53 protein-coding genes, 2 pseudogenes and 1 riboswitch (1 of these 56 cut by a window edge) are annotated in these 55,468 nt (G+C 68.6%); of the genes and pseudogenes, 22 read left to right on the forward strand and 33 right to left on the reverse strand.

What is annotated here, in order from left to right:
* Positions 1 to 443, forward strand: a pseudogene (locus DIE13_RS02430) (ISNCY family transposase); the annotation flags it as partial.
* 338 nt (positions 444 to 781) lie between these two features.
* Here DIE13_RS02430 and DIE13_RS02440 read toward each other — a convergent pair.
* Complete coding sequence (locus DIE13_RS02440) at positions 782 to 1,165, reverse strand: hypothetical protein (RefSeq protein ID WP_124825668.1); 384 nt, start codon at positions 1,163 to 1,165, stop codon at positions 782 to 784.
* A gap of 249 nt (positions 1,166 to 1,414) precedes the next feature.
* Here DIE13_RS02440 and DIE13_RS02445 point away from each other — a divergent pair, with 249 nt between their 5' ends.
* Both DIE13_RS02445 and DIE13_RS02450 read left to right on the forward strand, forming a co-directional pair.
* Positions 1,415 to 1,852, forward strand: a complete 438-nt coding sequence (locus DIE13_RS02445; protein ID WP_124825669.1) for an Hsp20/alpha crystallin family protein — start codon at positions 1,415 to 1,417, stop codon at positions 1,850 to 1,852.
* 15 nt (positions 1,853 to 1,867) lie between these two features.
* On the forward strand, positions 1,868 to 2,275 hold the full coding sequence (locus DIE13_RS02450; RefSeq protein WP_124825670.1) for an Hsp20/alpha crystallin family protein: 408 nt from the start codon (positions 1,868 to 1,870) through the stop codon (positions 2,273 to 2,275).
* A 355-nt stretch (positions 2,276 to 2,630) separates the two neighbouring features.
* On the opposite strand, the gene DIE13_RS02455 is transcribed toward DIE13_RS02450, so the two are convergent.
* A complete protein-coding gene (locus DIE13_RS02455) occupies positions 2,631 to 3,848 on the reverse strand; it encodes an alpha-hydroxy acid oxidase (RefSeq protein ID WP_124825671.1) in 1,218 nt (405 codons plus the stop codon).
* A gap of 103 nt (positions 3,849 to 3,951) precedes the next feature.
* Here DIE13_RS02455 and DIE13_RS02460 point away from each other — a divergent pair, with 103 nt between their 5' ends.
* Complete coding sequence (locus DIE13_RS02460) at positions 3,952 to 4,839, forward strand: LysR family transcriptional regulator (RefSeq protein ID WP_124825672.1); 888 nt, start codon at positions 3,952 to 3,954, stop codon at positions 4,837 to 4,839.
* A 56-nt stretch (positions 4,840 to 4,895) separates the two neighbouring features.
* Here DIE13_RS02460 and DIE13_RS02465 read toward each other — a convergent pair whose 3' ends face one another.
* Positions 4,896 to 6,215, reverse strand: coding sequence for an MFS transporter (locus DIE13_RS02465; RefSeq protein ID WP_124825673.1), 1,320 nt, complete (start codon positions 6,213 to 6,215; stop codon positions 4,896 to 4,898).
* A gap of 400 nt (positions 6,216 to 6,615) precedes the next feature.
* Between DIE13_RS02465 and DIE13_RS02470 the strand changes: the two genes are divergently transcribed.
* The 3 genes from DIE13_RS02470 to DIE13_RS02480 all read left to right on the forward strand — a co-directional run bounded on the left by DIE13_RS02470 (position 6,616) and on the right by DIE13_RS02480 (position 8,309).
* Entirely contained in the window at positions 6,616 to 7,035 is a 420-nt protein-coding gene (locus tag DIE13_RS02470; RefSeq protein ID WP_124825674.1) for an organic hydroperoxide resistance protein, read from the forward strand.
* Positions 7,036 to 7,098: 63 nt separating this feature from the next.
* On the forward strand, positions 7,099 to 7,425 hold the full coding sequence (locus tag DIE13_RS02475; RefSeq protein WP_124825675.1) for a DUF4148 domain-containing protein: 327 nt from the start codon (positions 7,099 to 7,101) through the stop codon (positions 7,423 to 7,425).
* A 140-nt stretch (positions 7,426 to 7,565) separates the two neighbouring features.
* Positions 7,566 to 8,309, forward strand: a complete 744-nt coding sequence (locus DIE13_RS02480) for a GNAT family N-acetyltransferase (RefSeq protein ID WP_124825676.1) — start codon at positions 7,566 to 7,568, stop codon at positions 8,307 to 8,309.
* Between the two features lie 111 nt (positions 8,310 to 8,420).
* Here DIE13_RS02480 and DIE13_RS02485 read toward each other — a convergent pair whose 3' ends face one another.
* The 3 genes from DIE13_RS02485 to DIE13_RS02495 form a co-directional block, all read right to left on the reverse strand.
* On the reverse strand, positions 8,421 to 8,876 hold the full coding sequence (locus DIE13_RS02485) for a MarR family winged helix-turn-helix transcriptional regulator (protein ID WP_124825677.1): 456 nt from the start codon (positions 8,874 to 8,876) through the stop codon (positions 8,421 to 8,423).
* A gap of 241 nt (positions 8,877 to 9,117) precedes the next feature.
* Complete coding sequence (locus DIE13_RS02490) at positions 9,118 to 9,489, reverse strand: GFA family protein (RefSeq protein WP_124825678.1); 372 nt, start codon at positions 9,487 to 9,489, stop codon at positions 9,118 to 9,120.
* A gap of 141 nt (positions 9,490 to 9,630) precedes the next feature.
* Positions 9,631 to 10,731 (reverse strand): nitronate monooxygenase family protein, encoded by a 1,101-nt coding sequence (locus DIE13_RS02495; RefSeq protein WP_124825679.1) that lies wholly within the window; start codon positions 10,729 to 10,731, stop codon positions 9,631 to 9,633.
* Between the two features lie 190 nt (positions 10,732 to 10,921).
* Here DIE13_RS02495 and DIE13_RS02500 point away from each other — a divergent pair, with 190 nt between their 5' ends.
* The 4 genes from DIE13_RS02500 to DIE13_RS02515 all read left to right on the forward strand — a co-directional run bounded on the left by DIE13_RS02500 (position 10,922) and on the right by DIE13_RS02515 (position 15,583).
* The gene (locus tag DIE13_RS02500) at positions 10,922 to 11,554 is read left to right on the forward strand and encodes a 5-formyltetrahydrofolate cyclo-ligase (RefSeq protein ID WP_124825680.1); all 633 of its coding nucleotides are present in this window, start codon (positions 10,922 to 10,924) and stop codon (positions 11,552 to 11,554) included.
* Between the two features lie 14 nt (positions 11,555 to 11,568).
* Positions 11,569 to 12,252: a hypothetical protein gene (locus DIE13_RS02505; RefSeq protein ID WP_124825681.1), complete on the forward strand. Its 684-nt coding sequence runs from the start codon at positions 11,569 to 11,571 to the stop codon at positions 12,250 to 12,252.
* 323 nt (positions 12,253 to 12,575) lie between these two features.
* On the forward strand, positions 12,576 to 13,685 hold the full coding sequence (locus tag DIE13_RS02510) for a hypothetical protein (protein ID WP_124825682.1): 1,110 nt from the start codon (positions 12,576 to 12,578) through the stop codon (positions 13,683 to 13,685).
* Between the two features lie 440 nt (positions 13,686 to 14,125).
* Positions 14,126 to 15,583, forward strand: a complete 1,458-nt coding sequence (locus DIE13_RS02515) for an MFS transporter (RefSeq protein ID WP_124825683.1) — start codon at positions 14,126 to 14,128, stop codon at positions 15,581 to 15,583.
* Between the two features lie 70 nt (positions 15,584 to 15,653).
* On the opposite strand, the gene DIE13_RS02520 is transcribed toward DIE13_RS02515, so the two are convergent.
* The 5 genes from DIE13_RS02520 to DIE13_RS02540 all read right to left on the reverse strand — a co-directional run bounded on the left by DIE13_RS02520 (position 15,654) and on the right by DIE13_RS02540 (position 20,295).
* Positions 15,654 to 16,547, reverse strand: coding sequence for a LysR family transcriptional regulator (locus tag DIE13_RS02520; protein WP_124825684.1), 894 nt, complete (start codon positions 16,545 to 16,547; stop codon positions 15,654 to 15,656).
* 108 nt (positions 16,548 to 16,655) lie between these two features.
* Entirely contained in the window at positions 16,656 to 17,483 is an 828-nt protein-coding gene (locus DIE13_RS02525) for an alpha/beta hydrolase (protein WP_124825685.1), read from the reverse strand.
* A 237-nt stretch (positions 17,484 to 17,720) separates the two neighbouring features.
* Positions 17,721 to 18,104 (reverse strand): VOC family protein, encoded by a 384-nt coding sequence (locus tag DIE13_RS02530; RefSeq protein ID WP_124825686.1) that lies wholly within the window; start codon positions 18,102 to 18,104, stop codon positions 17,721 to 17,723.
* Between the two features lie 15 nt (positions 18,105 to 18,119).
* Positions 18,120 to 19,082, reverse strand: coding sequence for a hydroxymethylglutaryl-CoA lyase (locus tag DIE13_RS02535; protein ID WP_124825687.1), 963 nt, complete (start codon positions 19,080 to 19,082; stop codon positions 18,120 to 18,122).
* Positions 19,083 to 19,104: 22 nt separating this feature from the next.
* Entirely contained in the window at positions 19,105 to 20,295 is a 1,191-nt protein-coding gene (locus DIE13_RS02540; RefSeq protein WP_124825688.1) for a CaiB/BaiF CoA-transferase family protein, read from the reverse strand.
* Positions 20,296 to 20,546: 251 nt separating this feature from the next.
* On the opposite strand from DIE13_RS02540, the gene DIE13_RS02545 reads away from it, so the two are divergent.
* Positions 20,547 to 21,512 carry a D-2-hydroxyacid dehydrogenase gene (locus DIE13_RS02545; RefSeq protein ID WP_124825689.1) on the forward strand — a complete coding sequence of 322 codons (966 nt, stop codon included), beginning with the start codon at positions 20,547 to 20,549 and terminating at the stop codon, positions 21,510 to 21,512.
* 236 nt (positions 21,513 to 21,748) lie between these two features.
* On the opposite strand, the gene DIE13_RS02550 is transcribed toward DIE13_RS02545, so the two are convergent.
* The 12 genes from DIE13_RS02550 to DIE13_RS02605 all read right to left on the reverse strand — a co-directional run bounded on the left by DIE13_RS02550 (position 21,749) and on the right by DIE13_RS02605 (position 33,451).
* Complete coding sequence (locus DIE13_RS02550; protein ID WP_096505276.1) at positions 21,749 to 21,961, reverse strand: hypothetical protein; 213 nt, start codon at positions 21,959 to 21,961, stop codon at positions 21,749 to 21,751.
* Between the two features lie 375 nt (positions 21,962 to 22,336).
* Positions 22,337 to 22,774: a hypothetical protein gene (locus DIE13_RS02555; RefSeq protein WP_124825690.1), complete on the reverse strand. Its 438-nt coding sequence runs from the start codon at positions 22,772 to 22,774 to the stop codon at positions 22,337 to 22,339.
* Between the two features lie 218 nt (positions 22,775 to 22,992).
* A complete protein-coding gene (locus DIE13_RS02560) occupies positions 22,993 to 23,916 on the reverse strand; it encodes an ABC transporter permease (RefSeq protein WP_124825691.1) in 924 nt (307 codons plus the stop codon).
* Positions 23,916 to 24,785, reverse strand: coding sequence for an ABC transporter permease (locus DIE13_RS02565; protein WP_124825692.1), 870 nt, complete (start codon positions 24,783 to 24,785; stop codon positions 23,916 to 23,918). The genes DIE13_RS02560 and DIE13_RS02565 overlap by 1 nt, the downstream gene beginning before the upstream one ends.
* Positions 24,786 to 24,822: 37 nt before the next feature.
* The gene (locus tag DIE13_RS02570) at positions 24,823 to 25,902 is read right to left on the reverse strand and encodes an ABC transporter ATP-binding protein (RefSeq protein ID WP_124825693.1); all 1,080 of its coding nucleotides are present in this window, start codon (positions 25,900 to 25,902) and stop codon (positions 24,823 to 24,825) included.
* Between the two features lie 49 nt (positions 25,903 to 25,951).
* Positions 25,952 to 27,118 (reverse strand): ABC transporter substrate-binding protein, encoded by a 1,167-nt coding sequence (locus DIE13_RS02575; RefSeq protein WP_124825694.1) that lies wholly within the window; start codon positions 27,116 to 27,118, stop codon positions 25,952 to 25,954.
* Between the two features lie 284 nt (positions 27,119 to 27,402).
* Positions 27,403 to 27,978: an alpha/beta hydrolase gene (locus DIE13_RS02580; RefSeq protein ID WP_124825695.1), complete on the reverse strand. Its 576-nt coding sequence runs from the start codon at positions 27,976 to 27,978 to the stop codon at positions 27,403 to 27,405.
* A gap of 27 nt (positions 27,979 to 28,005) precedes the next feature.
* Positions 28,006 to 29,340 carry an MFS transporter gene (locus DIE13_RS02585; protein ID WP_124825696.1) on the reverse strand — a complete coding sequence of 445 codons (1,335 nt, stop codon included), beginning with the start codon at positions 29,338 to 29,340 and terminating at the stop codon, positions 28,006 to 28,008.
* A 157-nt stretch (positions 29,341 to 29,497) separates the two neighbouring features.
* Positions 29,498 to 30,553, reverse strand: a complete 1,056-nt coding sequence (locus DIE13_RS02590; RefSeq protein ID WP_124825697.1) for a 3-keto-5-aminohexanoate cleavage protein — start codon at positions 30,551 to 30,553, stop codon at positions 29,498 to 29,500.
* A 122-nt stretch (positions 30,554 to 30,675) separates the two neighbouring features.
* The gene (locus tag DIE13_RS02595) at positions 30,676 to 31,524 is read right to left on the reverse strand and encodes a TauD/TfdA family dioxygenase (RefSeq protein ID WP_124825698.1); all 849 of its coding nucleotides are present in this window, start codon (positions 31,522 to 31,524) and stop codon (positions 30,676 to 30,678) included.
* Between the two features lie 10 nt (positions 31,525 to 31,534).
* On the reverse strand, positions 31,535 to 32,515 hold the full coding sequence (locus DIE13_RS02600; protein WP_124825699.1) for a quinone oxidoreductase family protein: 981 nt from the start codon (positions 32,513 to 32,515) through the stop codon (positions 31,535 to 31,537).
* A 33-nt stretch (positions 32,516 to 32,548) separates the two neighbouring features.
* Entirely contained in the window at positions 32,549 to 33,451 is a 903-nt protein-coding gene (locus DIE13_RS02605) for a universal stress protein (RefSeq protein WP_124825700.1), read from the reverse strand.
* 255 nt (positions 33,452 to 33,706) lie between these two features.
* On the opposite strand from DIE13_RS02605, the gene DIE13_RS02610 reads away from it, so the two are divergent.
* The 3 genes from DIE13_RS02610 (at position 33,707) to DIE13_RS02620 (ending at position 38,678) form a co-directional block, all read left to right on the forward strand.
* Complete coding sequence (locus DIE13_RS02610; protein WP_124825701.1) at positions 33,707 to 36,400, forward strand: LuxR C-terminal-related transcriptional regulator; 2,694 nt, start codon at positions 33,707 to 33,709, stop codon at positions 36,398 to 36,400.
* 239 nt (positions 36,401 to 36,639) lie between these two features.
* On the forward strand, positions 36,640 to 37,764 hold the full coding sequence (locus DIE13_RS02615; RefSeq protein ID WP_124825702.1) for a porin: 1,125 nt from the start codon (positions 36,640 to 36,642) through the stop codon (positions 37,762 to 37,764).
* A 209-nt stretch (positions 37,765 to 37,973) separates the two neighbouring features.
* Positions 37,974 to 38,678, forward strand: a complete 705-nt coding sequence (locus DIE13_RS02620) for a glutathione S-transferase N-terminal domain-containing protein (RefSeq protein WP_124825703.1) — start codon at positions 37,974 to 37,976, stop codon at positions 38,676 to 38,678.
* A gap of 125 nt (positions 38,679 to 38,803) precedes the next feature.
* Here the strand turns inward: DIE13_RS02620 and DIE13_RS02625 are convergent, their stop codons facing one another.
* Entirely contained in the window at positions 38,804 to 39,310 is a 507-nt protein-coding gene (locus DIE13_RS02625) for a MarR family winged helix-turn-helix transcriptional regulator (protein WP_124825704.1), read from the reverse strand.
* A 131-nt stretch (positions 39,311 to 39,441) separates the two neighbouring features.
* Between DIE13_RS02625 and DIE13_RS02630 the strand changes: the two genes are divergently transcribed.
* Positions 39,442 to 40,626: an MFS transporter gene (locus DIE13_RS02630; RefSeq protein ID WP_124825975.1), complete on the forward strand. Its 1,185-nt coding sequence runs from the start codon at positions 39,442 to 39,444 to the stop codon at positions 40,624 to 40,626.
* Between the two features lie 49 nt (positions 40,627 to 40,675).
* Here the strand turns inward: DIE13_RS02630 and cobM are convergent, their stop codons facing one another.
* From cobM to cbiE, 4 genes are read right to left on the reverse strand one after another with little or no spacing between them, the layout of a single operon-like run.
* Positions 40,676 to 41,404, reverse strand: a complete 729-nt coding sequence (gene cobM / locus DIE13_RS02635; RefSeq protein ID WP_124825705.1) for a precorrin-4 C(11)-methyltransferase — start codon at positions 41,402 to 41,404, stop codon at positions 40,676 to 40,678.
* A 43-nt stretch (positions 41,405 to 41,447) separates the two neighbouring features.
* Positions 41,448 to 42,179 carry a cobalt-precorrin-6A reductase gene (locus tag DIE13_RS02640; protein WP_124825976.1) on the reverse strand — a complete coding sequence of 244 codons (732 nt, stop codon included), beginning with the start codon at positions 42,177 to 42,179 and terminating at the stop codon, positions 41,448 to 41,450.
* A gap of 5 nt (positions 42,180 to 42,184) precedes the next feature.
* Positions 42,185 to 43,273, reverse strand: coding sequence for a cobalt-precorrin-5B (C(1))-methyltransferase (locus DIE13_RS02645; protein WP_124825706.1), 1,089 nt, complete (start codon positions 43,271 to 43,273; stop codon positions 42,185 to 42,187).
* Entirely contained in the window at positions 43,273 to 44,517 is a 1,245-nt protein-coding gene (gene cbiE / locus DIE13_RS02650; protein WP_124825707.1) for a precorrin-6y C5,15-methyltransferase (decarboxylating) subunit CbiE, read from the reverse strand. Before cbiE ends, DIE13_RS02645 begins: the two co-directional genes overlap by 1 nt.
* A gap of 204 nt (positions 44,518 to 44,721) precedes the next feature.
* Positions 44,722 to 44,913, forward strand: a riboswitch (cobalamin riboswitch).
* 105 nt (positions 44,914 to 45,018) lie between these two features.
* Between cbiE and cobG the strand changes: the two genes are divergently transcribed.
* The 4 genes from cobG to cobJ are packed head-to-tail and all read left to right on the forward strand — an operon-like array spanning position 45,019 to position 49,460.
* Positions 45,019 to 46,380 carry a precorrin-3B synthase gene (cobG, locus tag DIE13_RS02655; RefSeq protein WP_279607226.1) on the forward strand — a complete coding sequence of 454 codons (1,362 nt, stop codon included), beginning with the start codon at positions 45,019 to 45,021 and terminating at the stop codon, positions 46,378 to 46,380.
* Positions 46,373 to 46,999, forward strand: a complete 627-nt coding sequence (locus DIE13_RS02660) for a precorrin-8X methylmutase (RefSeq protein WP_124825709.1) — start codon at positions 46,373 to 46,375, stop codon at positions 46,997 to 46,999. The genes cobG and DIE13_RS02660 overlap by 8 nt, the downstream gene beginning before the upstream one ends.
* A complete protein-coding gene (locus tag DIE13_RS02665) occupies positions 46,996 to 47,730 on the forward strand; it encodes a precorrin-2 C(20)-methyltransferase (RefSeq protein ID WP_124825710.1) in 735 nt (244 codons plus the stop codon). Before DIE13_RS02660 ends, DIE13_RS02665 begins: the two co-directional genes overlap by 4 nt.
* A complete protein-coding gene (gene cobJ / locus DIE13_RS02670; RefSeq protein WP_124825711.1) occupies positions 47,727 to 49,460 on the forward strand; it encodes a precorrin-3B C(17)-methyltransferase in 1,734 nt (577 codons plus the stop codon). The genes DIE13_RS02665 and cobJ overlap by 4 nt, the downstream gene beginning before the upstream one ends.
* Before the next feature lie 32 nt (positions 49,461 to 49,492).
* Here cobJ and DIE13_RS02675 read toward each other — a convergent pair whose 3' ends face one another.
* From DIE13_RS02675 to DIE13_RS02690, 4 genes are all read right to left on the reverse strand, one after another.
* Positions 49,493 to 50,236, reverse strand: coding sequence for an IclR family transcriptional regulator (locus DIE13_RS02675; RefSeq protein WP_124825712.1), 744 nt, complete (start codon positions 50,234 to 50,236; stop codon positions 49,493 to 49,495).
* Positions 50,237 to 50,295: 59 nt separating this feature from the next.
* Positions 50,296 to 51,462, reverse strand: coding sequence for an acyl-CoA dehydrogenase family protein (locus DIE13_RS02680; RefSeq protein ID WP_124825713.1), 1,167 nt, complete (start codon positions 51,460 to 51,462; stop codon positions 50,296 to 50,298).
* A 116-nt stretch (positions 51,463 to 51,578) separates the two neighbouring features.
* A complete protein-coding gene (locus DIE13_RS02685; protein ID WP_124825714.1) occupies positions 51,579 to 52,880 on the reverse strand; it encodes a CitMHS family transporter in 1,302 nt (433 codons plus the stop codon).
* A gap of 93 nt (positions 52,881 to 52,973) precedes the next feature.
* On the reverse strand, positions 52,974 to 54,143 hold the full coding sequence (locus DIE13_RS02690; protein WP_124825715.1) for a CaiB/BaiF CoA-transferase family protein: 1,170 nt from the start codon (positions 54,141 to 54,143) through the stop codon (positions 52,974 to 52,976).
* Between the two features lie 279 nt (positions 54,144 to 54,422).
* Here DIE13_RS02690 and DIE13_RS02695 point away from each other — a divergent pair, with 279 nt between their 5' ends.
* Positions 54,423 to 54,665, forward strand: coding sequence for a hypothetical protein (locus DIE13_RS02695; protein ID WP_124825716.1), 243 nt, complete (start codon positions 54,423 to 54,425; stop codon positions 54,663 to 54,665).
* Positions 54,666 to 54,826: 161 nt separating this feature from the next.
* On the forward strand, positions 54,827 to 55,255 hold the full coding sequence (locus DIE13_RS02700) for an NUDIX hydrolase (protein WP_124825717.1): 429 nt from the start codon (positions 54,827 to 54,829) through the stop codon (positions 55,253 to 55,255).
* A 25-nt stretch (positions 55,256 to 55,280) separates the two neighbouring features.
* On the opposite strand, the pseudogene DIE13_RS02705 reads toward DIE13_RS02700, so the two are convergent.
* Positions 55,281 to 55,468, reverse strand: a pseudogene (locus DIE13_RS02705) (low molecular weight protein tyrosine phosphatase family protein); it runs 138 nt beyond the window's last position.

Raw genomic sequence — 55,468 nt, forward strand, 5'->3', positions numbered from 1 at the left:
AGCTGATCGACCGCCAGATCGAGGTCTGGGAGTACCCGGATGGGCGGATCGAACTCCGGGCTGACGATCGTGTGTTGCGCTGCCGGCAATACGATCGCCTGGCCGAAATCGATCAAGGTGCCGTCGTCGAGCACAAGCGCTTGAGTCATGTGCTGCAGGTCGCGCAAGCCCTTCAGGCGCAACGCGATAACAGTCGAATCGGCAAAGCTCCGTCTCGAACACATCGAGGCGACTCAACCCGGACCGACCGAAACGAACCGCAAGCGGGCAAGAAGAAGCAACGCGAGATCACGCAGGCCGACGTCGAGCATGTGATCGTGGATCTGGCGCAGCGTCGGCAAACCGCAAAGCCGCCAACCAAACCTGGCCGTCGGTCTGCAAAGGCTGGAGAAACAACCGTGAGCGCCCTGCCCGTTCAGGCGCCGACCTTCGACACTGTGTAACGCTCAAAACGAGGAAAAAGACGCAGCAAAACCAACCTTAAAACCGGACATTTCCAAATGGCTGGAAGGTGGACATCTGAATCCGGGTATGACATTGGTTGTAGTGGCTAGATAGAAATGTCCGCTTTTGGCTACATAGAAATGTCCGCTTTCGGACCGCGTAAGCTGACCGGCCGCCGGGTGTCCGGCGCCGGAGGCTGCGATGGCTGCAACGGAGCGGATCACGATGACGATGCGCGAGCTGGACCGATTCAAGGTCATTCAGGACGTAGCCGACGGCCCGCAGGCTGCTCTGGTGTTGAAGCACGGGCCGCACGGCAATGCGCCGGACCGATCGCTCATTGGATCGGCGGTACCGCCCCCAGCTTTTCCGACAACATTCGCTCATACACGCCAAAGTGCAGATCGACCTCGTTCTGCGTGACGTGGGTGACCGTGATGTTGATCTGCTCAGGTAACAGACCCAGCACGACCGCGACCGCTGCTTCAAGTTGCGGTGCACAGATCTTGTCCTCCGTCATCGTCGTGCCGACCAGCGCCTCGTAGGTCTTTTCCTGCCGACAGACGACCTCGACGAGTCGCGCCCGCGCACTCATGTTGTTGTCGATCGCGAGCCTGACGACCTCCACGACGGTGCGCATCGTCTCGGTCGGAAAACCCTTCGTCGAGCGCAGCCGGATACGATGCCTGCCCAGCGTAAGCCAGTCCGTGTCGAATTCCATGGCGTCCTCCGCATGCCGTTTCGAACCACTTCGATGATGGGCGCCAGCTTCAAAATTTCAAGTGCAGGAATTCGCCGGCACCTCTTGAAATTTTCCGTAGAGCTCCTATCTTGAGTTTCGCTCAGGCAGACGTGCGAGTCGCTTCATTCCGCACGCTGCGTGTTTCGATTTGTTTGCCAGCAGTCTGGCAGGCGAACTGGAGCGCGTAGGCCCGTTCGCCCCCCGGCTGCACTCAAGGAGGATACGATCATGAGCGATCTTTACTTCGGAACCGACCTCTTCAGCGAGCTTGACCGGCTGCAGCAGATGGCGCAGCTTTTCGGCGGTTTCCCGTCAAGCATCCGCGCCGGCCGTTTCGGCGCGTTTCCTCAGATCAATATCGGTGCGACCGACGAGTCGATCGAGATTGTCGCCTTCGCCCCAGGCCTCGACGTCACCGAACTCGACGTATCGGTCGACAAGGGCCTGCTGATCATCAGCGGCGAACGCAAATCGACACAACCCGACACGGGTGGCGAGACGCGCACCTATACGCAGGAGCGCTTCGCCGGCACCTTCCGGCGGGTCATCGAACTGCCCGACACTGCCGATCCCGACAAGGTTCAGGCGCGCTACGACAATGGCTGCCTGTCGATCAGTATCGGCAAGCGCGAATCGTCCAGGCCGCGCGCCATCACTGTCCAGTAACCCGAGGAGCCGATCATGACCGACATGACCCAACTGGCTGAACGCGACCGCGCCACCGCCGCGCGTCGCGACACTGAACAGCCCCGCCGGATCACACTCACCCCGGCCGTCGACATTTACGAGGACAGCCAGGGCGTCACGCTGTGGGCCGACCTACCCGGTGTGACGAAGGACAAGCTGGACGTCAGAGTTCACGACAGCCGCCTCTCGATCGAGGCCGAGGCGGTTGTGCCGACGCCGGCAACGCTGCGGCTGCAGCATGCCGAGGTCCGCGAACCGCACTTCGCCCGGACGTTCACGCTGTCGCCGGACTTCGATACGTCAAAGATCGACGCGAGCCTCCAGGACGGCGTGCTGAAGCTGACGATCCCGCGCCGCGACGAGGCTCGCCCGCGACGCATTGAGGTCAAGACCGGCAACTGACTCGTCAATGACGGCACGTTGGCCGCACGGGCGGCAGCGATCGCGCTGCCGCCGCCATGAATCAGGGGCGGGAAGTTCCGGTGTCGGTGTCACGCAGGCGTCCTGGAAAAGACATGTGACTCGTACCTTCATGACCGGCCGCGAAGCCATGCGGATGGCGGTCACGTTCCAAACGCCTGCAATGACGCGCGAAGGACATCCGTGCAGCGATCCCCCTGCCCTGATGCCGATCGCCCGTCATGCTGCGAGGCATGTCGAAACGAACCCGGCCGCGTTTTCGCATGCGCGAGTTTTTATAAAAAATCGATCTATTGTGATAAGAAAAGTTATCCCGATAGATGCATTATTTTACGAATCAGACTTTCCGGATCAACACGTCCTGCGTCAAACGGCTGCATCGATCGACGCCCAGCATCGCCATGTTCCGGTCCACTTCGTCGCGCAACAGGCCGATCGCGTGCAGCACGCCCGCCTCGCCGGCCACCGCCGCCGCGTAATTGAACGGCCGCCCGACGAATACCATCCGTGCGCCCATGGCGACCGCCTTCAGCACGTCCGATCCGCGCCGAAAGCCGCTGTCGATCATCACCGGATAATCGGCGCCGAGCGCGCGGACGACGTCGGGCAGGATTCGCATCGGCGACACGGCGCCGTCCAGCTGGCGGCCGCCATGGTTGGACAGGATGATCCCGTCCGCGCCCACGTCGCGCGCGATGACGGCGTCTTCCACACTGAGGATGCCCTTGATCACCAACTCGCCCTTCCACTCCTGCCGGATCCGCGCGAGGTGTCCCCAATCGAGATGGTCGCGCGCGGAGAAATCCCGCAGCACCGACGACGACAGGATCGGCGCGCCGCGTGTCGCAAAGGAATTTTCGAAATGCGGCATGCCGTGCGCGAGAAGCGTCCGTGCGAAGGTGCCCGCGAGCCAGCGCGGGCGCGTGATACCGTCCCAGAACAGCCGCGGGCTGGGGCGCAGAGGCGTACTGAAGCCGGTGCGCGCGTTGTTCTCGCGATTGGCGGACACGGGAATGTCGACCGTAATCACGAGCGTCCGGTAGCCGGCGCGCGCGACACGTTCGAGCAATGCGGTGATGCGCCCGGCATCGCCGGGCAGGTACGCCTGGAACCACGTGCCCGGCGCGGCGGCGGCCACCTCCTCCAGCGGGATGAGCGACGAGCCGCTCATGATCGACGCGATGCCCGCACGCTGCGCGGCGCGCGCAAGCACGATATCGCCGCGATAGGCCGACAGCGCATGGATACCCATCGGCGCGATGCCGAACGGCGACGCATAGCGCCGTCCGAACAGCTCGACCGCCTGCTGCCGTTGCGACACGTTGCGCAGCACGCGCGTGGCAAATCCGTACTCGTCGAAAACGGCACGGTTGTCGTCGCGCGTGCGGTTGTCTTCCGCCGCGCCGCTGACATAGCCGAAGATCGGGCGCGGCAGCACGCGGCGTGCCGCAGCCTCGAAATCGTGAAGACTCAGCATGTTGCGCAGTACGCGCGGCGTACGCGTATCGGCCTGCGGGCGGCTTGTTGCGGGATGGGAGGATGCGGACGGGGTCATTTCAGCGGCCTGTTATCGAATCGATGCGGGAATTTTAGGTACGCGCGAGGTTCATAAAAAGCGATAATCTTCCAATGAATTTGTTCGATAAAAGCGAAAGACAATGGCGACTCCGACTCTCAAGCAACTCGATGCGTTCTACTGGGCTGCGACGTGCGCAAACTTCTCGACCGCGGCGCAACGGCTGCATCTGTCGGTGTCGTCGTTGTCCAAGCGCATCAACGAACTGGAGCAGGTCGTCGAGCGCACGCTGTTCGACCGGAGCGGGCATCGGGCCGTGCTGACCGACGACGGCGAGGCGTTGTTGCCGGCCGTGGTGCGCGTGCTGGAGTCCGTCGCTGCGCTGCAGGACTCGGTGGCACGGGACGAAGGACTGAGCGGCCGGCTGCGCTTCGGGGTCGGCGAGCTGTCTGCGTTGACGTGGCTGCCGCGTTTCGTGGCGGCCGTCCAGAAGCAGCATCCGAAGCTGGCGCTGGAGCCGTATGTCGACGTGGGGGCGGCGCTCGAGGAGAAAGTCGACGCGGGCGAACTGGATTTCGCGGTCATCGCGGGCCGCTCGTCGCGCGGCAGCGTGCTGTCGCAGCCGGTCGCGGAAGCGCGGTTCGCGTGGATGGCGGCCGACGCGCTGGTCGGTAGCGAGCGCGTGCTGACGCCGGCGCTGATCGCCAGCCACGCGCTGGTGCTGCTGCCGTCCGGTTCGGGCGTGACGCGCATTCTCGACGACTGGCTGCTGGCGTGCGGCATCAATCACGCTCGCAGGATCGCGTGCAACAACTGGAGTGCGGTGGCCGGCATGTTGCGCGAAGGCGTCGGCATCGGCTTCCTGCCGGTCGACTGGGCACGCGCGCGGTTGGGCGGCGACCTCGTGGAGCTGGCGAGCGAGCCGCCGCTGGCGCCGCTTCCGTATGCGTTCCAGTGGCGTCGCGGCGACGTGCGCGGACTGATTCCGTCGATGTTGTCGCTGGTGCGGCAGCACGCGGATTTCCGCTGACAGGTGCCGGGCCGCCCGGCGTTACGCGCGGGCGGCCCGGCAGATGCGTGCGATCGTCACGCTTCGTCGATGCGCGACACGCGCTTGGGATCGGGCATCCACAGGTAGCACAGCAGCGAAACGAGCACGCAGGCCGACACGTAATAGAAGAACCACGCTTCGTGTCCGATGCTCTTCATCCACAGCGCGACGTATTCGGCGGTTCCGCCGAACAGCGACACCGTAATCGCGTACGGCAATCCCACGCCCAGTGCACGCACGCCGACCGGGAACAGCTCGGCCTTCGCAACGGCACTGACGGACGAATACAGGCTGACGATCAGGAGTGCGACGATGATCAGCGCGAGTGCGCCGCCGGTCGTCTGGACGCCGCTGAGGGCCCGGAAAATCGGCACGGTGCAGAGCGTGCCGAGTACGCCGAACGCGATGAGCAGCGGGCGGCGGCCGATGCGATCGGACAGGCTGCCGAAGATCGGCTGCATCACGACGAACGCCAGCAGGCTGAGCACGGAAACCATCGATGCGTTGGCCTTGCTCATCCCCGCGCTGTTGACGAGGAATTTCTGCATGTACGTCGTGTACGCATAAAACGCAACGGTGCCGCCCAGCGTCAGGCCGGCCACGATCAGGCATTCGCGCTTGTGGCGAAACAGGTCCGCGATCGATGCGTGGCGACGCTTGCTTCGGCGATGTTGCTCGAACGATGCCGTTTCCTCCATGTTGCTGCGCAGGAAGATCGCGCTGCAGGCGAGCAGCGATCCGAGCAGGAACGGTATGCGCCAGCCCCAGCTTTCGAGTTGCGCGGTGGTCAGGAAAAACTGTTGCAGCACCACCAGGACGCCCATCGCGAGCAACTGGCCGAGCGACAGAGTCGCGAACAGGAAGCTCGAATAGAAACCGCGGCTGGACGGGTCGGCCATTTCGCTCAGGTACGTTGCCGAACTGGCGTATTCGCCGCCGAGGCTCAACCCTTGCAGCAGGCGAGCCATGACCAGCAGCACGGGCGCGGCGATGCCGATGGTCGCGTAGCCGGGCGTCAGGCCGATGATCAGCGAGCCGGCACACATGGCCAGCACCGAGACGAGCAGCGCGGCCTTGCGCCCTTTGCGATCCGCGTACATGCCGACGAGCCAGCCGCCAATCGGGCGCATGATGAAGCCGACGGCAAAGATGGCCGCCGTATTCAGCAACTGTACGGTCAGGTTGCCGTTCGGAAAGAACGCCTTCGCGAAGTACAGCGAAAACGCCGAATAGACGTACCAGTCGTAATACTCGATGAGGTTGCCTACCGATCCGCTGAAGATGGATCGCAGGTTCGCGAGGGTTCCGGTCCGCCGGGAATCCGTGGCCGTTGCAACAGGGCTGACGCGCGACACGTGAGGTCTCCGTTTCGATTGTGCTCGTTGTCCGGGCAAGCGCGGGCCGTGGGCGCCCCGCCTTGCGATCGGGTGCGGCAAGGTTAGAAGAGACGGTGCTTTGTAGAAAGCGAAATAATGACAATGAGTTTGTTCGCTTTATGGAAAGTCTGGGTGGGTGAATCGCCCTTCTCCACCGCATGCCCGGAACCGGTCATCTTCCCGCGCCCCGATTATCAGGGCTCGATCGTCGAAAAGCCTTGTTGGAAAAGGCGCTGTGCGTTTCAGATACATTGAAATAAAAAAATATCGTATGCGATTTAATCGAATGCGCTTGACGTGCTGAAGCGCGTCGACCAAACTGCATCGCATGCGATCGAATCGCATCCTGGACAAACTTTTGAACCTGATGGAGTGAACGATGAGCAAGATCGAAAAAGTGCTGTACACGGGCAAGACGCATACGACTTCCGGTGGTCGCGACGGCGCCGCGCGCAGTTCCGACGGCCGCCTCGACATCCAGTTGTCGTCGCCGGGCAGCGCGGGCATCGGCACCAACCCGGAACAACTGTTCGCAGCCGGCTGGTCGGCCTGCTTCATCGGCGCGATGAAGCTTGCGGCGCGCGCGGCGAAGGTGACGCTGCCGGCCGATCTCGCGGTCGATGCCGAAGTGGATCTTGGCACGGGCGGCAACGCGTACTTCCTGCAGGCGCGCCTGAACGTGAGCGTGCCGGGGCTCGACCGTGACGTCGTGCAGCACATCGTCGATACCGCACATCAGACCTGCCCGTATTCGAAGGCGACGCGCGGCAACATCGACGTCGAGATCCGCGTTGCCTGAGCGTGTCGTCGGGCGGCGTGCCGCCCTTGCGCATGTCATTCCATTCTCTTGTCGAGGTAAATGATGAAAACCCGATTGATCGCTGCCCTTCTCGTCGCCGTGTCCGCTGCCGTGGCTGCACCGGCCTTAGCCAACGAATCCGGCGTGACGCGTGCACAAGTGCGCGCCGAACTCGTGCAGCTCGAGGCGGCCGGCGATGCGCCGGGCCGCGCGAACGATCCGAACTATCCGGACAATCTGCGGGCCGCGCTGAAGCGGATTCGCGACACCGATGCGACGGTGACCGACCCGCAGGCATCCGGCTACGGCCGCAACGCCGACAGCGCGACGCAATCCGGCAGTCACGGCACGATCCGCACGGCCGAGCGCTCGATCTACTTCGGACATTGAGCATCACGCCGAAGCCGGTGGCAGCGTCCATCACATCAAGCGCATGCGATGTAATCGTGCGCGGCTTTGTTGGTGTGCTGTCGGCATAGACGATCCCGTCTATGCTGTGCGACGGACAGCCTTCACTCGAGGAACCGGCGATGCTGAAAGCAACGACAGGACCTGCAGCAGACACGCAGCACCCGCTCGACAACGCGGTATGGAACGCACTCGCCGGCGCGCAGCGCCGTTTGGCGCTGGGCGGCGATCGCGCGTTGCGGTTTCTCCCGACGGTCGCGCCGTTTGCCGGCATGGCCGAGCGCAGCGCGGCCGCCTTCGACGCATTGCGTGGCTTGATCGAAGCACATGGGCCTGCGGCGCTCGTCACGCCGGACGAAATCCCGACGCCGGCCGGCTTTTCCGTGGTCTGGCGCGCGGTGCTGCATCAGATGGTCTGGCAGGGAGCGCTCGACGACGCGCGTCCTTTCGAGCATGTCCCGCTGACCGAGGCCGACGTGCCGGAGATGCTCGAGCTGATCGCGGCGACGGAACCGGGCCCGTTCGGCCCGCGCACGATCGAATTCGGCGGCTATATCGGTGTTCGCAGGGAGGGCCGGCTCGTGGCAATGAGCGGTCAGCGGCTGAAGGCCGGCGGGCATGTGGAGATCAGTGCCGTGTGCGTGGATCCCGCGTTCCGTGGTCAGGGGCTCGCGGCGGGATTGATTCGGTCGTTGATCGCAACCTGCCGCGCACGCGGGGAAACGCCGTTTCTGCACGTGCTCGCGTCGAACCGCGTCGCGATCGAGCGCTATCTGGCACTCGGCTTCGTCACGCGCCGCGACATGCATTTGCTGGTGCTCGGGAGCACGGCAACCGCGGCGAGTGAGCCGGAGAAGCGACCTTGACCGACGGGGTGCATCGGCCGCTGACGGCCTGACAGGCTTGGTAAATCCGGAGATGACGGTGGCCGGCGAAAGCCGCTTCGCCGGCCGGATATCGAACCTGCGTCTGTTCGCCTATTCGTTGACCGAGTCGATCAGATTGCCGCGCAGCGTGACGATCGCCTTCTGCATCTTCGCGAATTCGTCGGGTTTCAGGCCGGTCGCTTCGATCAGGTTCATGTCGAGCCCTTTCTCGCGCACGCGGCGGCCGCTTTTCGTCAGGCTCACGAGCACCTGGCGCTCGTCCGACGGATCGCGATGCCGCTCCAGATAGCCCATCGCCTCGAGCTTCTTCAGGATCGGCGTCAGCGTGTTCGATTCGAGGAACAGCTTTGCGCCGAGTTGCCCGACCGTCTGATTGCCCTCTTCCCACAGTGCAATGATGGTGATGTATTGCGTATACGTGAGGCCGAGTTCTTCGAGGATCGGTTTGTACGCCTTGCCGAACGCAAGGTTCGTCGAATAGATCGCAAAACACAGAAACTCGGACAGCTTCGGCGTGGCAGGCGATTGTGCTTCGGTCGGTTTCATGAACGTCCTCCATCGACGCGCGATCGGTCGCAGATGAACGCATTATATGTCGCGTGCGATCTTATCGGAAGCAAGACTATCGTTGCCGATCAAGAAGATGCGCGAACCTGGACGTCCGCTCGGTGTCAGTTTCGCGCGCCGCTTCGCTGTCGGCTCACCGACAGCAGCGAACACTGCACCGGATACGCGATTTCGGTCGCGCGGCCGCCGGCGGCAAACCGCGGGATCATCAGCCAGCGCTTCATGCGTCCTCCACGACGGAAAGACTCGCGCCGTCGGCGACCGACGCGTCGAACGCATACGGATCGACACCGTCGAGGCAGCCGAGATTGACGCGCCAGCATCCGGGATCCTTGCGCGTCTGGTGGAACGGATAGACGCCGCAGCGGCTGCAGAAATAGTGACGGGCCGTGCGCGTGTTGAAGCGGTAGAGCGTGAGCGCGCCCTCGCCTGCGACGATTTTCAGGTCGCTCGCGGGGAACATCGGGCTCATCAGCGCACCTCGGCGGCGGCAGAGGCTGCAGTTGCAGCGAGCCGCCGGCGCAAGCTCGGTACGGACTTCGAATCTGACGGCCCCGCAATGGCAGGACCCTTTGAACCACGTGGCAGACATGACGCGCTCCTCGAGAGGTCATGCCTGCGTTATAGCAGACGCATGTCGATGCGTTGTATCGCTCTGTATCCGCACGGCGCGCAGATACAGAGCATTGCAATTTTGCGGCGCCGGATGCGTGTGGCCGCGTATATCTGGAAATCAGTCCAGTACGTGCTGCAACCGCGCGATGGCCGCGCGCGTTTCGCGCTCGAGCGTCGCGAACAGTTCGGCGGCCGGCAGCGACCGGACGAGCGGCGCGGCCTGCCCGGCCCATTGCGCGCCGTAGCCGAACTCGCCTTTTGCTTTCGCGGCCGCATGCAGCGCCTTGCCCGCGTCGTAGGCGATCGGATAGGCCGGCGTGGCCGGCGCGTCCGGATCGTCGCCGAGCGCGGTCAGGCGGTTCGCGAGGCCGCGCGCGATACGGCCGGAAATCGCGCTCGTGAACGTCGTGCGCCGTGCGGCGTCGCCGAGGATCGCGCGACGATAGCCGTCGTCGATCGAAGTCTCCGGGCAGGCGACGAAGGCCGTGCCGAGCTGTGCGGCCTGCGCGCCGAGCGCGAGCGCGGCGGCAACGCCGTCGCCGTCCATGATGCCGCCTGCCGCGATCACCGGCAGCGCGCATTCGTGCACGATCAGGCGCGTCAGCGCGAACGTGCCGAGCCGGTCGTCGTGAGCCGTCGAGTCGAACACGCCGCGGTGCCCGCCGGCCTCGATGCCCTGCGCGACGATCGCGTCGATGCCGGCCGCGGCAATCTGCCGGGCTTCGTCGAGATTCGTCGCGGCCGCGAACAGCGTGGTGCCCGCGCGCTTCAACGTGGCGATCGCCTCATCGGACGGCAACCCGAAATGAAAGCTGACGACGGCGGGTTTTTCATCGAGCAGCATCGCGAGCATCGCGTCGTCCGCGACGAAGCTCGTGTAGATCTCCGACAGCGCCGCGGGCGGCGTCGCCCCCTGTTCGCGAAACGCGGGCGCGAGCCAGTCGAGCCATGCGCGCTCGACGGCGGCGTCGGCGACGGCCGGCTGGTGGCAGAACAGGTTGATGTTGAACGGCCGGTCGGTGAGCGCGCGCGTGTCGCGAATCATCTTGCGCGCACCGTCGGCGTTCGTTGCGCCGACGCCCAGCGAGCCGAGGCCGCCCGCGTTCGACACGGCCGCCGCCAGCACTGGCGTGCTGACGCCGGCCATCGGCGCCTGGATGATCGGGACGCGGATGCCGAGCGTGCGCAACAGCGTCCGGTTGTCGGTCGGGTGATTCATCGTCGGTTGCCTCCGGTGGGCTGCCGAAGCACGCACCTGCCGCGGCGGCGGCAGGTATCGCGCTTCCGGTTTCCTCGTAGAATAGCGGACCGGGAAACCGCATCCAAGGCCGTCAGCGCGCAGCGTTCGCCGAACGCTTCGCCCGACATCAAGCGGTTTCACGGCATCACGAACAATACGAAGACAACTCATGAAAAGAAGAACATTTCTCGTGCTGCCCGCCGTGGCGGCGTCCGGTGTGCTCGCCGGCTGCACCAACTTCGGTCCCGTCACCAATCACGTGATGAAGGATCCGGAATACCGGGAAACGCTCTCGGCGTTTCTGATCAGCGCGGACGGGAAGAAACTCGTCGTGCTCGGCACGCGCTATCACTACATTTTCGATGTGCCGCCGGCCCTTGCCGTCAACCTCACGGCGCCCTATCGCCCCAAGCTGTATACCGATTTCGACGATTTCGAGACGCACGGCGACACGATCACCGGGCGTTACGTGTTGCAGCTCTCGCGCGAAGATGCACCGGCCGGCTCCGAACTCCGCGAGCGCGCGCTTGCCGACGGCTTCAAGGACCGGGGCTACGAGCTGACGGAAAGCGGCACGATCAGCGGCAAGCGTTACCAGCCGAACGACGTCACGCCGTCGTCGATCCCGCAGGCGTTCAATCATGCATACAACGTCAAGGTGATCGAGCGGCCGTCGGTGCTCGGCCAGGGCGCGAAGCTCGCGCTGTCGCCGATCACGATGGCGGCCGATGGTGCGATCGGTCTCCTCGGTTTGGCCCTGTTCCCGATCGCGCTCACCGCGTTCGTCATCGCGGCGCATTGAAACTGGAAGCAACCATGAAAACGTTCCCCCGCAAGATGTTCCGGATCGGCTGCATGGCCGGCTGCCTGATATTCGCGCAACACGCCGTCGCCGAGGACGACTGGGACGCCGCCCGTCACGTTCGTGCCGACTGGGTGTTCGCGTCGATCAAGGAAAGCGACGTGCGGCCGACGCTCGAGCGCACACTGAAGGACCAGGTGCGATGGGCCGAACTGCCCGGCAACGCGCCCGATACGGGTGAGTTCCGCTGCACGAAGCTCGCGTTGCCGCCGCCGTCGGCCGATGCACAGGCGGCGTTCGACGCAGCGCCGTCGCCGCGCGGCCGCGACGCCGACAAGGCGTATGCGAAGGCCGCGTCGCTCGGTTCCTGGCGCGCGGCCGCGCGTCTGGTGAACAGTTCGCTGGAGGACGAGGACTGGGAAGGCGCGCAGCCGGCGATCGCGTGGCTGCTCGTGCATCATGTGCCGGCCGGATACAACAAGCTCGCGGACGTGCTTCAGGCGATGTCGGGCTACGACGGCGATACGCCCGGCGAGCGCATGCGCGGGATGATCGCGTCGCTGCGCTGGCGTGCGGCACGCGAGGGCGACCCCGTCGCTCAGATGGAGATGGCCGATCTGTTCGAGAAGCTGGGCAAGACGGACGTCGTCACCGCGCTGCGCACGTGTGCGACGCAGCAGAATCCGGAACTGAAATGATGCGCGGGCCGGTGCGTTCGCGGCATGTCCGCACGCAAAGCACCGGCCGGTCCGATATGGGCATCGTTGGCCGCGCATGCGATATGCGCGGCTCTCCCTGGTCGCCGGCATGTCGAGAAAGGGGATCGCGCGACCGGCTGTCGTTGCCGCGCGTGGCGACGGATACCTGCATCGCATCGAGGCGTGAGCGAACGTACATGTCGGCTTTGCCGGCGGCGGAAAGACCGGCGGGCCGGCCACCGCACCCGTACCGCGATACCTGATCCGCCCGGTCGGAGCGCTTCGTGAAATACTTGCGCCACGCGTCTCTCCGGAACCTCGCGATGAGCGAAATACCCGCCGCACCCTCGTCCTTCTTCCTTGCGCGGCGTGTGCTCGCATGCGCCGCGGCGCTGCTGTGCGCCGCGCCGGCGATCGCGGCTTCACCGGTGCGCGACGCTCGCACGGCGCAACGCATCCTGTTTGTCGGCGACAGCCTCACGCACGGCCGCTACACGCCCGTGCGTTCGTACGGCGCGATGAGTACCGGCGAAGCGGCGATCGCCGGCGACGCGTCGGTCGTCGATGAAAACTACGGGCAAACCGGCGCGCGCGCGGAACGCGAACCGGGCCCGTGGGGTGGCATTCCGGGCATCGTCGCGCGCTTCGCGCTCGAAGCCGGGCTCGACTATGAGGTTCATCTCGAGGCGATGTCGGCGACGAGCCTCGCGAAACACGACCGCGTCGCATCGGACGTGATCGACCGCCCCGCCTGGGATGCGATCGTGCTGCAGGAACTGAGCGCGAAGCCGCTGCCGTTCGCGCTCACGCACAGCCGCGCCAGCGATCCGGCCGGCTTCTGCGCCAGCGTCGCGAAGCTGGCGCGCGGCATTCGGGCGGCAGCGCCGCATGCACGCGTCTATCTGTACGAAACCTGGCCGCGCGCCGATCTCGCGCGAGCGCTCGCCGGAGATCCCAACAGCGACGGCTTTCACGCACGCTACGTCGAGCGTCTCGCCGCGATCGTCGCCGCGTATCGCGATGCGTACGAAGGCGCACGCCGGACCGATTCGTCGATCGTCGCCGTCGCACCTGTCGGACGCGCGTGGCAGCGTGCGTGGGCGACGGGCGTCGCCGCCGCCGATCCGTATGCGCCGCCCGTCGCGCCGCTGCTGTGGTACGGCATTCGCGCGCAGAACGACCCGCCGATCTCGCGGCCCGACTATCTGCATCCGGGCGTGCTCGGCGCGTATCTGAGCGCGCTCGTGCTGTTCCAGCAGATCAGCGGCGTCGACGTCCGCACGTTGGGGGCGCGCGAGCAAGCGGCCGCGCAGCTCGGCATCGCGCCGGACATGGCGGCAAGCCTGCAGGCCGTCGCGTCGGATACGGTGCGGCATGAACAGGCGGACGCAAAGGCGGCTGCCGAACACGCTGATCCGTGCGCATCGCCATGAACCCGGATGGCGCACGCCGGTCGCTGCACGTCTTTCGCCAACGGGCAGACGAATACGCGCGATGAGGTGCGCCGCGCCGGCGCCTTCCGCCGTACTGATGTGGAATGTCGCCGCGCGCCGTGATAGTCGGCCGCAGCCGTTCGACTTCAACGCCTCATGGTTTTCCCTGCCCCGACGCTCGCCCGGTGGCCGGGCCCGCATCGGACGCCCGCCCCGTGGGCGTTTCGCAGCCTTTCTGAGCAGGAAAGGATGCTTGAGGCATCCGCAATTATCGAGCCACGCGAATTCGCCGACCATGTTTCGGACGATCGGCGCAGCCCGCGCATTCGGCCTTTCACGGGCCGTGCGAGCCCCGCCGTCGCATCGCGCGACCGGGCCCGTGATGCCGGCCGCGAACGGCCGGGCGCTGCGCCGCGGCATATCGATAATCAGGAGACACGATGAACAGCCAATCCCTCGACCTCGGCGGCAATGCGGGCGGACCCGCGTCCGCAAGATCGTCCGCGGGCCGGGCCGGCGCCGATGCGGCGCTCCTTCCCGCCCGCGGCATCACGCTCGGCGAATTCATGGACGACCTGCCGGTCGGCGCATTGCACAGGTTCGTCGTGTGGGTGATCGGCATCGGGCTGTTCTTCGACATGTACGAGATCTTCCTCGTCAGCACGATCGGCACCGCGTTGCAGCATGAATACGGACTGAGCCGGGAAAGCGCCGATTTCAAGCTGCTGCTCGCGTCCGCGTTCATCGGGATGTTCGTCGGCGCGATCTGCCTGGGCAGCCTCGCCGACCGGATAGGCCGCCGCAAGGCGTTCCTGATGACGCTCGTCTGGTACAGCGCGTTTTCGCTGGTCGGCGCATTCTCGGTGAACGCCGACATGCTGGTCGCATGCCGGTTCCTGACGGGCATCGGCGTCGGCGCGATCTATCCGGTCGCCGACAGCTTCCTGTCCGAAATCCTGCCGAAGGAAAAGCGCGGGCGGCTCGCCGCGTGGGCCTACACGACCTCCTACGTCGCGGTGCCGCTGGTCGGCTTTCTCGCGCTGTGGCTCAACCCGCTGCATGTTGCGGGCGTGGCCGGCTGGCGCATCATCCTCGCGATCGGCAGCCTCGGCGCCGTGTACGTGCTGCTGATCCAGCACCGGTTGCCGGAAAGCCCGCGCTGGCTGCTCGCTCAAGGCCGCACGGCGGAAGCACATGCCGCGGCGCGGCGCTTCGCGCAAAGCGCCGGCGTACACGCACCCGAGCAGTTTGCCGAATCGGCTGAACCGCAGCGGCCGCTGGGCATCGGCGAGCGCATTGCGTTGCTGCGCCGTCGGCCGTACGGCAAGCGCTATCTGATGCTCGCGGTGTTCCATCTGTTCCAGGGCTTCGGCTATTACGGGTTCGGCACGCTCGCGGGCACGGTTGTCAAGAGCCGCGGTTTCGACGTGACGGACAGCACGCTGTTCATCGCACTGTCGTTCATCGGTTATCCGGTCGGCTCGCTGCTGTCGATTCCGCTGCTGAACTGGATCGAGCGCCGCACGCTCGTGATCGTGTCGATCCTGTCGATCGCCGCATTCGGGCTGGGCTTCGCATATTCGGGCAATACGGCGCTGATCGTCTGCTTCGGCTTGCTGACGACCTGCGCGTCGAACGTGTTCAGCAATGCGTATCACGTGTACCAGGCCGAAATCTTTCCGGCGCGCGTGCGCTCGACGGCGATCGGCAGCACCTATGCGCTGTCGCGCATCGTCAGCGGCGCGCTGCCGTTCATGCTGCTGCCGGTGCTCGCCGGTTACGGCGCGGGTGCGATGTTCGGCGTGATCTCGATTGCGCTCGGCATCGTCGCGGTCACGCTGCGCGTGCTCGGGCCGCTGACCACGCGGCGCAGCCAGGACGACATCAACCCGGTGTAATGCCCGGTGAAATGCGACAACCGCGCGGGGCGTGCCGATGCTTGCCTCGCGCGTCGCGGTTGAGGCGCGTTCAGCGCGCCGACATGAAATCGAACAGCTTTGCGATATCGGTGGTCAGCACGGTGCCGGCCTTCACGCCGACCCAAAGCGTGCGCATCGCCCACGCATCGTCGAGCGTCACGACCCCGAGCCGCGCTGCGCGCTCGCTGGTCACCGCGTCGCGCGGCAGCACGCCGATTCCGAGCCCGGCCTCGATCATCCGGCTCACGCCGTCGAAATTCGATACCTGGATGCGCAGCTTCAGCGAGCGTTCGGCCGCGAACGCGGCGTCGGTCATCCGCGCGAGCAGCGAACTGCCGTCGCTCAGGCCGACGTAGTCTTCATCGAGCGTATCCGCGAAGCGGATGCTGTCGTGCGCAGCGAAGCGATGTCCGCGCGGCACGAGCAGCACGAGTTCGTCGCGCCGGTACAGCCGGCGTTCGATGCCCGGCGCCGGCACGTTGTCGGCGAACACGCCAAGATCGGCCTTGCCGGACGCGAGCGCGTCGACGATCTCATGGCTCAGCCGCTCTTCGAGACTGACCTTGATGCCCGGATTGCCGGTGAGGAACGCGGCGAGATCGGCCGGCAGGAACTGGACGATGGCCGACGTGTTGGTCCACACGTGGATATGGCCGCGCACGCCGGCGACGTAGTCGCTCATCTCGTGCGCCATCCGGTTGACCTGCTCGATCACCTTCGCCGCATGGTCGAGCAGCGCGCGGCCCGCGGGTGTCAGTTCGACGCCGCGCGCGTGTCGGACGAACAGCGCACTGCCCGTCACGCTCTCGAGCTCCGCAATGCGCTTGCTGACCGCGGACAGCGTGAGCTGGCCATGTTCCGCCGCCTTGGTCAGGCTACCGTGCTCGGCGACGAGCGCGAACACGCGCAGCGACTGCAGATCGAAATGAAGCGGGTTCACCATGTCGTGGGTCCTGGGGGAAAGCCGTGCGGCGCGCGCGGTCGGTGCCGGATCGGCCTGATGCCGATCATACGCGCGGCCGTGCGGCCGTGCGGCTGTGAAATGGCCCGGTCAGCGCGACGTCAGCGCCTGCAATGCCGCGAGCATCGCGCCGTCCGGCTTCGCGAGATCGTCGAGCACCGAGAAATGCCGCATGCCGGGCAACCATGCGCGCGCAACGTGTTCGCCGGCTGCTTCGCATGCGTCGGCGTATTCATGCGCTTGCCGCACGAGCTCGGGCAGCTCGGCCGCGCCGACCGCGACGACGGTCGGCGCACCAGGCTCGACATGGTGCAGCGGGCTGTACGCGGCGATTTCGTGCGCGGTGAGCGTCAGCTTGTCGTCGAGCACGCACAGCGAGATCGGTTCGAGATCGACGAGCGGGCTGATCGCGAGCGCCGACACGACGGCCGGATGTGCGCGATGCACGGCCGTCAGGTGGCCGCCCGCCGAATGGCCGCTCAGGTGGAGCGGCCTGCCGGCGGTGCCGATGCCGTCCGGATCGGCCGCGAGATGATCGAGCAACGCGCCGATTTCAGCGACGATATCGGTCATCGATGCGGCCGGCGCGAGCGTGTATTCGGCGAGCACGACGTCGAAGCCGCGTGCGAGCGGGCCGGCCGAGGCGTACGCGAAATCCTCTTTCGCGCAGTGTTGCCAGTAGCCGCCGTGAATGAACACGAACAGCGGTGCGTCGGGCCGGCCGCAGTGCAGCCAGTCGAAGCGCTGCGCGGGACGCGGGCCGTAACGCAGGTCGCGGCTGCCGGGTGTCGCGTCGTACAGCGCTGCGCTGCGTGCCTGGCTGGACGCGAGCACCGCCGGGAAATCGGGAATGGCCTTCGTGTTCAGGTAGGCGGCGTCGAGTGCCGCGCGGTCCATGCCGCGATAGAGGATCGTCATTCGGGAAGCACCTGGTCGGATTGCGGATGCGCGGGTCCTGCGCGGAGCCCGCCGAGAAGGCGGCGGACAGGCCGACGCCGTCGTTTCATTATCCGCAGCGCGGGCGGGCCCGACTATCCGGAATCGGCGAGCAGGGTGCGCGCCTGTCCGCTTTCGGCGAGGGACTACGGTGCCGCGTGGTGGACAGTGCATGGACGCGTGGACAGGCGCGGGGAAGCGCCGCGCCACCCTGCTCCGTCAGATCGGCTCCGAGATCTCGATCAGGTTCAGGTCCGGATCGCGCACGTACACCGAGCGGATTTTCCGTGTCGCACCGGTGCGCTCGACGGGCCCTTCGACGATCGGCCATGCGACGCGCCGCAGATGCGCGATCACGTCGTCGAGCGGCACCGACGCGATGAAGCACAGGTCGAGCGCGCCCGGCACCGGCACGTGCGCCTTCGGCTCGAACTCCGCGCCGCGCACGTGCAGGTTGATCTTCTGGTTGCCGAAACGGAACGCGAGCCGCCCCGCGCCGAAGGTTTCGAGCTGCATCTGCAGCACCTCGGTGTAGAAGTGCTTCGTCCGTTCCGGATCGACGCAGGTCAGCACGAGGTGGTCGAGGTGGTCAATCAGCGCCATGTGATTCGCTCCTGTTCATGAGAAAGCCCGCTGCGCCGGCATGTCGCCGGCTTCGGCGCGCGGCGCCGGGTGAAGATCCCCGCGCCGCCCCGCCTTCAGGATCTGGCTCGGCACGTCGTGCCCGATCAGTTCGGGCAGCCGCGCGGCCGCGGCAAGCACGGCTGCGAGGTCGATGCCGGTATCGTAGCCGTCGAGCGCGAGCATGTGCACAAGCTCTTCGGTGCACGCGTTGCCGGTCGCGCCCGGTGCGTACGGGCATCCGCCGAGCCCGCCGAGCGAGGCGTCGAAGCGGTCGATGCCCGCATCGAGCGCGGCGAGCGTGTTGGCGAGCGCCATCCCGCGCGTGTTGTGAAAGTGCAGCGTGAGCTGCAACACGCCGAAGCGCTCGCGTGCGCGTTGGCCGAGATCGCGTACCTGCGACGGAAACGCCATGCCGGTCGTATCGCACAGCGTGAAGCCGTGCACGCCGAGATCGGCGAACCGCTGCATCCATGCGAGCACGGTTTCCGCGCGCACGTCGCCCTCCATCGGGCAACCCATCGCGGTCGACAGCGACACGTTGATCGCGACGCCCGTGCCGCGCACCGTGTCGATCACGTCGCGCAACTGCGCGAACGACTGTTCGCGGGTCATTCGCAGGTTCGCGCGGTTGTGGCTCTCGCTCATCGACATCACGAGGTTCACTTCGTCGACGCCGCACGACAGCGCGCGCTCCGCGCCGCGCAAGTTCGGCACGAGCACCGTATAGACGACGCCCGGCGCGCGCACGATGCCGTGCATCACGGCCTCGGCATCGCGCAGTGCGGGAATCGCCTTCGGCGACGTGAACGACGTGACTTCGATCTTCGCGTAGCCGCATGCGCTCAGCGCATCGACGAGCGCGATCTTGTCGTCGGTGTCGACGAAGGCCGCTTCGTTCTGGAAACCGTCGCGTGTCGCGACTTCGTGGATGTAGAGTCGTCGGGGTTGTGTGCGCATGTCGTCGCTCCTGGGGGGCCGTTCAGATCACGCCGCGCGTGCGCCAGTCGTCGCGCGTCGCGGCATCGATGCCGATCGATTCGAGTACGGCATCGGTATGCGCGCCGAGCGCGGGCGCCGCACGCTCGATGTGTCCCGGCGTCGCGCCCAGTTTCGGCACGATGCCCGGCACGAGCACCGGCGTGCCGTCGGGCAACGCGGCGTCGACGATCATGTCGCGCGCGCGGTAATGCGGGTCGGCCGCGATGTCGGCGACGTCGTAGATGCGTCCGGACGGAATGCGCGCTTCGTTCAGCGCGGCCAGCACGTCGTCGAGATCACGCTGCGCGCTCCATTCGCCGATCGCCGCGTCGATGCGCGCGACCTGAGCGACGCGGCCGTCGTTGTGCGCGAGCGCGGGATCGTTGCCGAGGTCGGGGCGCGCGATCAGCGCCATCAGGCGCCGGAAGATGCTGTCGCCGTTGCCGGCGATCAGCGCGTACTTGCCGTCGCGGCACCGGTACGCGTTGGTCGGTGCGATGCCGGGCAGGCTGCTGCCGGCCGCCTCGCGCACCGCGCCGAACGCCGAGTATTCGGGCAGCAGGCTTTCCATCATGTTGAAGACCGACTCGTACAGCGCAACGTCGACGACCTGCCCCTGGCCGCCCTGCTGTTCGCGATGCCGCAGCGCGAGCAGCACGCCGATCACGCCGTGCAGCGCCGACAGCGAATCGCCGAGCGACACGCCCACACGCACCGGCGTACGGCCGGGCTCGCCGGTCAGGTGCCGCAGGCCGCCCATCGCCTCGGCGATCACGCCGAAACCGGGCCGGTCGCGGTACGGGCCGGTTTGCCCGAAGCCGGACACGCGCAGCATCACGAGTCCCGGGTTGATGGCGGACAGCGTGTCCCAGCCGAGCCCCCAGCCTTCGAGCGTGCCTGGCCGGAAGTTCTCGATCAGCACGTCGGTTTCGGCGACGAGGCGGCGCACGACGTCCTGCCCTTCGGCGGTACGCAGGTCGAGCGCGAGCGAGCGCTTGTTGCGCGACTGCGCGGCCCACCAGACCGACGTGCCTTCGTGCAGCAGCCGCCATTTGCGCAACGGGTCGCCGACGCCGGGCGGCTCGACCTTGATCACGTCCGCGCCGAATTCCGCGAGCATCCGGCCCGCGAACGGCCCGGCGATCAGTTGGCCGAGTTCCAGCACGCGGATGCCGTCCAGGGGTCTCGTCATGACTGTCTCCGATGAAATCGTGTTGTCGATGACGGCGATCATGACGGCGTTCGCGCCCGGCGAAAATCGATCGATGCTCAACCAGCCTTTCCCGGACGGAAAGGCTGGCAGGCGTGACGATACGACGTACGTTGCATCGGCCTTTCCATCCGGGAAAGCGCACTCGCGCAACGGTCAAGCCGGGCCGCGCGCGCCGTTGGCAGAATCGTTGCCGTTGCGCGCCCGCCGGGCGCCCGTCAGCGAGGCCCGCCATGTTTTCCAGCTCTTCTCCCGCGAAGATCGTGTTTCTCGACCGCGCGACGCTGTCGCCGCAGACCGTGTTGAAGCCGTTGCCGTTTCCGCACGTGCTCCATACGTTCGAACGGACGGCCGCGTTCGAGGTGGCCGAACGCATCGGCGACGCGGACATCGTCGTCACCAACAAGGTCCGGCTCGACGCGGCGGCACTCGCCGATGCGCCACACCTGAAGATGATCGCGATCGCGGCCACCGGCACCGACATCGTCGATCTCGATGCATGCGCGGCGCGCGGCATCGTCGTCAGCAACATTCGCGGGTATGCGGTGCGCACCGTGCCCGAGCACACGTTCGCGCTGATCTTCGCGCTGCGGCGCAGCCTCGTCGCCTATCGCGACGCGGTGCGGGCGGGACGCTGGCTCGACAGCGGACAGTTCTGCTTCTTCGATCACCCGATTCGCGACCTGGCCGGCTCGACGCTCGGGATCGTCGGCGACGGCGTGCTTGGCCGCGCGGTGGCCGGCATCGCGCGCGCGCTCGACATGCGCGTGCTGTTTGCCGCGCACGGCGACGCGCGGGGAGACGATCACGTGCCGCTCGACGCGCTGCTGCACGACAGCGACGCGATCACGCTGCACTGCCCGCTCACGCCGGCCACGCGCAACCTGATCGACGCACGCGCCTTCGCACGGATGGCGCGCCGCCCGTTGCTGATCAATACCGCGCGCGGCGGAATCGTGGATGAAAGCGCGCTGGTCGACGCGCTGCAGTCGGGGCAGATCTCGGGCGCGGGGTTCGACGTGCTCACGCAGGAGCCGCTGCCGGCCGCGCATCCGTTTCACGCGATTCTGTCGCATCCGGCCTTCATCCTGACGCCGCATGTCGGATGGGCGAGCGACGAGGCGATGCAGGCGCTGGCCGACCAGCTCGTCGACAACGTCGCCGCCTTTGCGGCGGGCGAGCCGCGTAACGTCGTGTGATGCATTCGGGAAGCGGCGATCGTTTCGACCGCGCAGACAGAACGGCCCCGCTCGATTGCTCGAAGCGGGGCCGGCTGGATTCGGGGTCGCGGGTGCCGACGACTCGGCGCGTCGATCAGCGCGCGTGCATCCGCGCAGTCTTGCGACCAGGTTGCGGATTCCCCGGGTGCGCTACGCGAACGAACGCCGGCTGCCAAAGCGGCCGGACGCGTCTGAAACGGATTTCGATGCGCGTATCAGTACGCGGACATCTCGACGCAAGGATCGACCTTCGACGGCGAGCAGATGGCCGAATACTTGGCGCTTTCGCGCATCAGCGCTTCGCCTTCGTGCAGCGCGATCTTGATCTCGGGGTGACGCTCGTACGCGAGGAATGCGGAGCAGACGACCGCGGACATCACGATCAGGGAAAACACAAATTTTTCAAGGGATTGGAAACGTTCGGGCATGATTCGACCTTTCTTCTACCCGATGATTATATCTCGAATTAAGGGTTTTCCCTATATGTTGGCCCGTATATCGAAAATTGGCTCGACCGATGGCGGGCCGGTGTTCGCGCCCCTTTTCATGTCAATCCGGGCTTGAGCGCGGGTCGAACAAGCGTCGGGGATCGGTGCGGATGCCGGCACGGCGAGCGCGGCGGGCCGCACGGCGCCGGGCGCACCGCTGCCGGCATAGCGGTGCGCGGGCGCTGACCGGTGCGCTCGTCGCGACCGGTGGAAGCATCCGTTATCGGGGGCAGGTCTTCGACAAAAAGTGAGCGGCGATGCGGTGGGCATCGGCTGCACCGCACACTGCAATCGGCAGGACGGCCGCCCGGTGCGTTACTGCGGCGCCGACGCGGCGCTGGCCGCATTGCCGGGCCATGCCTTGCCGATCCTGTCGATCATCGATTTGGCGGCGCCCGTCGCGATGGCCGCATCGACGCCCGACGTCTGCCACGATCCGTCGGCGGCCTGCACGAACGTGAGGTTCGCGCGCGACGGCGAGTAATCGGTATTGCGCCACGTGACCACGACGTCGCACGTATAGGTGCGCTCGCCGACCTTCTTGCAGTCGCCGTCGGGTTTGGCCGAGATCACGTCGGCCGACACGGGCAGCGGCTGGCCGAACAGCGCGTTCAGGCCGCCGTGGTTTTCCGCTTCGAGCGCACGGCGCACCGCGGCGTCGACGTCGCCCGATCCGGGACCGTCGTGGAGCAGGTTGCAGGCGGCAAGCAGCGAGGCGGCACAGCCGAGCGTGAGCAGCGTTTGAAACTTCATGGATATCCGTGCATCGGGTGAACGTCGGGCGGCGTGCGGCGATGCGCGATGAGCGCAACGCCTGGCCGGTACGCCGCGTAGTCTGCAACGTCCGCGTGTCGTGCGCGGTATCCATTTGTAACCAATTGCACGGATGCGTGCAGGCCAACGGACGCGCGGCGCAATGCTATCGCGCCGCCGCCCTGCTGCCGCGTCGACTGGGTTCGCGCCTACTGTCGCTACTGCCGCTCCTGCTTCACGCGGCTCACCAGCTGCGTCGGGCTCACGAACTGCAGCGCGATCACGACCCAGATGAGCGTGATGGCCATGTAGATCATCGCCATCGCATCGATCGACTGCGGCGCGCGCACGCCGGTCGAAAACACCGCGTAATACAGCGCGACGACGAGCGTCTGCGTGCTCGGGCCCGCGGTGAAGAAGGTCAGCTCGAACATCCCGATCGTGCGCACCAGCACGAGCAAGCCCGCGGCGAGCATGCCGGGCACCAGCAGCGGCAGCAGCACGTAGCGGAAATAGCGCCACGTGTTCGCACCGAAGATCCGCGCGGCGGATTCGAGATTCGGGTCGATCTGCTCGATGAACGGCGTCATCACGAGGATCACGAACGGCAGCGCCGGCACCAGGTTCGCGAGGATCACGCCCGGCAGCGTGCCCGCGAGTCCGACCTTGTACATGACGGTCGCCATCGGGATCCCGTACGTGACGGGCGGCACCATCAACGGCAGCAGGAACACCAGCAGCGCGAAGCGCTTGCCGCGGAACTGCACGCGCGCGAGCGCATACGCGGCCGGGACGCCGAGCGCGACCGACAGCAGCACGACCGCGCCGACGACTTCGACGGTCACCCACAGCACGCTCGCGAGCTGGAAGTCTTCCCATGCCTTCGCGTACCAGTGCAGCGTGAAGCCCTGCGGCAGCGGCGTACCGAACCAGCGCGTCGCGACCGAGTTCACCGCGACGGTCGCGATCAGCAGCATCACGTTCAGCAGGAAGAACGCCATCAGCCCCCACACGAGCGCCTTCCACGCGCGACCGGCAAGGTTGCCGCGCATCTTCCGCGGCTTCATCGCGTTGACGGGCTGCGCACCGGGCGGGGTGGGCTTCGGCGGCCATGTCGGCGCGGCATGATTGTCGGTCCCCATCAGCCCTTGCCTCCCGTGACCGGACCGGTATAGAAGAAGCGGCGAGCGCCCAGCATCGCTGCGACCACTAGCAACTGCACGAAACCCATCACGATCGCGATCGCGGACGCGAGCGAATAGTCATAGCTCTCGAACGCGGCTTCGGCTGCCGCGATCGAGATCACGCGCGTCGGCCCGGCCGGCGCGCCGAGCAGCACGGCCGACGGAAACACCGAGAACGCCTGCACGAACGACAGGCACGCGGCCATCGTGAGTCCCGGCACGAGCAGCGGCAGGTAGATCTGCCGGAACTGCTGCCACGGGTTCGCGCCGAGGGTGGCCGCGGCGCGCGCGAGCGTCGGATCGATGCCGCTGACGTACGACAGCATCAGCAGGAACGCGAACGGAAAACCCGACACGATCAGCGACAGCAGCACGCCCCAGTAGTTGTGCGTGAGGCGCACTTCGTCCGTGTACAGGTGCAGCCCCTGCAGCGCCTGCGGGAACCAGCCGTTCGGGCCGAAATACGTGAGCATTCCGTCGGCGACGAGCACCGTGCCGAGCGTGACGGGAATCACGAGCAGCGTCGTGACGAACTTCTGGTACGGCGAATTGCGGCGCAGCGCGAACGCGACGGGCACCGAGATGCCGACGTTGATCAGCGTGGCCGGCACCGCGAGCTTGAGCGTGACGAGCACGGTTGGCCACATCGCGGTATCGGTGAAGAACTGCACGTAGTTCGCGAGCGCGCCGCCGCCGTTCATCGGCTGGAACGACAGCACGAGGCCGTAGGCGAACGGATAGATGAACAGCGCGACGATGAACGCGAGCGCGGGCGCGACGAGCCACGCCTTCGCATCGCGCCGCGTACCGGCCGCGAGCGTGCTCATGCGGCCTCCCGGCGGGCCGCCGCCGTGCGTGCGCCGTTCATTTCGCGTCTCCCGCGTAGACGAGCGTGCGCGCCGGCGCCACGCGCAGGCGCAGCCGCTGGCCTTCGGCGAATTCGCCGGCCACGCGCGCCCAGATCGGGCCGAACGGCGTGGTGGCGCGGATCAGCGAATCGCGGCCGCCGTACTCGAGCGTGTCGACCGTCGCGTCGAACGCGTTGTCGGCGCCTTCCTCCGCGCGTTCGATATCGTCGGGGCGCAGCGCGACCAGCACGTCCTTGCCGTCGAAACCGGCCATCGGCACGCCCGTGATGCGCACGCCTGCTGCAGTGACGCTCACGTGATCGCCGGCCATTCCTTCGAGCGCGAACGGCAGCACGTTGCGATAGCCCATGAAGCGAGCGACGTGCAGGTTGTGCGGGCGCGTGTACACGTCCTTCGGCGACGCGACCTGCTGCACGACGCCCTCCTTCATCACGACGATCCGGTCGGCCATCGACAGCGCCTCGTCCTGATCGTGCGTCACGTAGATCGTCGCGCGTTCGAGCTGCGTGTGGATGCGGCGGATCTCGGCCCGCATCTCGATGCGCAGCTTCGTGTCGAGGTTAGACAGCGGCTCGTCCATCAGCACCAGCGGCGGCTCGATGACGATCGCGCGCGCGATCGCGACGCGCTGCTGCTGGCCGCCCGACAGTTGCCCGGGCAGCTTGCCTTCATGGCCGACGAGTTGCACGAGTTCGAGCGCCTGCTGCGCACGCCGCCGTGTTTCCTGTTTCGGCACACCGCGCATCTTGAGCCCGAAGCCGACGTTCTCGAGCACCGACATGTGCGGAAACAGCGCGTAGTTCTGGAACACCATCCCGAAGCCGCGGCGCTCGGGCGGCAGCACGTCGATGCGCGTGTCGTCGAGCCAGATGCCGCCGCTCGTGAGCGGCTGCAGCCCGGCAATGCAGTTCAGCGCGGTCGACTTGCCGCAACCGGACGGGCCGAGCAACGCGATGAACTCACCGCGCCTGATGTCGAGATCGAGCCCGCTTAGCGCGGCGACCTGCGCACCCTCCGCATTGGTGAAGCTGCGGCATACGCCGTCGAGCCGCAGCCGTTCGAAACCGTGCTTCATTACGCGAACTCCGTCGGCGCGGGCGCCGCAGCGCCCGCAGGGTCATGCGTCATTTCGACTTCTGCGAACCGATCTCGCGGTCCCACTTCTGGAACGCGGCGACCATCGCCTGCGCGCTGAGCGGCTGCACGTGGGGATGATCGGCCAAGAGCTTTGCGTACTCGGGGCGGCCGAATTTCCTGATCACGTCCTGGCTGTGCGCGGGCGCCATCTCCAGCGTCACGCCTTTCACCGCCGGGCCCGGATAGAAGTAGCCGTCGTCGTAGGTCATTGCCTGCTGAGGCGGCTCGAGCAGGAAGTTCATCAGCTTGAACAGCACGTCGAGCTTGTCCTTCGGCACGCCCTTCGGGATCACCATGTAGTGCGCATCGTTGACCCACGTCATGTTGTCGAACGCTTGGATCCGGAAGTCGGCCGGCACGATGCCGAGCGCGCGCGGGTTGATGTCCCAGCCGGTGACGGTCACGGTCATGTCGCGCGTGCCTTCGCCGAGCTCCTTCATCACCGCCGACGTGCCGCCCGGGTAGTACGGGATGCAGTCGTTGAGCTGCTTCAGGAACGCCCAGGTCTTGTCCCAGCCGTTGATCGGGTCCTGCGGGTTCTTGTCGCCGAGCACGTACGGGAGCCCCATCAGGAACGTGCGGCCCGGGCCCGAGTTGGCCGGGCGCGCGTAGATCAGCTTGTTCGGATGCGCCTTGCACCACGCGAGCAACTGGGCGGGCGTCTTCGGCGGATCGCCGACCTTGGCCGGGTTGTATTCGAGCAGCGGGCCGGCCGGCATGTAGGTCACTTCGAGGCCGAAGCCCTGCGCGAGATCCTGCATCTTGCGCGGGCCGGGCGCGTACTTGTCGAGCACGCCGGGGAACGCGCCCGCGTTGTCGGGCAGCAGCTTGAGCCAGAGATTCTGCTCGATGCCGGCGGCCAGCGCGTCGGTGCCGGTCAGCACGAGGTCGATGTCGGAGCGCCCCGCCGCCTGCATCGCCTTGATCTTGCCCGGCAGTTGCGGCGCGGGCGCATTCGTGAACGTGACGGTCGAGACGAGATTCGGGTTCTTGTCCCTGAAGGCCTCGATGGCCTTCTGCGTCAGTTGCAGGTTGCCCGCGACATCGACGACATTCAGCGACACGGGGGCCGCGACAGCCGCCGCGGCCGACAGCGTGAAGCCCAGCGCCAGGGCGATTCGGCATACGCGGCGCCCGATCGTGGTTGTGTTCATGTCTCCTCACTTCGGTCGGTGGATGGGACCTTTCTTTCAGGAAATCATGACGGTGTTATACGATGTCGGTCAACAAAAAACCGAGCGGCGCGGGGCGGGAATTTCCCTAACAAAAACCTTCCGTTTGTCGAGGATTTGCCGATTGACCGATTTCGTGGCGCCAGGTGGCAATGGATGCGAGGTGTGCTAGGACGTCGTATATCAATAGCCGCTGAAATGAAATCGGTTCACGTCGCCGCGCCGGCCCGGGCACGTGTGCGGCACGGCGCGTTACGGGGCGGCACTCAGGCCGCACGAAGCGCGACCGCCTCGCCGATCAGCCGCTCGGCATCCCGCCACTCGCCATACCCGGACGCCGGATTCAGGTGCCCGACCGCCCCGAGATCGACGAGCCGGCTGCCCCACCCTGCCGCCAGCGCCTGCACGCGTTCGAAACGCGCGAGCGGATCGTTGCGGCTCGCGGCCACGATGCTCGGAAACGGCAGCGGCCGGGTCGGCACCGGCGTCCAGCCGTGCGCATCGAGCACATCGGGTGTCGGATAGCCGTCGGGCATCGGCGTATCCAGGTCGGCCGGCGTCGCGAGCAGCGCGCCGTCGATCGCCCGCGTGCCCTGCAGCGCCCAATGCACGGCGATCATCACACCCGCGCTGTGCGCGACCAGAATCACGGGGCCGTCGATCGCGGCCAGCGCCGCATCGAGCGCCGCGACGCGCGCGGCGCGGCTCAGCTTGTCGGCCTCGAGCGGCGCGACGGCGCGTGCGTTCGGCAGGCGCCGTTGCAGGTGCGTCTGCCAGTGATCTTCGACGTGATCGCGCAAGCCGGGCACGATCAGGATGGTGGGCGCGGTCGCCAGGGTCATGCAGCCTCCAGAAGAGTTCGGTTCGGTTCAGGAAAGACGGGACGCGCGTCGATCGCGTTCGACGCGCGCGAGATCGGCCGCGTAGCTTGCTCGGCCGATCGCGAACAGCGCGGCCGCCGCGAGCGGCACGACGGGAATCCATTGGAGTGCGCCGACGAGGCCGGCGCGATCGGCGGCCCACCCCGTCAGCAGCGGGCCCGGCGCCATGCCGAGCAGGTTGTTGGCGAGTGTGAGCGTCGCGAACGCCGATGCGTGGATCGCGGCCGGCGTCAGGTTCGCGACCATCGCGCCCGATGCGCCGGACGCGCCCGCCCCGACCAGCATGCCCGCGCCGATCAGCGCGAGCTGCAGCGGCCCGGGCGGCAGCCGGAACGCGACGGCGAGGCACGCGCCCGTCAGCACGCAATACGCGATCGCGGTCAGCCATTTGCGCGAACCCTCGGTACGCCCGATGCGGTCGGTGACGATCCCGCAACCGACCATCCCGACGCCCGACAGCAGCACGAAGCCGGCCGCCAGCACGGCGGCGCGGTCGGGCGCCATCGCGTAGTAGCGGTTCAGGTAGCTCGGCAGCCACGCGAACAGCGCGCCGGGCACGAACAGGTGCAGCCCGCTACCGACATACGCGCAGATCACCGAGCGCGACGCGAACAGCCCCGACATCAGCGCGCGCATGCTGCCGCGCAGGTCGCCCGGGCCATCGGAATGGGGATGGGGCCGGCACGGCTCGGCGCGGCATGTCGCGATCCGCCGCTCGGTGACCACGGTGCGGTACGCGACGAGCAGCACGATGCCGAGCGCGGCCATCACGCCGAACGACCAGCGCCAGCCGAGATGCGCGCCGACCAGGCCGCCGAGCGCCATCCCGAACACGGAGCCGAACGCGCCGCCGGCCATGAACGCGCCGGTCAGCGTGGCGCGCAGGCGCGCCGGAAAGATGCTGAGGATCAGCGCGACGCCGACGCTGCCGTACGCGGCTTCGCCGAGTCCGACGAGGCCGCGCGACACGAGCATTTCGGCGTAGTCGGTCGACAGCGCGCAGCCGAGCGTCGCGATGCTCCACAGCGCGGCCATCAGCACGATGCTGCGCACGCGCCCGAAGCGGTCGGCGAGCACCGACAGCGGAAACGTCAGCAGCCCGACCAGCAGCGCGACGACGCCGGACAGCGAACCGAGCTGCGTGTCCGACAGCCTCCACGCGTGCTTGAGCAGCGGAAACACAGCGTTGAGCACCTGCCGCGACATGTAGTCCGAAAGCAGCAGGCCCACGGTCAGCCCGAACACGAGCCAGGCATAGGCCGGCGCGCGCCGGCCGGTGGCCGCCACGTCCTGCAGCGACGGCTCGACATGATGAATCAGCATGCGTGTCTCCTCCGGCACCGGTGCGGCAACGCGCCGGCGCGGCTTGGGCGGCCCCGCTCCGTGTCCCGGAGCTTGTCCTCGCGCGGCGCGCGAGGATGGGTGCCGCGCCACATCGATCGGCGGGCGGCGCTCGCGGGCCGCCCGGATGCGCGGCGTGTCAGGCCGCGCGCAGCGGCACGCTCACTTCGCCCGGCCGGCGGTTCGGCGCCATGCCGAGCTGCGCGAGCGTCTCGTCGACGCCGTCATACTGCACGCCGATCCGGTAGATCGCCTTTGCCTCCTTGCCGGTCGCGATGTCGCGGCCGAGCTCGCGCGCGATTCGCACGCACTGCTCGACCTGCTGCACCGACGTCATCCGGTTGCCCTTCTGGTCGATGATCGTGTCCTCGATCCCGCAGCGCGGATGCAGGCCCAGCGCCATCGCGACCGTGTTGATCGGCAGCACGTTCTTCATCAACGATTCGAGCGTGATGCACGCGCCGTCCGGGCAGCGCCGCACGAACTCCATGAAGTTGTACGGATTCGGGCCGTCGAAGCCGCCGCCGATGCCGACCCACGTGACGTTCAGCGGGCCGCGATAGACGCCGCGGCGGATGATCCGCTCGAGCGTTTCGAGCGCATGCATGCCGGTGAGCTGGAAATGCGGCTGGATGCCGGCCGCCTGCAGCCGGCGCAGGTGTTCGTCGACCCAGCCCGGGCCGGCCGGCACGGTCATCTCGCGATACGCGTCCCACAGCGCGGCTTCGTTCAGCGACGTGCCGGCGATGTCCTTGCGGTTCATCAGCTCGGTGATGTTCATCTGCACGGTGTTGATCGCGACCGTCACCTGGTCGGGCTTCGGCGTCAGCTCGGCGAGCATGTGGCGCGTGTCGTCGGACAGCCACTTCGCTTCGGCGCCGTCACCTTCCGGCGCGAACGAGATCGAGCCGCCGACCTGCAGGATCATGTCGGGCACCGCTTCGCGCAGCCGGCCGAGCAGCTCGTTGAACTTCGACAGCCGCTTGCTGCCCTTGCCGTCGAGTTCGCGTACGTGCAGATGCAGCACCGTCGCGCCCGCGTTGTAGCAGTCGACGGCCTTCTGCACGTGCTCGTCCATCGTTACCGGAATGTCTTCCGGAAAATCGGCTGGCATCCATTCGGGGCCATACGGCGCGACCGTGATGACTACCTTGTCCTGGTTTTCCGGGTGCAGCGAATCGTCGAGAAATTGCATGTCGTCCTCCAGATGGAATCGTTGTGTTCGTGGTGTACGGGCGTGCGTATCCCGTCGCGCCGGGCGGCAGGCCCGGTGCGTTGCATGGGGTTGGAAGCGGTTACGGTGCGGGGGCGTTCAGGTCAGAACGGCACGTCGCCGACGATGCCCGCGCGCTCCATCCGGCGCACGCACGGCGGATAGTCCATCACCGCGTAATGCTGCGTGCTGCGGTTGTCCCAGATCGCGACGCTGTTCTTCCTCCAGCGCCAGCGCACCTGGTATTCGGGGATGGTCGCCTGGCTGATCAGGTACTGCAGCAGCTGGCCGGCGCCGGGATTCGCGTCTTGCCCGAAGCGCACGCGCCCGGGCGTGTGGAAGTTCGTGAAATGCGTGGTGAACGCATTCACGTACAGCACCTTCTCGCCCGTTTCGGGATGCGTGCGCACGACCGGATGCTCGGCGTCCGGGTACTGGGCCTTCAACGCGAGACGCTTGTCGATCGGCATCGCCGCGCCGAAACTCGCCTCGATGCTGTGACGCGCGCGCAAATCGTCGATCTGCTGCTTCACGTGGGCCGGCAGGTGCTCGTACGCGAGCACCATGTTCGCCCACATCGTGTCGCCGCCGACCGCCGGCCCCTCGACACAGCGCAGCACGCAGCCGAACGGCGGCGCCGCGCGCCAGCTCGCATCGCTGTGCCACGCGTTCTCGTAGCGGTCGTTCGGCTGGTCGGGCGACTTGTAGATCCGCACGAGCCCCGGGTGGTCGGGATCGCTGCCGGCGACCGGATGATCTTCCAGCTCGCCGAAGCGGCGCGCGAACGCGACGTGCTCGGCGCGCGTGATGTCCTGGTCGCGCAGGAACAGCACGCGATGGCGCAGCAACTGCGTGCGGATCTCGGCGAACAGGCCGTCGTCGTGCACGGCGTCGGCGAGGCTCACGTCCAGGAGCTCCGCGCCGATCGCACAGGTCAGGGGTTCGACTCGCATGCGCGTCTCCTCAGACGATGAATACCGACGAGCCGGTCGTCTTGCGCGACTCGAGGTCGCGGTGCGCCTGCGCCGCGTCCTGCAGCGCATAGCGCTGGTTGATCCCGATCCGGATGCGGCCGGCCGCGACGTGCGCGAACAGCTCGCCCGCCAGATCGTTCTTCTCGGCCGGGTCGGCGATGTAATCGGCCAGCGCCGGGCGCGTCAGGTACAGCGAGCCCTTCATCGCGAGGCGCTGCGGATCGAACGGCGGGATCGGGCCCGACGCGGTGCCGACGCAGACCATCAGCCCGCGCCGCTTCAGCGAATCGAGCGAGCCTTCGAAGGTGTCCTTGCCGACGCTGTCGAACACGACGTCGACACCGGCGCCATCCGTCAGCTCGCGCACGCGTTTCGCGACGTCCTCGCGGCTGTAGTCGATCGTATGGTCGCAGCCGTGCGCGCGGGCGATCGCGGCCTTGTGTTCGCTCGACACGGTGCCGATCACGGTGAGCCCGAGCAGCTTCGCCCATTGCGACACGATCAGCCCGACGCCGCCCGCGGCCGCGTGCAGCAGGATCGTGTCGCCCGGCGCGAAATCGTGGATGCGGCGCAGCAGGTAGGCCGCGGTCAGCCCGCGCATCGTCATCGCCGCGGCCGTGTCGCACGCGATTCCGGCCGGCAGCCTGACGAGCGGCGCGGCGGCGATCAACCGTTCGGTGCTGTAGGCGCCGAGCGTGTTCAGGAAGCCGGTGTAGGTCACGCGGTCGCCGACCGCGACGTTCGTCACGCCGGGGCCGACGGCCTCGACCACGCCGGCCGCCTCGACGCCGATGCCGGCCGGCAGCGGAACCGGATACAGGCCGCTGCGGAAATACGTGTCGGCGAAGTTCAGGCCGACCGCTTCGTGCCGCAGGCGCACCTGCCCCGCGCCCGGCTCGCCGACCTCGACCGCTTCCCAGCGCAGCACGTCGGGGCCGCCGGTTTCGTGGAATCGCACTGCATGTGCCATCTTGTTCTCCGTAGATATTCAGTCGGATGCGCGTCACGCATCGTCGGGTTCTTGCACGCCCGGCGGCGTCGCGGCTGCGCCGCTCGCCGGGGGCATGTCCAGTTCGATCCAGTCGGCGTCGCCCAGGTAGCGCCGCGCGGCCGGGAAAATCACGCCTTCCATGCGCCCCATCTGCTCGAATGCGGCGTGCGCATAGGCGGCGAGCGCGGCATCGAACGCGGCCGACGGCAACCCGCCGGCGGCGAGCCGCGCCAGCGTATCGAGCGCCTGTGCGTCGCGGTGCCGCTGGCGGTCGAGCTCGTCGAGTTCGGCCGCAGTGCTCTCGGCCCGCCTGCGCAATGCCGTGAACAGGCGGGCTTCGGCCGACGTGCCGAACCGCGCGCTCTGCAGCGCCGCGAGTGAGGCCAGCGCCGCCAGCGCGCCGTCTGCATCCGCATCGGCGGGCGGGCGCGGCGTCGCGTTCGCGCCTTCGCTTGCCGTGATCAGCGCCTGCAGCCGCTCGCCGAGTGCGCGATGCGCGGCGAGACAGCGGGCCATCACGCGTACCTCGGCCGGAGCATGCCGCGCCGGGCACACGAGCACCGGCACGCCGCTCGTCGCGAACAGCGTCCGCCGTTGCGTGCATGCGGCTGCATCGGCGTCGCGCGGCAGCGCCGCGACGCCGATCAGGTCGCAGCCGAGCCTGCCGGCGAGCGCACCGGGCGACGTGTCGCCGGCCGCCTCGATCGCATGGGACAGGCCCTGCGCCCGGGCAGCGGCATCCACTTTCGCATCGTGCTCCGGCATCCGCGCTCCGGATAAACGCGAGTCCTGTGCGGCGCCGGACAGCACGAACGTGACTCGCGCGCCGACCGCACGCGCCAGTTCGAGCGCATGGCCGACCGCGTCGATGCCGCCGGGCACCGAGTCGACCGTCACGAGCAGATGGCGATACATCGTGCCGCTCCGCTTATCCGGCGCGCGGCGCGCTGCGCCGTTCGCCGGTCGATACGATGTTCATGGCCTCTCCTCTGGTGCATTCGTCGATTGCGTTCGTCACGCCTCGGAACCCATGCTATCCACCTCGCGGCGCTGCGGCCCCACTCGTCGCGGGGGGGATTGACGCGCGAGCGCAGTTCGGCCGATCCTTCCCTTCACACCCACCCCGGACGCCGGCCCGCACGGCGCCGCCGGATTCCGACTGCTGCCCCGATGGCCCACCCACCCGATCGCGCCGACGCGCCCCCCACCGAACTCGTGCTGAAGACGACCGCGCCGCGCGTGCCGGCGCAGTTGCTCGCGCGGGCGCGGCTGAGCCTCGCCGCGCCGGTGTTCGACGGCCGGCCCGTCACGCTCGTGCAGGCGCCGGCCGGCTACGGCAAGACGTCGCTGCTCGCGCAATGGCGGCGCGAATCGCTCGCGCTCGGCCGCGCGGTCGTATGGCTGTCCGCCGACGAGCGCGACGACGCGCCGCGCCTGCTGCAGGGGCTCGTGCAGGCGGTGCGCACCGGTTGCGCGCGGCCCGGCTTCGGGCGCCTGATCCCGGACGGCGCGGCCCGCGCGCTGGAGGGGCTGACCGCATGGCTGGCCGAAGTCGCGCAACTGTCCATCGACGCGCTCTTGATCGTCGACGATGCGGAGCGGCTGCCGGCCGCCGGCCTCGACGCGCTGACCTACGTGCTGCACAACGCGCCGCAGAACCTGCGGGTGGTCGTCGCGGCCCGGCGCGGGCTCGATCACGCGGCCGGCGACCTGCTCGCCGGCGGGCAATGCACGCTCGCGGGCCCCGACTGGCTGCGCTTCACGCTCGACGAGACGATCGCGCTGGTCGGCGCGCGCTTTGCGCAGAAGGTCGACGCCGACGCGTGCGCGCGCTTGTTCGAGCGCGTCGACGGCTGGCCGCTCGGGCTGCAGCTCGCGATGGCCGCGATGGCGCGCTCGGCCGATCCGCGCCAGGCCGTCGACGCGCTTGCCGCGCGCATGGACGGCACACGCGACCGACTGGTCGAGCTGCTGCTCGCGAACCTGTCCGGCGACGACACCGTGTTCCTCACCCGCACGAGCGTCGCCGACCGTCTGCATCCGGCGCTGTGCGCCGCGCTGCTCGACGACGCGGATGCCGCCGGCCGGCTCGCACGGCTCGCGCGCGACACGCCGCTGTTCATCGCGTCCGACGATTCCGACTGGTGCCGGCTGCATCCGCTCGTGCGCGATACGCTGCGCGACCGCCTGGCGGCGCAACCCGAAGCGCTGCGCAGCGCGCTGCATGCCCGCGCGGCCGCGTGGCTCGACACCCACGGGATGACGGAAGAAGCGGCGCGCCAGGCGTATGCGGCCGGCCAGTTCGAGACCGCGTACGCGCTCGCGCGGCGCTGCCTCGAGGATGCGATCAAGCAGGGCCGCATCAACGACGTGCTCGACTGGCTCGCGTTGCTGCCCGATGCGGAACTCGACAAGCGGCCGACGCTGCGGATCGCGGTTGCGTGGGCGCTGGCGCTCGGCGAGCGCCATGTCGAGGCGCAGCGCCAGATTGCCGGCATCCTGGCCGACGCCGGCACGCCGGCCGCGATGCGCTACGAATGCGCGTTGATCCTCAGCGCGGCCGCGTATTACGCCGACGAAATCGATCGCTTCGTCGAGCTGTTCGAACCGTGGGCCGACTTCATGCCGCCGGCGGCGACGTGGCTTGCGCAGATGCATGCGAACCGCCTGTCGGCGCGCGCGATCATCGTCGGCGAGCCGGCCCAGGCGCGCCGCTTCCAGCAGGCAGCGCAGCGCAGCGAGACGGCGGCTGGCTTCGGCTATGTCGCGCGCTGGGGCGAATTGATCACCGGCCTGAGCTACCTGCGCGAAGGCCAGATCCGGCTCGCGGACGACACGTTGTCGCCGGCGCTCGCACGCGCGGAAGCCGATCTCGGGCGCCGTCATCCGCTGACCTGCATGCTCGCGGCGATGTGCGCGTCGATCGCCTACGAGGCCGATCGCGTCGAGCAGGCCGCCGCACTGCTCGCGAACCGGCTCGACGTGCTCGAGCACGCGGGCACGCCCGACAGCGTGCTGCTCGGCTACCGGACGGCCGCACGCATCGCGCTGCTGCGCGGCGTCGAGCATCGCGCGATCGACCTGCTCGAGGCGCTCGACGCGATGGGCGTCGCGCGGCGGCTGCCGCGCCTGTCGGTCGCGAGTCTAGCCGAGCAGGTGCGCATTCACGCGGCGCGCTATCGCGAAGCCACCTGCCATGCGCTCGTCGAGCGCATCGATGCGATCGCCGCGGCGGAATTTCCATCGCACGGGCCGCTGTGGCGGCGCCCCGTCGTGCTGCTGCAGGCGATGGCGCACGCGGGTGCCGCGCTCGCCGCGCGCCGCTGGGACGATGCCCGCGCCGCGCTCGACGAAGCGGCCGTGCTGGCCCGCGAGATGAGCACGGGACGCGAGCGCATCGAGATCATGGCGCTCAGCGCGTTCGCGCTCGAACAGTCGGCGCACGGCGGCCGCGCGCTGCTCGAAGAGGCGATGAACCTCGCGGACATGTTCGGCCTCACGCGCACGCTTGCCGACGCACATCCGGCGCTCGCCGACTGGGCGCGACGCGTCGGCGACGAGGCGCCGGCGGGCGACGGCCCGGCGCGGCCAGCGCTGCCGCAACCGCGCATCGTGCCGCCCGCGCCGCGCAGCACGGCCAGCCCGCGCGCGGTGCCGAGCGTCGTGCTGACGCCCAAGGAGCGCGCGATTCTCGAGTTGCTCGCGCGCAACCTGTCGAACAAGGAGATCGCGGTAGCGCTCGCCGTCGGCGAGGAAACCGTGAAGTGGCACCTGAAGAACCTGTTCGGCAAGCTCGACGCCAGTTCGCGCAAGCATGCGGTGCGCCGCGCGCTGGTGCTCGGGTTGCTCGAAAGCGCGCCCTGAACCTCCGCTTGCTCCTGCCAGCGCCGGTCGCGCCCGGCCGTTGACGGCAACCGCGTCGCCTGTCCCCCTTCCGGTTCTCCGCAACCCTGCCCCCCGCGCGTGGGGGGGAACGGCCGCGCGTCGTTGCGTAGTCTTTCCGCACGGCTCGCGGCGGCGCCGCATCCCGCGCGTTCCCGCCTGCCCTGCTTCACCCGCCCGGGCTCGATCCCGTGCGGTCCATTACGATCCTGGAGACTTCGATGAAGACGAAACTGGCCGCGCTCGCGGCGCTTGCCGGCTGCTCGGCGCTCGCGCATGCGCAATCCTCCGTCACGCTGTACGGCGTGGTCGACACCGGCCTGTTGTACCAGAGCACGTCGGCCGCATCGTTCAGCCCGAACGCGCCGAACACCGGCAAGGTGTTCCGCATGAAGGACGGCGGCATCTATTCGAGCTTCTGGGGCATCCGGGGCACCGAGGATCTCGGCGGCGGCTACAAGGTCAACTTCAAGCTGCAGGGTTCGTTCGACAGCGGCACCGGCAAGATGCAGCTGAGCGACACACCGGGCGCGGCCGCGATCTTCAACCAGGTCGCGTCGCTCGGCATATCGGGGCCGTTCGGCTCGTTCGCGGCCGGTCGCCAGATCGTGCCGATGATCTACGCGATGGCCGACACCGACGTGCGCAACGCGCAGTTCTTCGGCAGCGTGCTGACCGCATGGCTCGGCCTGAACACCGCGGCCGGCTGGCCGGGGACGAGCACCAACGGCGCGATCGGCGCGCTGTACGACAGCAATGCGCTCGTCTATCAGTCGCCGACGTTCGCGGGCGCATCGATCGCGCTCGAATACGCGCCCGGCGGCGTCGCCGGACAGTTCCAGGGCGGCACGCGCGAATCGGTCGTGCTCAGGTATGCGAACTACGGGCTCAACGCCGCGGCCGTCTACTACAACGGCCACGACACGAATCCGGCGCCGGGTGTCGCGCCGACCGGCGTCGACAACAACCGCTTCGTCTACGTCGGCGCGAAATACACGCTCCACGATTTCTCGGTGTCGGCGTCGTACGGCAACGGCCGCAATCCCGCGCATGCCGACCAGGTGAACCTCGACATGCTGTCGGCGGGCGTCGGCTATCGCTTCACGCCGGCGCTGCAGGTCACGTCCGCCGTGTATTACCTGAAGGACCGCAACCGCTCGGAAAACCGGTCGACGGCCGTCGTGCTCACGGCCGACTACAGCCTGTCGAAGCGGACGATGGTCTATGCGCAGGTCGGCCACGTGAACAACCGCGGCACGATGGACCAGATGCTCGTGTACGGGCAGCCGGTTGCGCCCGGGGTCGGCACGACGGCCGCGATGCTCGGGCTGAGGCACAACTTCTGACGACGCGATGCGTGCGCGGCGGCGCCCGGGCGCGACGCGCGGCCCGCCGTCTGCAGCGATCGCGGGGATCGGCTACAGTGGGCGTTTTCGGCGCGTCCCGCCCGCCTGCCGATGCGATCGTCCCGTCCCTGCCGCCGTGTCGGCGGCCGCCCGGCGACGCGCGGCAGGCCGGCGGAGCGCGGATCCTCCACGTTGACGAGCGAACCTCCATGCCCGACCTGTCCGCCTTCCCGATCACGAAAAAATGGCCGGCCCAGCATCCCGACCGTCTCCAGCTGTACTCGCTGCCGACGCCGAACGGCGTCAAGGTGTCGATCATGCTCGAGGAAACCGGCCTGCCGTACGAGCCGCACCTTGTGCGCTTCGACACGAACGACCAGCTGTCGCCCGAATTCCTGTCGCTGAACCCGAACAACAAGATCCCGGCGATCATCGATCCGGACGGTCCGGACGGCAGACCGCTGCCGCTGTTCGAATCGGGCGCAATCCTGATCTATCTCGCGGACAAGACGGGCCAGTTGATCCCGAAGGATCTCGCGGGCCGCTACGAGACGATCCAGTGGGTGATGTTCCAGATGGGCGGCATCGGCCCGATGTTCGGCCAGGTCGGCTTCTTCCACAAGTTCGCCGGCCGCGACTACGAGGACAAGCGTCCGCGCGACCGCTACGTCGCCGAATCGAAGCGCCTGCTCGGCGTGCTCGATGCGCGTCTGGCGAACCGCAAGTGGGTGATGGGCGATGCGTACACGATTGCCGACATCGCGATTTTTCCGTGGGTGCGCAACCTGGTCGGGTTCTATGAGGCGGGCGATCTCGTCGGCTTCGGCGAGTTCCGCCACGTCGCACGCGCGCTCGAAGCGTTCGTCGCGCGTCCGGCCGTCGCGCGCGGGCTCAATATCCCGGCACGCGACTGAGCCCCTGCGGCGGGCGCTGCCCGCTGCCGGTCCGGCCCGCCGCGTCGCGCGGCGGGCGGCTTTCCCGCTTCCCTCTGGCGTTTCCGCTTTCCGCTCGCGGCGTTCGGCGTGACGATCCGGCGGCGCTATTTCCCGGCCGACGCCTGTTTCCCCCATCCCGCCAGCAGTTTTTCCAGCAACGCTGAAAGTTGCGCCTGCTCCGCCTCCGACAGCGCGGCCAGCATCGCGCGCTGATTGTCGACGTGCGCGACCACCGCGTCGTCAATCAGCGCGCGGCCGGCGTCCGTCAGCGCGACGAGCGTACCGCGTCCGTCGGCCGGGTTCGGCCGGCGCTCGACCCAGCCGGCCTTCTGCAGCCGATCGATGCGTGCGGTCATCCCGCCCGACGACATCATCAGCGCGTCGTACAGCGCGGTCGGCGTCAGCGCGAACGGCGCGCCGCTGCGTCGCAGCGTCGCCAGCACGTCGAATTCGCCCGGCTGCATCCCGTAGCGCGCAAACAGCGGATTGAGACCGTCGCGCGCGATCACGAGCGCGGCCTCCTGCAGCCGTCCCATCACGAGCATCGACGACGCATCCAGATCCGGACGCTCGACGCGCCATTGCGCGAGCGCATGCGCGGCTCGATCCATTAACCCTCCTCGGCTTGTCAGTTATCTTGACGTCGAGATAAATCAGCATTTATCTTGATGTCGAGATACTTTACATGAATACGCGCGGTTCCTCGACGAAGGCGCCGCGCATCGATATCGAGGGCCATTCGATGAATCGCTTCACTTCCCCCGGATGGCGGCTGGCCGCCATCGTGCTGGTCGGGCTGAACCTGCGGCCGGCGCTGGCCGCGATCGGTCCGCTGCTCGACATGATCCAGCGCGCGACCGGCATCGGCGACGGCGCAGCGAGCCTGCTGACCACGATTCCGATCCTGCTGATGGGCCTCGGCGCATTGAGCGCGCGGCGATTGCAGCACGCGACGGGCATCTCGGGCGGCGTATGGCTCGGTGTCGCGCTGATCGGGTTCGCGTGCGTGTCGCGCATCGGCGCGCGGCATGCGTGGCTGCTGCTGGCGAGCGCATGCTGTGCGGGCATCGGGATTGCGATGGTACAAGCGTTGCTGCCGGGGTTCGTCAAGGCGCATTTCGCGACGCGCATCGGTGGCGCGATGGGTGTGTATTCGACGTCGATCATGGGAGGCGCGGTGCTCGCGAGCGTCGTCGCGCCGTTTGCCGCCGCCCGCTGGGGCTGGCTCGCGGCGCTTGCGGGCTGGGCGTTGCCGGCCGCGATCGCGGCGATCGCGTGGCCGCTGGCCAGCCGCGGCGGCGATGCGGCCGCGTTCGGAGCGGCTGCGACGCCGGCCACGCATGCGCGACCGTCGCGCTCGCCGCGCGCATGGCGGCTCGCGGCGTTCTTCGGGATCGCGACGGGCGCATACACGCTGGTGCTGGCATGGCTACCGCCGTACTACATGCGGCTCGGCTGGTCGCCGACCGCGGCCGGCACCCTGCTCGGCGGCGTGACGCTCGCGGAAGTGGTCGCGGGGCTGACGATCTCGGCGACGATCGACCGCCTGCCCGATCGCCGGCCCGCGCTGCACGCGGCGATCGCGTCGCTGCTCGCCGGGTTGCTGGTGATGCTGGCCGCGCCGCAGGCGCTCGCGTTGCCGGCCGCGCTGCTACTGGGGGCCGGGATCGGCGCGCTGTTTCCGCTGTCGCTGATCGTCACCGTCGATCACGCGGCGACGCCGGCCGATGCGGCATCGCTGACGGGGTTCGTGCAGGGTATCGGCTATCTGATCGCGGGGCTGTTTCCGTTCGCGGCGGGCTTGGTGCGCCAGCATCTCGCGGATCTGTCGCCCGCGTGGATCGCGATGGCATGCCTGTGTGTCGTGCTGTTCGCGCTGGCGACCGGATTCGCGCCACGGTTTGCGCGCCGCGCCGCGCGGGCATAGCGCAGGTCAGGTGCGGTGGATGACGCGCGAGTCCGATCGTACGGCGGCCTCAGCCTCCGCTCGCATAGAGCGTTGAGTCCGCGAACCCTTCGGCATCGAGCACGCGTCCGATCAGGATCAGCGCGGTGCGCTCGATCTGCGTGCCCTGCACCTTGCCGACGATGTCGGCCAGCGTGCCGGTCACGCGTTCCTCGTCGGGCCAGCTCGCGCGATAGATCACCGCGACCGGGCACGCGGGCCCGTAGTGCGGCAGCACTTCGTCGACGATTCGCGCGAGATGCCGCACGCCGAGATGAATCGCGAGCGTCGCGCGATGCGCGGCGAGCGAACCGAGCGCTTCGCCTTCGGGCATCGTCGTCTTGCCCGCGAAGCGCGTGAGGATCACCGTCTGCGCGACACCGGGCAGCGTCAGCTCGACGCCGAGCGTCGCCGCGCACGCGGCCGTGGCCGTCACGCCCGGCACGATTTCATAGGGAATCCCGAGCGCTTTCAGCCGGCGAATCTGCTCGCCGATCGCGCCGTACAGCGACGGATCTCCCGAATGCACGCGCGCGACGTCCTGCCCTTTCGCATGCGCGTCGGCGAGCAGCGCGACGATCGTATCGAGGTCGAGCTCGGCCGTATCGACGACCCGTTCCGCGCGATGGCCGCCGAGCACGGCCCGCGGCACGAGCGAACCGGCATACAGGATCACCGGGCACGAGCGCACGAGGCGCTGGCCTTTCACCGTGATCAGTTCCGGGTCGCCGGGGCCCGCGCCGATGAAATACACCGTCATCGAAAATTCTCCGTCAATTCATTGTGCAGCCGGTCGCGCCGCGTCACGCGCGCGCGGCCGGATCGAGCGCATCGAGCAGCGCGGCGGCCGAGTCGAACGCGCGATCGGCGTCGGGCAGCGGCGGCCGGCGCAGCATCACGACCGGCAGCCGGCGTTCGCGTGCAACCTCGAGCTTGGCCTCGGTCGCGGCGCCCCCGCTGTTCTTGCTGACCACGACGTCGATGCCCGCGAGTGCGAACAGCGCGCGTTCGCCGTCGAGCGTGAATGGCCCGCGCGCGGCGACGACCTGCGCGCGGGCGTTGCCGGGATGCGTATCGAGGCAGCGCACCAGCCAGAACTGGTGCGGCGGGATATCGTCGAGATGCGCGAGCGGTTCGCGGCCAAGCGTGAACAGCGGCCGCCGGAACGGCGCGAGCGCGGCTTCGATGCCGGCCCAGTCGTCGACCATCCGCCAGTCGTCGCCGGGCCCGGGTGTCCACGGTGCGCGGCGCAGCGCCCACAGCGGCACGCCGGCGTCGCGCGCGGCGGCCGCCGCGTTCGCGCTGATTTGCGCGGCATACGGATGCGTGGCATCGATCACGAGACCGATACCGGCGCTGCGCAGATATGCGGCAAGCCCCGCCGCCCCGCCGAAGCCGCCGACGCGCACGTCGCAGCGCAAATCGTCTGGCGCCTTGCCGAGGCCCGCGAGGCTGTAGACGTGTTGCGGGCCGAGTGCGCGTGCGATCTTCAGCGCGTCGCCGGTGCCGCCGAGCAACAGGATGCGGGTGTTCATGGTGTTCATCGCGCGTCTCCGACGAAGCGGCCCTGCCGGTCGATCGCGAACATCTCGACGGCGACCGAGGCCGGCACGATGTCGCGCGCGACGCGCAGTGCATGTGCGCAGACGATGTCGCCGAGCGGTACGCCGTCGGCCTGCGCGAGCTTCAGTGCTTCCTGGCTCGTGTTCGCCGCGCGCATCGCGGCCTGCAGCGCGTCGTTCGCGCCGGCCTCCGCCGCCCACTGCGCGAGCAGCGGCAAGTCGATGCTCGAATGACGGCTGTGCAGGTCGAGATGGCCGGCCGCGAGCTTGCTGAGCTTGCCGAAACCGCCGCACATCGACAGGCGCGCGACGGGCGCGCGGCGCAGGTGTTTCAGCACCGCGCCCGCGAAATCGCCCATTTCGATCAGCGCCATGTCGGGCAGGCCGTAGTGCGCGCGCATCGCGTCCTCGCTCGCGTTGCCGGTACACGCGGCGATGTGCGCGATGCCGTTGGCGCGCGCGACGTCGATGCCCTGGTGGATCGACGCGATGTACGCGGAACACGAGAACGGCCGCACGATGCCGGTCGTGCCGAGGATCGACAGCCCGCCGACGATCCCGAGGCGCGGGTTCATCGTCTTCAACGCGAGCGCCTCGCCGCCCTCGACGCCGATCGTCACGTCGAAGCCGCCCGTATAGCCGTATTCGGCGGCAAGCGCGTCGAGGTGGGTCGTCATCATCCGGCGCGGCACCGGATTGATCGCCGGTTCGCCGACCGGCAGCGTGAGCCCCGCGCGCGTGACCGTGCCGACGCCCGGCCCCGCATGAAAGCGCACGCCAGGCGCCGCGGCGAGCGCGACGCGCGCGAAGATCAGCGCGCCGTGCGTGACGTCGGGATCGTCGCCGGCGTCCTTGAGCGTGCCGGCTTCGGCGCCGTCGGCCGTGGTCCGGCAGAACTCGAGCCGCATCATCGCGCGCTGCCCCTTCGGCAGCACGATTTCGACCGCATCGTCCGCGCGGCCCGCGAGCAGCAGGCGCGCAGCGGCGAGCGACGTTGCGGTCGCGCAGCTGCCGGTCGTGTAGCCGAACCGCAGCGGCGCCGGTTGTTCGGGGGTTTCGTCGCGCATCACGCGAGGTCCGCGAGATTCGACAGGTGCGTTGCCGTGGCATCCGGCTTGCGCACGTCGTAGAGCGTGACGGGCAACGGTTGTCGCCATGTGTCGAAGCGGCCAAGCGGCTCCGCATGTGCGAGCGACACGCGCGTGAGCGTGCCGCCGTGCGCATCGCGCCACGCGGCCAGCGCCATCTCGCCCTGCAGCGTGACCGCGTTCGCGACGAGCCGGCCGCCGGGCTTCAGCGCCGACCAGCATGCGTCGAGCACGCCGGGCGCGGTCGCGCCGCCGCCGATGAAGATCGCGTCCGGCGCGGCGAGTCCCGCGAGCGCAGCGGGCGCGCGCCCCGCGACGAGTTGCAGGCCCGGCACGCCGAGCGCGTCGCGGTTGTGTTCGATGAAGCGCTGCCGCTCGGCGTGCGATTCGATTGCGATCGTCTGGCACGATGGATGCGCGCGCATCCATTCGATGCCGATCGAGCCGCTGCCCGCGCCGACGTCCCACAGCAGTTCGCCGGGTGCGGGCGCAAGACGCCCGAGCGTGAGCGCGCGCATGTCGCGCTTGGTGAGCTGGCCGTCGTGGCGATACGCGTCGTCGGGCAAGCCGGGCGTGAGCACGCGGCGTGGTGCGTCGGGGCCGGCCCGGCAGTCGAGCGCGACGAGATTGAGCGCGGCCGTTTCGCCGACGTTCCAGTCCTGCGCGAGGCTGTCGATGCGCCGCTCCAGCGGGCCGCCGAGATGTTCGAACACGCTGATGCGCGTCGGGCCGAAGCCGCGTGCCGTGAGCTCGGCGGCGACCGTGGCCGGCGTGCGGCCGTCCGCGCTCAGCACGAACAGGCGCCGGCCCGGCAACAGGTGACGCGCGAGCGTCGCGAGCGGGCGGCCGACAAGCGACACCGCGCCGACGTCCTGCAACGCCCAGCCGAGCCGCGCAGCCGCGAGCGACAGCGACGACGGGGCGGGCAGCACGCGCCACTCGTCGGGGGACAGTTCGCGCGCGAGCGTCGCGCCGACGCCGAACAGCATCGGATCGCCGCTCGCGAGCACGCAAACGGGCGAGCCGCGGCGCGCGAGCAGGCCCGACAGGTCGAACGGCGACGGCCACGATTCGCGCGCGGCCGGCAGCCGCGCGGGCAGCATGTCGAGGTGCCGCTTCGCGCCGACCACCCGCGTCGCGACGCGCAGCGCGCGCCGCGCGCTGCGTCCGAGCCCCGCGTAACCGTCGTCGCCGATGCCCACCACCGTCAGCCACGCCGTCATGCACCCTTCCCCATCGTTCGAGTCCATCGAGTTGCCGCGCGGCGGCCGTGAAGGCGCCGGTACGGCCGTCCGCATTGCGAAAGTCGGCATGGTACCGTGTTCCACCGCGCGTTTCATCTGCCTGGCTGCCGCCCCGCACCGTGCTTTGCCCCGGCTCCGGCGCATGGCCGGGCGGTCGCGAAGCGCCGTCGAAATCGGGTATCCTACGGCCGTTCGATCGCCGGTGCCCTTCGGGGCCGAAGAGGGAACACGGGGCGCGCGTCGCGCCGCCGTGGCTGCCCCCGCAACTGTAGACAGCGAGCCGATCTCCCCTTCACGCCACTGGTTTTACCGGGAAGGCCGGGAGCAGGCGCCGACCTGTCAGCCAGGAGACCTGCCGGCCTGAAAGTGCGTGCGTGCCAGTCGGCGTCGGGCGGGGTGTACCGATGCGTTGGCCGCTGCGCGACACTGTCCCGTATTCCGTTGAGTTCCGCTCCCGTCTCGATTCCTGTGTCGCCCGCCGTGCGCCCGTCGGCCTGCCCGGGGCTCGTGCGCGTCGTCGCGGCCGCCGACGGCGGACTGTGCCGCATCAAGCTGCCCGGCGGCCGGCTCGACGCGCGGCAGGCGCGCGCGATCGCCGCCGCGGCGCGCGCCTGCGGTTCCGGTGCGATCGACGCGACCAATCGCGCGAATCTCCAGTTGCGCGGCATTCGCGACGGCGCGGCCGATCCGCTGGCCAGCGCATTGCTCGCCGCGGGCCTCGGCCCGCGCGCGAGCGCCGCCGATGCCGCAGACGACCGGACCGCGCTCGCCATGAGCGACGACGTCCGCAACCTGATGCTCAGCCCGCTCGCCGGGCACGATCCCGACGCGTTGCTCGACAGCCGCGCACTCGCGCCCGCCCTCTTCGACATGCTGGCTCGCGAGCCGCGTCGCGGCGAACTGTCACCGAAATTCTCGATCCAGCTCGATGGCGGCGAATCGGTCGCGGCGCTCGATCATCCGCACGACATCTGGCTGGCCGCATGGCGTCGCGGCGACGGCGCGCTGCGCATCGCCGCGGGCGTGGCCGGCTGCGTGCCGGTCGCCCCCGACGACACGCCCGCCTTGATCGACGTCTCGCCCGACCAGGCCGCCGCGCTTGTGCGTGCGTTGCTGCTCGCGTTCCTCGATCTCGCGCCTGCCGACGTCGCGCGGATGCGCGCCTTGCTCGCGAGCTGCGGCGAACGCGCGCTGCTCGAACGCGCACAACACTACCTGCCCTTCCCGCTGGCAGCCGATCCAGCGCTCGCCGGCTGGCGACGCGCGCACTCCGATGCCGCGCTGCGTTTCGGCGCGCGGCCGTCGTTCGACGCGGCCCGCTGCAGCGTCGGCGCGCAATTCGCGCTCGGCCGGCTCGACGCGATGCAACTGGAGCGGCTCGCCGAAATATCCGAAGCCGACGGCGACGGCACGCTGTCGATGACGCCATGGCAAGGCGTGTTCGTGCACGGCGTGGCACATGATCGCGCGCCGGCCGTGCTTGACGCGCTCGCGTCGCTCGGCCTCGTGTGCGCGATGACCGATCCGCTCGCGTCGCTCGCCGCGTGCACGGGCAGCGCGGGCTGCACGAAATCGCGTGCCGATACGAAACGCGACGCGCTCGCGCTGGCCGCGCGCATCGGCCGTCCGCTCGACGTGCACCTGACCGGGTGCGAGCGCCATTGCGCGCTGCCGCACGCGGCGACGCACACGCTCGTCGCGGTCGCGACCGGGCGCTACGACCTTTACCGGCGCGACGCTGCCGCGGGCCTCGGCGCCCCGCTCGCGCGCCATCTGACGATTGACCAGGCCGCGGCCCGACTGACGGGCGCGCGGCACAGCCAGGACACCACCGATGCTTGACTACATTCGCGACGGGCAGGAAATCTACCGCCAGTCGTTCGCGACGATCCGCGCCGAGGCCGACCTGTCGCAGGTTCCGCCCGATCTCGAGAAACTCGCGGTGCGCGTGATCCATGCGTGCGGGATGGTCGACGTCGTCCACGATCTGCACTTCTCGGCGGGCGCCGGCACGGCCGGGCGCACCGCGCTCGCGGCCGGCGCGCCGATCCTGTGCGACGCGAAGATGGTGGCCGAAGGCATTACGCGCGCGCGGCTGCCGGCCGGCAATCGCGTGATCTGCACGCTCGGCGAGCCGGAAGTGTCCGATCTCGCGCGCCATCTCGGCAACACGCGCTCGGCCGCGGCGCTCGAACTGTGGCGCCCGCAGCTGGCCGGCAGCATCGTCGTGATCGGCAACGCGCCGACCGCGCTGTTCCACCTGCTCGACATGATCGACGCCGGCGCCCCGCGCCCCGCGCTGATCCTCGGCTTTCCGGTCGGCTTCATCGGCGCGGCCGAATCGAAGGCGATGCTGGCCGCCGACAGTCGCGGCGTGCCGTACGTCGCACTGCTCGGCCGGCGCGGCGGCAGCGCGATGGCCGCCGCCGCGGTCAACGCGCTTGCGACGGAGGCCGAATGACGGCCGCGCGCGGGCGCCTGTTCGGCGTGGGTGTCGGCCCCGGCGACCCTGAACTGATGACGATCAAGGCGCTGCGGGTGCTGCAGGCCGCGCCGGTGGTCGCGTATTTCGTCGCGAAGGGCAAGAAGGGCAACGCGTACGGGATCGTCGAGGCACACATGCTCGATACGCAGACGCAACTGCCGCTCGTCTACCCGGTGACGACCGAGGCGCTGCCGCCGCCGCTGTGCTACGAAACGGTGATCGCCGACTTCTACGACACGGCCGCCGGGATCGTTGCATCGCACCTCGATGCGGGGCGCGACGTCGCGGTGATCTGCGAAGGCGATCCGTTCTTCTACGGTTCGTACATGTACCTGCACGATCGGCTCGCGCCGCGCTACGACACCGAGGTGATCCCGGGAGTGTGCGCGATGCTCGGCGGCACGGCCGTGCTCGGCCAGCCGCTCGTGTACCGCAACCAGAGCCTGTCGGTGCTGTCCGGCGTGCTGCCGGAGGACGAATTGCGCGCGCGGCTCGCGCAGGCCGACGCGGCCGTCGTGATGAAGCTCGGCCGTAACTTCGACAAGGTGCGGCGCGTGCTCGACGACCTGGGGCTCGCGAAGCGCGCGCTGTACGTCGAGCGCGCGACGATGGCGGCCCAGCGCATCGTGCCGCTCGACGAAGTCGATCCGATGGCGTCCCCGTATTTCTCGCTGCTCGTGGTGCCGGGGGAAAAATGGCAAGGATGACGACTCCGCCCGCGATCGTGATTCTCGGCGCCGGCGCGCTCGACACAGCGCGGCGCATCCAGGCGCGCTATCCGGGCGCCCTCGTGCACGGGCTCGCGTCCCGTGTCGCTGCCGACGTGCCGTTCGACGAACTCGGCGCGCACCTGCGCGAGCTCTATGCGCGCGGGCTGCCGATCGTCGCGCTGTGCGCGGCCGGCATCGTGATCCGCTGCATCGCGCCGGCGCTGGCCGATAAGGGTGTCGAGCCGCCCGTGCTCGCCGTCGCGGAAGACGGCTCGGCCGTCGTGCCGCTGCTCGGCGGGCTGACCGGCGTGAACGTGATCGCGCGGGAAATCGCCGCATGCGTCGGCGTCGCGCCGGCGATCACGACGAGCGGTGAGTTGCGCTTCGGCGCGTGCGTGCTCAATCCGCCCGAAGGCTATGCGCTCGCCGATCTCGCGCAGGGCAAGCGCTTCGTGTCCGACCTGCTTGCGGGCGCGGCCACGCGCATCGACGGCGCGGCGCCGTGGCTCGACGACGTCGCGCTGCCGCGCGACGCGGCGGCAGCGCATGCGATTCGCGTCACGCCCGAGGCGTGGCGCGGCGCGCGCGACGAGCTCGTGATTCATCCGCGTAGCGTGGTGGTCGGTATCGACGTGCATGGTGCGCGGGCGGATGCGTCGCCGCCGGTTGCCGCGCGGGTCGAAGCGTTGCTCGACGCGCAGGGGCTCGCACGACCGGCGCTCGCCGCACTCGTTGCGCCCGCAACATTGCTCGGCAACGTTCGACTGGAGGAAGCGGCGCAAGCACTCGGCGTGCCGCTGCGCTTTGCCGATGCCGATGCCGAAGTCGGAGGCGCTCACGCGAACGACACCGATGCCGCCGTATTGCTCGGCCGCACGTTGCGCGTCGCGCATACGCTGCGCGCAGCCGCCGACGGTCTTGCCTGCGCCGTTGCTTCACACCCGATCGATCCGGCCACGCTCGGTCGCGCCCGTGGCCGCCTGACCGTGCTCGGCCTCGGCCCCGGCGCCGCCGCGTGGCTCACGCCGGCCGCACGCAGCGCGCTCGCTGAAGCCACCGACATCCTCGGCTACACGACCTACGTGACGATGGCCGGCCCGTTCCGCGCCGATCAATGCGTGCACGGCTCCGACAACCGCGAGGAAATGCAGCGTGCCCGCCATGCGTTCGAACTGGCGGCGCAAGGCCGGCGTGTCGCGGTCGTATCGTCGGGCGATCCGGGCGTGTTCGCGATGGCCGCGGCCGTGCTCGAAGCGCTCGACGAAGCGCGCGACCCGCAATGGGCGGCGGTCGACCTGCGCGTGGAACCGGGCATCTCGGCGTCGCTCGCGACGGCCGCGCAGGCCGGCGCGCCGCTCGGCCACGACTTCTGCGCGATCTCGCTGTCGGACAACCTGAAACCGTGGGACGTGATCGAGACGCGCTTGCGGCATGCGGCGCAAGCCGATCTCGTGATGGCGTTCTACAACCCGATCTCGCGTGCGCGGCCGTGGCAGCTCGATCGTGCGCTCGACGTCGTGCGCACGCATCGCGCGGCCGATACGGTCGTCGTGCTCGGCCGCGACATCGGCCGCCCCGGCGAGACGCTCGCGACGACGACGCTCGGCGCGCTGCGCAGCGATCAGGTGGACATGCGCACGATGGTGATCGTCGGTTCGTCGACGACGCGGCGCTTTGCGATCGACGGCGGCCGCGAGTGGGTCTATACGCCGCGCTGGTATCGCTGAATCTCTGACGCGCGGCGTGCCAGGCCGTGGCGCTAGCCGCGCCCCTGCTCGGCCAGCAACCGCACCTTCGCATCGACCAGCAGCGCCGCATGCGCGTCGCGATGCTGACGGATCCGCTCGGTCGGCCCGACGACGGACAGCCCGTACCAGTCGCCGTCGAGCGTCACCGCAACCGCGATCGCCGACAGCTCGGGCGCGCTCTCGCCGAAATTCTCGGCCCAGCCGAGTTCGCGAAACCGCGCGGCTTGCGCGACGAGCGCCGGCAGGTCGGCGACGCTCGCGTCGGTGAAGCGTTCGAACGACAACTGCGCGCCGAGCGCCTGCTGCGCATCGCCGGCAAGTTCCGCGAAGATCGCCTTGCCGATCGAGTTCGCATGCAGCGGGCGCAGCTCGCCGGGCTGGCGCGTATAGCGGATCGCCTGCTCGGACTCGACGACGTCGAGATACGTGACCGACGTGCCCTGGATCTTGCCGAGCACGGCCGTCTCGCGGCTCGCGTCGCGCAGCGCGACGAGATGCGGATGCACGAGGTCGACGACGGGGTCGGTCGCGTCGATCGCGGCGGCGATCGTCTGGAGGCGCCGCGTCGGATAGTAGCCGCCGCGCTTGCGCACTTCGTACAGATAGCCGCGGCTCACGAGCGTGCGCGCCATCGCCAGGCAGCTCGACGCCGGCACGTTGAGCAGGCGCGCGAGCTCGGTGAGCGGCAGCGGCCGCCGTTCGGCGGCGAACAGCTCGAACAGGTCGAGCGTGCGGGCAACGAGTTTGACGTCCATGACGAGCGCTTGATTCGGAACGGGAAGCCGCGCGCCGGGCGAGCCGCCGGTCGGTACGGTCAGTACGACTTCGGCAGCCCGAGCACCTTTTCCGCGATGTAGCACAGGATCAGTTGCGGACTCACGGGCGCGAGCCTCGGAATCATACACTCGCGCAGGTAGCGCTCGACATGGTATTCCTTCGCGTAGCCCATCCCGCCGTGCGTCGCGACCGCGGTCTGGCACGCCTGGAACGCGGCTTCCGCGCCGAGGTACTTCGCGGCGTTCGCCTCCGCGCCGCACGACTGCCCCGCGTCGTAGCGCGTCGCGGCCTTCATCACCATCAGCCACGCAGCCTCGAGCTGCATCCACGCCTGCGCGAGCGGATGCTGGATCGACTGGTTCTGCCCGATCGGCCGGCCGAACACGACGCGCTCGCACGCATACTTCGTCGCGCGCCGCAGCGCGGCCTGCCCGAGGCCGATCGCCTCGGCGGCGATCAGGATCCGCTCGGGATTCAGCCCGTGCAGCAGATAGCGGAAGCCGTCGCCCTCGTTGCCGATCAGGTCGTCGCGCGGCACGCGCAGGTTGTCTATGAACAGCATGTTCGAGTCGACGGCCTTGCGGCCCATTTTCTCGATCTCGCGCACCTCGACGCGCGAACGGTCGAGATCGGTATAGAACAGGCTCAGCCCGTCGGTCGGCTTCGCGACCCGGTCGAGCGGCGTCGTGCGCGCGATGATCAGCATCTTGTTGGCGACCTGCGCGGTCGAGATCCAGATCTTGCGCCCGCTCAGCACGTAATCGTTGCCGTCGCGGCGTGCCTGGGTGCTCAGGTGCGTCGTGTCGAGGCCCGCGTCGGGTTCGGTCACCGCGAAGCAGGCCTTGTCGCGCCCGTCGATCAGCGGCGGCAGGAAGCGCGCCTTCTGCGCGTCGTTGCCGAACACCTGCACCGGGTTCAGCCCGAAGATGTTCATGTGCACGGCCGACGCGCCCGACAGGCCGGCGCCCGATGCGCTGATCGTGCGCATCATCAGCGCGGCCTCGGTCATCCCGAGCCCGGCGCCGCCGTGCGCCGGGTCCATCGCGATGCCGAGCCAGCCGGCCTCGGCGAGCGCCGCGTGAAAGTCGGACGGAAACCCGCCCGCGCGATCGCGCTCGAGCCAGTAATCGTCGCCGAAGCGTTCGCAGATTTTCTCGATCGCGCTTTCGATCGCGCGCTGGTCGTCGGTCAGGTCGAACTGCATGGACTGCTCTCCCGGAAAACGTGAACGGCCCGCGGCATGTGCAACGAGGCGCCGGGCCGCCCCAAGGTTGAATGGCACCTCCATGGCCTGGCGCAAAGCGACAGGCCCGCGGGCGCTCATAACGGAAACACGCCCGTCGCGACCGCGGCGAAGACCATCAGCACGGTGGCGGCGAACAGGAACGGAATCGTGAATTTCTGGTGCTCGGCGAGCTCGACGCCGGTCAGCCCGACGATCAGGAACGTCGCGGGCGTGAGCGGGCTCACCGGAAACCCGGTCGTCATCTGGCCGAGCAGCGCGGCCTGCGCCATCTGGATCGGCGGCACGCCGAGCAGCTTCGCGCTTTCCGCGAGCACCGGCAGCACGCCGAAGTAGAACGAATCGGGATCGAACAGCAGGCTGAGCGGCATCGACAGCAGGCCGAGCACGAACGGCATGTGGCGCGCATGCTCGACCGGCACGTGAGCGACGACGACCTCGGCCATCGCCTTGAGCATCCCGGTGCCGGACATGATCCCGGTGAACGCGCCGGCTGCGAGCAGCACGCTCGCCATCATCAGCGCGGCCTTCGCATGCGCGTCGATCCGCTCGCGCTGCGCCTGCACGTCCGGATAGTTGATCACGAGCGCGGCCACCGTGCCGAGCATGAACATCACCATCGGATCGACGATGCCGGACACCAGCGTGACGAGCACGACCAGCGTCAGTGCAAGGTTGATCCCGAAACGCCCGGGCCGGCGCAACGCGCGCTCGGCGTCGGTCAGCTCGCGCGGCGCAATCGCGAGCGCTGCCGCGCCCGCGCGATCGAGCCCGAGCCGCTTCGCCTCGCGCACGCCGAGCACATACGCGGTGCCGAACACGAACACGAGCCCGACGATCTGCACCGGAATCATCGGCATGAAGATCGCCGAGCCGGGAATGTGCAATGCCGCCGACGCGCGCTGCATCGGCCCGACCCACGGCAGGAAGTTGACGCCGGCCGCCATCGACGCGACGCACGCGAGGATCCGCCGGTCCATCCCGAGCCGCGTATAGAGCGGCATCATCGCGGGCAGCGTGACGAGAAACGTGACGGCGCCCGAGCCGTCGAGATGGATCAGCAGCGCGAGCAGCGCCGAGCCCATCACGATGCGCGGCGGATGGCAGCCGATCACGCGCAGCACGCCCGCGATGATCGGATCGAGCATCCCGGCGTCAGTGAGGATTCCGAAAAATAGAATCGCAAAAACGAACATCCCGGCGATCGGGCCGATGTTCTGCACGCCGTGCACGATGAACTTGCCGGTCTGAAGCCCGAACCCGGCCGCGAGCGATGCGGCCACCGGCACGACGATCAGCGCGACGAGCGGCGCGAGCCGTTTCGTGATGATCAGGCCGAACAGCGCGACGATCGCAATCGCGCCGATCCATGCGAGCATGATGTGTCTCCTCTTGCGCCGGCGTGCGTCGTGCGCGGTGCGGCGGGTTGTCCGAAGGGGCGTGCGGGGTGCGGCCGCCCGTCGCGATGCCGGTCAGCGCCGGCGATCGCCGTTGCCGTCGTCGTGCGCATCGTCGGCCAAGACCTGCGCCGCGTGTTCGTTCAGCGCGGGCGGCGGCCGCCGGTACGTGGCCGGCGTGCGGCCGAGCTTGATCGGCGACGCGATGCCGCGATGCCGGCCGAGTTCGACCTTCATCCGCCGATGCGCGACGTGAGGATGGTCGAGCGCCGCATCGAGCCCGAGAACCGGTGCGCACGGCACGCCGCGGCGCATCAGCCGTTCGGCGAGCGCCGCGCCGTCGTGCGAGGCCAGCGCCGTTTCGAGCAGCGCGCGCAACGCGGCGCGGTTCGCGCTGCGCGCGCGGTTGTCGGCGAAGCGCGGATCGTCGGGCCAGTCGCGCGTGCCGAGCACGTCGCAGAGCGCCGCGAACTGTCCGTTGTTGCCGACCGCGAGAAAGATGTCGACGCCCGCGGTCGGGAAGCTGTCATACGGCGTGATGTTCGGATGCGCGTTGCCGGTGCGCACCGGCGCCTTCCCCGAATGGAAGAAGTTCGGCGTATGCGGATGCAGGATCGACAGCGCGCAGTCGAACAACGTGGATTCGACGAACTGGCCGCGCCCGCTCGCATCGCGTTCGCGCAGCGCCATCAGCACGCCGAGCGCCGCGTTCAGCCCGGTGACGAGATCGACGATCGGCACGCCCACGCGCAGCGGCGCACCGCCCGCCTCGCCGTTGACGCTCATCAGCCCGGCCAGCGCCTGCACGGCCGCGTCGTAGCCGGGCAGCCCGCCGAGCGGGCCGTCCGCGCCGAAGCCCGACACGCGGCAGTAGACGAGACGCGGAAAGCGCGCGTGCAGGGCGTCGAAGCCGAGGCCCCAGCGCTCCATCGTGCCGATCTTGAAGTTCTCGACCACCGCGTCGGCACGCTCGAGCAGCCCGAGCAGCCGCTCGCGGTCGTCGGGCTGCGTCAGGTCGAGCGCGATGCCGAGCTTGTTGCGGTTCACGCCGAGGAAATACGACGCGGTGTCGCCGTCGAACGGCGGCCCCCAGGTGCGCGTCTCGTCGCCCGACGGCGGCTCGACCTTGATCACCTCCGCGCCGTGGTCGGCGAGGATCTGCGTCGCGTACGGGCCGCCCAGCACCCGCGACAGATCGATGATGCGCAACCCTGCCAGCGCGCCCTGCTGCTCGTGTTCCGCCATGCGTCTCGCTCCTGCTTCCGGTTGATCGGACCGCCGGTTCCGTCGCGCCGGCAACTGCGACACGGTTTTCCCGGCTGGAATAATAATTCTTGTGTGTGAATTTATATTCACACCTGGGAATTTTATTGTCAAGCTGGAAATGTCCCGGCCGACGGGCCGATAAAGCGGCCGCGCGCAACTGGGGACGACACGGAACGCAGGCTGGTTGCGGCGCGGGGCCGCCGTTCGCTAAGCTGGCGGGCAGTGCACATTTGAACTGATGAAGAAAGGCGAAGATCCATGAAACGCATGCTGCTCGCGGCCCTCGTGCTGGCGTCGACGCTGGGCGTCGCCCGCGCGCAAACCCAGACATTCCATTTCGGTGAAGGCCAGGTACAGCCTGGGGCCGCTTCGCCCACCGCACGCCCGGCGCCCCCGCGCCGGCATGTGGCACCGCCGCCACATCGCCGGCGCACCGTCCACAAGCGGCGCCACGTGCGGCACGGCAAGCCCGCGCGCTCGGGAATCTACACGCACGCGTGACGCGAAAGCCGGTGCGCGGTACAGCGCACGGAACTGTCATGAACGCCCGGTAAGATCGGCGCGGCTGCCTGCATGCCGTCGCGCCCGAGTGTCGGGTGAGGGGCCGGTTACGACCGGCCGACGCGCATTTCCTCCACGATTCAGCACCTGTTTTGCCGAACATGAGTACCGGGCCCGATACCCTCGCCATCATCAAGGAACGTGCCACGATCGTCTGCCGCCAGCGCAGCAGCGTGCTGCTGGTCGCCCGCAGCGCGGCGCGCTGGTCGCTGCCGGGCGGCACGATCCGGCGCGGCGAGACGCCGCTGGAGGCCGCGCAGCGCGAACTGGCGGAGGAAACGCGGCTGGAGGGGCTCGCGCTCGACTATGCGGTGCAGTTCGGCGGGCTCACGAAGCTTCATCACGTATTCGTGGCCGATGTGCCCAAACACCTGACGCCGCGCGCCAGCAACGAAATCGCCCGCTGCAAGTGGTTCGACGTCGAACGGCTCGAAACGCTGCGCGCGAGCGTGCCGACGCGCAAGATCATCGAACTGTTGCACCTCGATCGTTTTTCGGTGCTTGCCGACGGGTCGCTGCGTTCGCGCTGAACGCGCCCGCGCCGGTCATACCCGGTCACGCACGCAGAAACGGGCCGGCCTTGCGTTCGAGCAGCGCGATCAGTTCGGGCTGCATGTACGCGTAGCGATCGGGAATGCCGAGGCAGATGACTTTCCGGTGCTTCAGATGCGCGCCGAATCGCGCGGACAGCTTCGCGCCGTGCGCGCGCTCCATCACGAACACGATTTCGGCCCATTCGAGCT

Origin of the sequence: Burkholderia sp. Bp9016 (assembly GCF_003857765.1) — a bacterium.
In the GTDB taxonomy this organism is placed as follows: Bacteria; Pseudomonadota; Gammaproteobacteria; order Burkholderiales; family Burkholderiaceae; genus Burkholderia.

Bases quoted from the DNA above. Each gene is read 5' to 3' on its own strand.
- DIE13_RS02440 (WP_124825668.1), bottom strand. From the start codon at position 1,165: ATGGAATTCGACACGGACTGGCTTACGCTGGGCAGGCATCGTATCCGG.
- DIE13_RS02445 (WP_124825669.1), top strand. From the start codon at position 1,415: ATGAGCGATCTTTACTTCGGAACCGACCTCTTCAGCGAGCTTGACCGG.
- DIE13_RS02450 (WP_124825670.1), top strand. From the start codon at position 1,868: ATGACCGACATGACCCAACTGGCTGAACGCGACCGCGCCACCGCCGCG.
- DIE13_RS02455 (WP_124825671.1), bottom strand. From the start codon at position 3,848: ATGACCCCGTCCGCATCCTCCCATCCCGCAACAAGCCGCCCGCAGGCC.
- DIE13_RS02460 (WP_124825672.1), top strand. From the start codon at position 3,952: ATGGCGACTCCGACTCTCAAGCAACTCGATGCGTTCTACTGGGCTGCG.
- DIE13_RS02470 (WP_124825674.1), top strand. From the start codon at position 6,616: ATGAGCAAGATCGAAAAAGTGCTGTACACGGGCAAGACGCATACGACT.
- DIE13_RS02475 (WP_124825675.1), top strand. From the start codon at position 7,099: ATGAAAACCCGATTGATCGCTGCCCTTCTCGTCGCCGTGTCCGCTGCC.
- DIE13_RS02480 (WP_124825676.1), top strand. From the start codon at position 7,566: ATGCTGAAAGCAACGACAGGACCTGCAGCAGACACGCAGCACCCGCTC.
- DIE13_RS02485 (WP_124825677.1), bottom strand. From the start codon at position 8,876: ATGAAACCGACCGAAGCACAATCGCCTGCCACGCCGAAGCTGTCCGAG.
- DIE13_RS02490 (WP_124825678.1), bottom strand. From the start codon at position 9,489: ATGTCTGCCACGTGGTTCAAAGGGTCCTGCCATTGCGGGGCCGTCAGA.
- DIE13_RS02495 (WP_124825679.1), bottom strand. From the start codon at position 10,731: ATGAATCACCCGACCGACAACCGGACGCTGTTGCGCACGCTCGGCATC.
- DIE13_RS02500 (WP_124825680.1), top strand. From the start codon at position 10,922: ATGAAAAGAAGAACATTTCTCGTGCTGCCCGCCGTGGCGGCGTCCGGT.
- DIE13_RS02505 (WP_124825681.1), top strand. From the start codon at position 11,569: ATGAAAACGTTCCCCCGCAAGATGTTCCGGATCGGCTGCATGGCCGGC.
- DIE13_RS02510 (WP_124825682.1), top strand. From the start codon at position 12,576: ATGAGCGAAATACCCGCCGCACCCTCGTCCTTCTTCCTTGCGCGGCGT.
- DIE13_RS02515 (WP_124825683.1), top strand. From the start codon at position 14,126: ATGAACAGCCAATCCCTCGACCTCGGCGGCAATGCGGGCGGACCCGCG.
- DIE13_RS02520 (WP_124825684.1), bottom strand. From the start codon at position 16,547: ATGGTGAACCCGCTTCATTTCGATCTGCAGTCGCTGCGCGTGTTCGCG.
- DIE13_RS02525 (WP_124825685.1), bottom strand. From the start codon at position 17,483: ATGACGATCCTCTATCGCGGCATGGACCGCGCGGCACTCGACGCCGCC.
- DIE13_RS02530 (WP_124825686.1), bottom strand. From the start codon at position 18,104: ATGGCGCTGATTGACCACCTCGACCACCTCGTGCTGACCTGCGTCGAT.
- DIE13_RS02535 (WP_124825687.1), bottom strand. From the start codon at position 19,082: ATGCGCACACAACCCCGACGACTCTACATCCACGAAGTCGCGACACGC.
- DIE13_RS02540 (WP_124825688.1), bottom strand. From the start codon at position 20,295: ATGACGAGACCCCTGGACGGCATCCGCGTGCTGGAACTCGGCCAACTG.
- DIE13_RS02545 (WP_124825689.1), top strand. From the start codon at position 20,547: ATGTTTTCCAGCTCTTCTCCCGCGAAGATCGTGTTTCTCGACCGCGCG.
- DIE13_RS02550 (WP_096505276.1), bottom strand. From the start codon at position 21,961: ATGCCCGAACGTTTCCAATCCCTTGAAAAATTTGTGTTTTCCCTGATC.
- DIE13_RS02555 (WP_124825690.1), bottom strand. From the start codon at position 22,774: ATGAAGTTTCAAACGCTGCTCACGCTCGGCTGTGCCGCCTCGCTGCTT.
- DIE13_RS02560 (WP_124825691.1), bottom strand. From the start codon at position 23,916: ATGGGGACCGACAATCATGCCGCGCCGACATGGCCGCCGAAGCCCACC.
- DIE13_RS02565 (WP_124825692.1), bottom strand. From the start codon at position 24,785: ATGAGCACGCTCGCGGCCGGTACGCGGCGCGATGCGAAGGCGTGGCTC.
- DIE13_RS02570 (WP_124825693.1), bottom strand. From the start codon at position 25,902: ATGAAGCACGGTTTCGAACGGCTGCGGCTCGACGGCGTATGCCGCAGC.
- DIE13_RS02575 (WP_124825694.1), bottom strand. From the start codon at position 27,118: ATGAACACAACCACGATCGGGCGCCGCGTATGCCGAATCGCCCTGGCG.
- DIE13_RS02580 (WP_124825695.1), bottom strand. From the start codon at position 27,978: ATGACCCTGGCGACCGCGCCCACCATCCTGATCGTGCCCGGCTTGCGC.
- DIE13_RS02585 (WP_124825696.1), bottom strand. From the start codon at position 29,340: ATGCTGATTCATCATGTCGAGCCGTCGCTGCAGGACGTGGCGGCCACC.
- DIE13_RS02590 (WP_124825697.1), bottom strand. From the start codon at position 30,553: ATGCAATTTCTCGACGATTCGCTGCACCCGGAAAACCAGGACAAGGTA.
- DIE13_RS02595 (WP_124825698.1), bottom strand. From the start codon at position 31,524: ATGCGAGTCGAACCCCTGACCTGTGCGATCGGCGCGGAGCTCCTGGAC.
- DIE13_RS02600 (WP_124825699.1), bottom strand. From the start codon at position 32,515: ATGGCACATGCAGTGCGATTCCACGAAACCGGCGGCCCCGACGTGCTG.
- DIE13_RS02605 (WP_124825700.1), bottom strand. From the start codon at position 33,451: ATGTATCGCCATCTGCTCGTGACGGTCGACTCGGTGCCCGGCGGCATC.
- DIE13_RS02610 (WP_124825701.1), top strand. From the start codon at position 33,707: ATGGCCCACCCACCCGATCGCGCCGACGCGCCCCCCACCGAACTCGTG.
- DIE13_RS02615 (WP_124825702.1), top strand. From the start codon at position 36,640: ATGAAGACGAAACTGGCCGCGCTCGCGGCGCTTGCCGGCTGCTCGGCG.
- DIE13_RS02620 (WP_124825703.1), top strand. From the start codon at position 37,974: ATGCCCGACCTGTCCGCCTTCCCGATCACGAAAAAATGGCCGGCCCAG.
- DIE13_RS02625 (WP_124825704.1), bottom strand. From the start codon at position 39,310: ATGGATCGAGCCGCGCATGCGCTCGCGCAATGGCGCGTCGAGCGTCCG.
- DIE13_RS02630 (WP_124825975.1), top strand. From the start codon at position 39,442: ATGAATCGCTTCACTTCCCCCGGATGGCGGCTGGCCGCCATCGTGCTG.
- cobM (WP_124825705.1), bottom strand. From the start codon at position 41,404: ATGACGGTGTATTTCATCGGCGCGGGCCCCGGCGACCCGGAACTGATC.
- DIE13_RS02640 (WP_124825976.1), bottom strand. From the start codon at position 42,179: ATGAACACCCGCATCCTGTTGCTCGGCGGCACCGGCGACGCGCTGAAG.
- DIE13_RS02645 (WP_124825706.1), bottom strand. From the start codon at position 43,273: ATGCGCGACGAAACCCCCGAACAACCGGCGCCGCTGCGGTTCGGCTAC.
- cbiE (WP_124825707.1), bottom strand. From the start codon at position 44,517: ATGACGGCGTGGCTGACGGTGGTGGGCATCGGCGACGACGGTTACGCG.
- DIE13_RS02660 (WP_124825709.1), top strand. From the start codon at position 46,373: ATGCTTGACTACATTCGCGACGGGCAGGAAATCTACCGCCAGTCGTTC.
- DIE13_RS02665 (WP_124825710.1), top strand. From the start codon at position 46,996: ATGACGGCCGCGCGCGGGCGCCTGTTCGGCGTGGGTGTCGGCCCCGGC.
- cobJ (WP_124825711.1), top strand. From the start codon at position 47,727: ATGACGACTCCGCCCGCGATCGTGATTCTCGGCGCCGGCGCGCTCGAC.
- DIE13_RS02675 (WP_124825712.1), bottom strand. From the start codon at position 50,236: ATGGACGTCAAACTCGTTGCCCGCACGCTCGACCTGTTCGAGCTGTTC.
- DIE13_RS02680 (WP_124825713.1), bottom strand. From the start codon at position 51,462: ATGCAGTTCGACCTGACCGACGACCAGCGCGCGATCGAAAGCGCGATC.
- DIE13_RS02685 (WP_124825714.1), bottom strand. From the start codon at position 52,880: ATGCTCGCATGGATCGGCGCGATTGCGATCGTCGCGCTGTTCGGCCTG.
- DIE13_RS02690 (WP_124825715.1), bottom strand. From the start codon at position 54,143: ATGGCGGAACACGAGCAGCAGGGCGCGCTGGCAGGGTTGCGCATCATC.
- DIE13_RS02695 (WP_124825716.1), top strand. From the start codon at position 54,423: ATGAAACGCATGCTGCTCGCGGCCCTCGTGCTGGCGTCGACGCTGGGC.
- DIE13_RS02700 (WP_124825717.1), top strand. From the start codon at position 54,827: ATGAGTACCGGGCCCGATACCCTCGCCATCATCAAGGAACGTGCCACG.